Genomic DNA, 54,489 nt, shown 5'->3' with positions numbered 1-54,489 from the left:
AGGAGCTGGGGGTGTCGTTCCACTATGTCGCTGAGGCCGCCGGTGTTGCAGGGAACCCATTGGCTGGGTTCCGTCGTCGATTTGTGGCTCACGCACATGGCCGGTCGTTCCAGGTCGCCCGCCGAGCCGCCGCCGGACCCAGTGGCCTTCCCCGTGCCTGTGCCGTCCGAGCTCGCAGACCCTTCGGCGAAGACATCGACGCCGTGGCCATTGTTGAGTCCGCCCGAGATGATGTCCTCTGGACAATTCTCTGTTAGCGATTCTGAGACAGTGCATGCTGAGGCAGACGAAATACCGGGAAGGCAAAATGCCAGGAGAGTGCCTATTACGAGCGCTGACAGAAGTTTCTGCCGGACCATACGTCCTCCTTGTCGATGAGCAGTGCGGAAGGGGCCGCCGCGCTCGAGATAAAGCCCACTTGGAGTGGAATTCGATTTGTACGCTTGTCCGGAGTTGCGTCTGCGCCTGATGCGTCGAAGAGTCGAACAGAGGAAATATCTGAGCAGAGGTAGAGCTCGATTGAGACACCCCCGTGAGGTTCCATGGAATTGCGAATGAGCGACGCAGTGTCGTAGGTAGTGGCACCGCGGCTCACTAATCCTGTTTCGGAAAATCCCTCAAATCCGGTCAGGAGCTTGGGCAGATAGGCGGCGCTGGCCACGACCGCAATCCGGTCACCGTCGTTTCCGCCTTGTGCTGTGATTGAGTCTGAAAGCGCTTCGTACGCGGTATAGGCCGCCTCGGCGGCAGCGAGAGCTTCCTCGTCCGAGGCGAAGACCGGGGGTGTCGCGGTGGGTTCGGCTGCCGCAGACGGCGTGGAGCTGTCGGTCGGGGCGGGAGTGGCCATGCATCCGCTCAGCAGACCGATGGAGACCAGCAGGACAGCGCTCGGCACGACGGTGTGCAGGGGACGGCGATGTAACGGGTTTCGCATGGGGTCACAGTAGACCGGATTACTACAATCCCGTTTAAGTTCTCCACAGGCTGGTTTCAGGCCTCAAATAACGGTAGAGCTTTGGTCAGTCGTGCGCGGTCAGCGCGTGCTCGAGCAAAGCGGCGAGGGCCGACTGGCCTCCGGCGCGCATGGCGGCGCGCTGACGCTCCGCCCCGGTTCCCAGTCGCCGCGTGCGGGCCAGCAGAGTCTGGATGCGGTCGCGATTGCCGACCTCATCGATGGCGTCGCCGCAGTAGTTCAGCAGGGCATCCGTCACGGCGGTCGAACTTTCCAGGGTGCCAGACACGGGATTCAACAGGTTCGACTCCACGCCTTCGCGGGCAGCGTGCCAGAGCCCGGCATCGAGCAGTTCCGGCGCGATGTCGATGGGGGCGACATCCGTTTCGCTGTCGCGCAGGGCGGTCGTGACGAGCGCACGGGTCAGGGCGGCGAGCAGCAGGGTCGACGGCGCATCGAGCTGGGCGTCGCAGACGCGAATCTCCATGGTCGGATGTTCCAGGGGCAGCCGCGCATTCCACCAGATCGTGCGCAGGTCGTAGGTACCGCCGACGCCGACGAGCTGGCGAATCCGGCGGTCGTAATCGGCGGCATCCGTGAAGAGCGGCGGGCAGCCGATGGTGGACCAGCGGCGCATGTGCACGCTGCGCCAGCTCGAAAACCCGGTGTCCGCGCCGCGCCAGAACGGCGAATTCACCGCAAGCGCGAGCAGCGTGGGCAGCCAGACGCGCACCCGATTGAGTGCCTGTACACCGGCCTCGCGGTTCGGAATGCCGACGTGCACGTGCAGCCCGTTGATGAGGTGATCGGGCACGAGCCCCCGAAATTCGCTCTCGACCGTGTGGTACCGCTCGACATCGGTCACTTCCGGCCAGCCCGCGGTCTGGAACGGCGCTCCGACGCCGGCGGCCAGGACCCCACGGCTGAGGGCGGCCCGCGCCAGCCGCGACCGAAATGCCAGCAGATCAGCGGATGCCTCTTCGAAGCGTTCAAAGACCGGCGTCGACCGCTCGATCTGCGAGGCCAAAAACTCGTGGCTGACGAACCGGGAAATCGGAGCGCGGCCGAGAAGTTCCGCGTGCACCGCGTCGCCCACGTTTGCTGGCTGAAGCGTCGCCGGTTTGAGAAAGATGAATTCCTCTTCAATGCCGAACGTTCGCATGCATCACCTCCAGCACCTGTACCGGATAGTACCGGCAAACCGGAATCAAGCCGATACATTTTCGTAACGGACTGTCGACCATCTAATCACCCGCATTTGACTAGCATGACCTTGACTCGCGAACCAATGCGCAGGCATTGGCTCTCGCACTGGATGGCATCAGCTGGGAGTAAACGTGGTGCAGGTCACTCAGATTCCAAGCAATTCAGCTCTGTCCCGTCGGCGCACACTGCACGGCGCGCTCGGTGGCCTGATCGGTTTCGTGGCCATGAGCGTCGCGGCCGGTGTGCTCGTCACCGCATCGGTGACCCCGGTAGTTGCGCTCTCAGGCCTGGCCGCGACGAACACGATCTCGGTGTTCGAGAACCTGCCCGACTACGTGAATATCGAGCCGCTGTCCCAGAAGAGCGACATCCTGGCGACGCGCAGCGACGGAACCGTCGAACTCCTCGCCTCCTTCTATGACCAAAATCGCATCGAGGTGAGTTGGGATGCGATCAGCCAATTCGCCAAGGACGCTGCGGTGTCGGGGGAGGATCCCCGGTTCTATGAGCATGGCGGGGTCGACCTGCAGGGCACGTTGCGGGCCACAGCGACGACGGTGGCCGGCGGAGACACGCAGGGCGGGTCATCCATTACGCAGCAATACGTGAAGAACGTGCTGGTGCAGAAGTGTGAGCTTCTCACCGACCAGCGCGCGCACGACGCCTGCTACACAGCAGCGACCGAGACCACCCCCGACCGCAAACTCAAGGAGATGCGGCTGGCCATCGGGGTGGAGAAGAAGTACAGCAAGCACGACATTCTGCGCCAGTATTTCAACATCACCGGATTCGGCGGCACCGTTTATGGAATCGAGGCCGCCGCCAACTACTATTTCAACACGACGGCTGCCTTACTCACCCTGCCGCAGGCGGCCAGCCTGGTGGCAATCGTGAACAACCCGGTCAAGTTTCAGCTCGACCAGCCCGCGAGCGAGACCAACGGTGCTGCCAATGGGTATGCCGCGAACAAACAACGTCGCGACTACATCTTGCGTGAAATGCTGCGCTACAAGAAGCTCAGTCGGGCCGATTTCGACGCCGCGATCGCCGCGCCGGTCGAACCGATCGTCACCGAACCAAGTACCGGCTGCCAGACCGCAGTAGGCAATGCCTTCTTCTGCGATTATGTGACCAAGATTCTTCAGACCGACCCCACCTTCGGCGCCGATGCGGCCGCGCGCATGCTCAACTTTCGCCGGGGCGGCTACGACGTCTACACGACCCTGGACCTCGACGTGCAGAACGCGGCCGTGACCACCATGAATCAACAGGTTCCCAAGGTCTATGCCGGTGGCGATGTCGGCGCGATCATCACGAGCGTGCAGGTCGGCACCGGCCGGGTGCTCGCCATGACGCAGAACAAGGACTACAGCCAGGACCCGGCCGTGCAGGCGACCGGGGCCAACTTCACCGGCATCAACTACGCCACCGACTATGCCGAGGGCGGCTCGAGTGGGTTTCAACCCGGATCGACCTACAAGGTGTTCACCCTGGCCGAGTGGCTCAAGGAAGGCCACTCCCTCAACGAACGGGTCGATTCCCGGCGCAAGGCAAACTGGGGCACCTTCCAGGACAGCTGCTTCGGCCCGCAGAATTACGATAAGGATGAACCACCCTGGAACCCGCGCAATGATGCCAACGAATCCGGCGCCAACTACAGTGCGCTGCAGGCCACCGTCGGCTCGATCAACACCGGCTTCATCGGAATGGCCAAGCGGCTCGACCTCTGCGGCATTCGCCAGACGGCTGAGGCATTCGGGGTGCACCGAGCCGACGGCAACCCGTTGTCGCAGTCCGCGGCATCCGTTATCGGAACCAACGAAATCGCACCCCTCACGATGGCCATCGCCTTCGCCGGCATCGCGAACAAGGGGGTGACCTGCTCGCCGATCGCCATCGACCGCATCGTCGGACCCGATGGAGTGGAGGTTCCGGTTCCGCCGTCGGTGTGCTCCCAATCGGTCGATTCCACGGTCGCCGCCGGCATGGCCTATGCCATGCGCCGGGTGATGCTCGGCGGCACCGGGCAGCAATCGAACTACAACACGAATCCGAATGTGCCCATGATCGGTAAGACCGGGACAACGGATGGCGCGAAAGACACCTGGATGAGCGGTGCGAGTACCAAGGTGGCGACCGTGGTCGCGGTGGTCAGCCTCACCGGGACGCTCAGTCAGCGGCGTCAATTCTTCGGCCGGGACCAGATCGCCACGGCACGCCACCGCATGTGGCCGGTCGTTATGTCGGCAGCGAACGCCAAGTACGGCGGTGACGCCTTCGAGGAACTGGCTCCCAAGTACATTCCACCGCCGAAGGTTGTGGCGCCACCGGTCGCCGCGCCGCCCGTTGATCCTGCACCGCCGGTCGCGCCGCCGCCCGGGGCTCCTGCCCCGCCTGGCCAATAACGTCGCCAGGAGACGTTACGCGCTCTGCGCGGCCTTGAGGTGGTGCAGGGTGCCGCCGCCGCGGCTACCGCCTGAATGTACGCCGTGCCCGACCTGCGCGGCCAGTTCGGCGGCATAGGCGGCCGCACTCGCCGCTTCTTCGGCGGCGACGCGCTCAACGGCGTGCCGCTCCTTCACCTGCCTGGCCACGTCGAACAGATTCCAGATGTTCTCCCCGGTCACCGACACTCCGCGGGCGCCGGAGCGCCGGGTTCGACCGCGTACGAGCATGTAATTGGTCTGGAACACCTGCCCGCCGACCCGTTCCTGCGCGTCGTGAAAAAACACGACGTTGGAGACCGGGCCGGTGCCGTCGTCGAGGCTGATGAACACCACTCGGCGGCCGCCGCGCATCGGCGGCGTGTTGGTGGCCCGCCGCACTCCGGCGAGCAGCACCTCGGTGCCGCCGGGCAGGTTGCCGAGTTCGCTCGCCGGGGTCACCCCCAACTCGCGAAACAGCTCGTGAAAGCGTTTCATCTGGTGCGACCCGACGGCCAGATTCAGATCGAGCAGTTCCAGATCGGTTTGGGTGCGGCCGCGCAGCTCCAGCGAGGTGATGGCGCCCGCACGGTCACCGGAATAGCGCGGCACCGGCAGCTCCACCTCGAACGCGAGCTGGTCGGCGCGAATGACCACGGCGGTGCCGCGCAGCGACTGAATGTGCGCGAGCAGCTCGTGTCGCCGGGTGCGGTCGTAGCCGATGAACGTGTCGAGGGCGCCCACCCGGGCGAGCGCCTCGAAGGTGCGCCGCCGGGGATGCACCCGGTCGCGAAAGTCCTGCAGCGATCCGAACGGCTGATGCTGCGCAATGCGTGCCCGCTCCGCCTCCGTGCTGCCGACAAGTTCGGGCAGCGCCAAACGGATGCCCTGGCTCCCGTCGGCGAGATCTTCTACCCGGTAGTCCAGCGCGCTCGACTGCACGTCGAGGGGGAGTACCGGCACCCCGAGCACCCTGGCTTCGGCGACGATGAGGTCCTTGGGCCACATGCCGGGGTCGTGGGTGAGCAGCCCGGCGAGAAAAGCCGCCGGGTGGTGGGTTTTCAGCCAGGCGGACTGGTAGGTGGGCAGGGCGAACGCGGCCCCGTGGGCCTTGGCGAAGCCGAAGCTGCCGAACCCCGCCAATACCGTCCAGATCTGGTCGATGACCTTCGTACTGAACCCGCGGGCGAGCGCTTTTTCGCGCAGGTACTCCTCAATTTGCGGTAGCTGCTCGGGCTTACCCAGGTGCCGGCGAAAGACATCCGCTTTGCCGAGGCCGCAGCCGGTGAGTTCGTCGAACAGTCGCATGACCTGTTCGTGAAAGATCACGACGCCGTTCGTTTCGCGCAGAATCGGTTCGAAGCGGGGGTGGATGTAGTCGGGTATGACTTCGCCGTGCCGGGCCTGCAGATATTTGAGCGGCATGTTGTTCTTCATCGGGCCGGGGCGAAACAGCGAAATCTCCACGGTGAGGTCGTTGAACACCTCGGGTTGCAGCTTGCCGACCAGTTCCATCTGGCCGGGGGACTCGATCTGAAAGATGCCCAGGGTGCGGGTGGAGCGAATGAGCTCGAAGGTTTTCGCATCGTCGAGCGGCACCCGGTCGAGGTCGATGCTTTCGCCGGTGAGTCGGTGGTGCTCTTCGACGGCGTGCGCCATTGCCGACTGCATGCGCACGCCGAGAATGTCGAGTTTGATCAAGCCCATCGGGTCCATGTCATGCTTGTCGTACTGCGACATGGGCAGGCCCATGCCGCTCGCCTGCACCGGGGTGCGGTCGAGCAGGCTCGCGTCGGAGAGGATCACGCCGCAGGGGTGCACCGAAATGTGCCGGGGGAGCCGGTCGAGTTTCGCGGTGAGGTCGACCAGCAGATCGAGTTGTTGCGATTCGCGCACCTCGGTGGCGAGGGCCTCGAGCTCGGGCTTCTCTTCGAGGGCGCGGCGAAAGTCGCGGGCGTTGAACCGCCACATCTGCTTGGCGATCACGTTGATCTGCGCGTCGGGCAGGCCGAGGGCGAGGCCGGCGTCACGCACGGCGCCGCGGCCGCGGTAGGCGTTGGTCATCGACATGAGCGAGACCCGGTCGCTGCCGAAAGCGCGAAAGACCTCGCGGTAGATGTCGTGTCGCCGGGCCGACTCGACGTCGATGTCGATGTCGGGCAGCGTTTGGCGTTCGGGGGAGAGAAACCGCTCCCAGAGCAGCCCGTTTTCGATCGGTTCGACCGAGGAGGTGCGCAGCGCATAGTTGAGCACCGAGCCGACCCCGGAGCCGCGCGCCTGAATGCGGATGCCCATGCCGCGAATAATGTCGGCCACCCGGGACACGGTAAGAAAGTAGCTGGCAAAGCCTAAGTGCTCGACCGTTTTCATCTCGTGGGCGAGTTGGGCGTGGGCGGCCTCGACCGCGCGCGAGCCGCTCGCCGAGTACAGGTCGGCGATGCCGCTGCGAGCCCGACGCCAGAGTTCGGTGACCGGGTCGCCGGTGACGCCGATGATGCGCGCCTCCGGCATGCGCGGGCGCCCGAGGCCGATGTCGAGGGCTGGATCGAGGCTGCAGCGGTCAGCGAGCTGTTCGGTATCGCGCAGCAGCCGTTCGAGGGCGCCCGTGTCATGCAGTCCGGCGTCAACGACCATACGGGCCACCTGGCGCATTGCTCCGGCCGGTTTGAGCCAGGCCTGGCCGTTGGTCTGCGGGGTTTCGAGTTCGGCGAGCGGCAGCAGATAGCGCGCGGCGTCGGCGAGGTCGGCGGTGACCGCTTCTTCGGGGGTGCCGTACCGCACGGCATTGCTGAGCACCGCCGGTAGCCCGGCGTTCTCGGCGAGGGCAAGCATGCGGGTGGCCGGGGTCACGCTGCCGACCGTGCCGCTTTCGGCGAGGTGACAGACGACCTCGAGCACGACGGCCTGGGCGGGCAGGGCACGCTGCCAGTGGGCGAGCCGCGCCGCGGCATCCGTATTGTCGCGCCGTGCGATCGCGAGACCGACGTCGGAGTCTGGGCCGAGCAGCACGGTGAGCGAAGCGAGGCCGGCCAGGTCGGCCAGCCGGGCGCGCGAGATGCTCGGCCCGGCGCTGCCGGTTGGGCTCAAAGAGCGGTGACCGGCATCGGCGGCGTGAGCGGCACTGACCGCGCGGCAGAGTGCGGCGTACCCGCGACCGTTGGTGTCGCCGTGGGCGAGCACGACCACCCGGCCGAGCGAGCGGTACTCGTCGTCGTGCACGGCGAGTTCGGCGCCGAGCCCGGGGCGGATGCCCGCGGCAACGCAGGCGCGCACGTGTTTGACGGCGCCGTAGAGCCCGTCACGGTCGGTGACGGCGAGAAACGTTGCCCCCTGTGCGGCCGCCTGCTCGGCCAGAACTTCGGGAAGTGTTACCCCATAGTGGGTCGAGTAGGCGCTCGCGACGTGCAGGTGTGGGAAGTTCAGTGCGCTGTTCATCCCCAGTCCAATGCTAAAGTCCAGGATCCGTCCGTGCCGCGGCGCAGGTCGTATCGGTGCTGCTCTTCGCCGCCCCGGCTGGCGTCGAGCCGCCACAGCTCGGTGTCGATGCGGGTGGGTGTTCCCTCGTTCTCCCACCAGCGGGTGCGCTTGAACACTGCCTGTGGTTGCCCGATGACGGTGTGCTCGAATCGATTCCAAATGAACGCGCGCGGGTCGCCATCGGCGGACAGCTCAACGTCAACCGGTGTATCAATGATCTGGGGCAAGGTGGCCTCCCTGTTCAGGTGCTGGTATTCGGGTGCATACGCACCGGCTGGTCACAAAAAAGCTGATGAGCCAGCCAGTGCTGTAAAAGTGCTGTAAAAGTGCTGTATCAAATTCGAACAAATACTGGAAAAAACCGATTCTTCTAGAATGCATCTTCTATATGAAAAGTGTAGGTCAACCCACCGACACGCGCCACAAGAGATTGCGCGAGACCCATCCGCCGACCTCGATCTACGATGGTTAGGTGACTGACATCGTTCCGAGCGACGCCGTGCTGCCCGATACTGTGCAGATCAACCGGGCGCTCGCGCAGCGCTTGGTCGAGCAGGTCGCGCCGAGCCTCGTGCACAACGTCAACATCATGGATGCCGCAGGGCTGATCATCGGGTCGATGGACGCGTCACGTATCGGCACCCTGCACGACGGGGCGCGAAACGCCGCCGGACGCGGCGAGACGGTGCAGATTGCTCCCGGTGACGAGCACCAGGGCACCCGGCCGGGAGTGAATATTCCACTGATCCTCGATGGACGCGTCGCCGGGGTGGTCGGGGTCACCGGAACCCCCGCCGAAGTGTTGCCGGTGGCGCAGGTGCTCGTGCTCACCGTTCAGATGCTGATCATGCAGGAACGGCTGCGGGACAACGCGTCGTGGCGGGAATCGGCGACCCGGGACATCCTCTCGAGCCTGTCGCTGCGCAAGCTCACTGAAGGGCGCCTGATCGCGGCACTGCAGGGTATTGATGCTCTCTTGCAGCCGCCGTGGAATCTGACCGGCATTCTGCATCTTGGAACCAGTCGTTCGGTGTTGTTGCTGCGTCAACTGCGCGATGTATCCGGAGTCGTGGCCGCCGATATCCACGGCGCTGTCTGGGTGTTGAGCGGATCGTCGACCGCTCTCGGTCTCGCGCTGCTCCAGCAACGATTGCAACAGCCCAGCTCCAAGTCCTTGCGGTTTCTGACCGGGCGGGTTGGCGCGACGATGATGCAACTCACCGATGATGCCGAGCGCCTGAGCGCGCTGCTCGCCCGGCCCGGTCTCATCGGCACCGCAGTCGGAGAGCCGCGCTCCGAAATTCCGCTCGACTCCCTCGGCCTCGAACTGGCCATCGCCGTCTTGCCAGATGAACTGCTGGGCGACGTGGCCGGGTCGGTGCTCGACCCGCTCGGCGAGGTTCTGCGCGAAACAGCGCGCGTGTTTCTGCGCGAAGAATTATCGATCGCGCACACCGCGGCGGCGCTCGGCGTGCACCGCAATACCGTGGTGCAGCGACTCGATCGCATCGAGTTGCTCACCGGTCTGAATATTCGTCGGTTCAGTTGTGCCGTTTCGATGCGAGTCGCGCTGGCGGCAGATTCGGCCCAATATGTTCACAATGCACAGGTTTAACGACGTAAGTTGCCGGTAAATGTGGGTTTGTTCCACCTGAATATGTGCGTAATTCTGTTCTAGCCTGAATTAATGAATGGTCGCACGGCGCTGAAGCCGCTCACACTGGTCATCGCACCCGATTCGTTCAAGGGGAGCCTGAGTGCGGCCGATGCGGCAGACGCCATGGCGGCCGGGGCACGGGGCGCTTGCCTCGCCCTCGGCCTGCCGGAGGCCCGGATCACGCTGTGCCCGATGGCCGATGGCGGCGAGGGAACGCTCGATGCCATCGCAGCGGTCTGGGGAGTCACGCCCCGCACCATGCTGACCGTCGATGCGCTCGGTCGCAGCCGCCGGGCTCGGTACGCGACCTCGGCCGACGGCCGCATCGGTCTGATCGAGGCGGCCGAGTCCAATGGCCTGCCGCTGGTAGCGGATGCCGTGCCCCAGCCCCAGCGCGCCGACACCTTCGGGGTCGGTTTGCTCGCCCGCGAACTGCTCGATCAAAACGTCGAAGAGATTCTGGTTTGCGTCGGCGGCTCGGCCAGCACCGACGGTGGAACAGGTCTGTTGGCTGGCCTAGGCGCGCGGTTTCTTGACGCTGCCGGCACCCCCGTCGCTCCCGGCGGCGCCGGGCTGGCCCGGATTGCCTTGATCGACCTGAGCGCGCTGCACCCGCGCGCCCGCACCGTGCGGTGGCGCCTCGCCGTCGACGTGAACAATCCACTCTGTGGCCCCACCGGTGCCGCTGCCGTTTTCGGTCCGCAAAAAGGTGCACAGCCCCGCGATGTCGCTGAGCTCGACGCCGGCCTGGCCCACCTCGCCGCGATCGTGCTCGATATGACCGGCGAGGACCTGACCGACCGGCCCGGAGCGGGGGCGGCCGGCGGCATGCCGGCCACTCTCGTTCCACTGCTTCGGGCCGAGTTGGTTCCCGGCTCCACCCTGGTAGCGGATGCCGTCGGCCTGCCCCACAAAATGGCCAACGCCGACCTCGTACTCACCGGTGAAGGCAGCTTCGACTCCCAGTCCCTCGGCGGCAAGGTGGCCGTGGCTGTCGCTCGTCTCGCACCGGCAGGATGCCCGGTCGTCGTCATCGCCGGGCGGGTGGCGCTGTCTGCGGCCGACACCGCGGCATCCGGTGTTGCTGCCGCGTTCTCGATCGCCGGTGGGCCGGCAACGCTCGACGACCTGCAGCAGAATGCGGCCGCACGGGTACGCGAAACCACGGCGCACGCCGTCGCACTCTTCCTTCACTCTCGCTAATCATGCAGTTCCACCCTGAAATAGAAAGGCCGTCTCAATGCTGAGCATTGCCATCCTGGTGACTCTCGTCGCCGCTATCGTCTTCGCCACAGCGAAGCTGAAAATCAATCCCTTCCTCGCGCTGCTGGCTGCGGCGCTGGTCGGGGGCTTTGCGTTCGGCATTCCGGTCGCTGAAATCGCCCCGACCATCACGACGGCCTTTGGCGCCACCCTGGGCAATATCGGTCTGATCATTCTGTTCGGCACCATCATCGGGGTGATCCTCGAGCGCACCGGCGCGGCGATATCGATGGCCGAAGCCCTCATTCGCGTGCTCGGCACCCGATTTCCGACCCTGACCATGAGTGTCATCGGTTTCATCGTTTCGATCCCGGTGTTCTGTGATTCCGGATTCGTTATTCTCAACTCCCTCAAGAAGTCGCTTGCCGCCCGGGCCAAGGTATCGCTCGTCGCCATGACGATCGCCCTGATGACGGGCCTCTACGCCACTCACGTCTTCGTGCCGCCGACTCCCGGCCCGCTCGCGGCCGCCGGTAACCTCAACATCATCGACCAGCTCGGCCTCATCATCGGGTTCGGCCTGATCGTCGCCGTCGTTTCGGCGCTGGCCGGGCTGCTCTGGGCCAACCGGTTCCTGAAAAAGAACATCGAGCTGATGCCTGAGCTCGCCGGCGAAGACAGCGACCTCGATGCGGACTACGAAACCATCCGTGCCGCCTATGGCAAGCTGCCCAACGCGTTCCTGGCCTTCCTGCCGATCCTCGCCCCGATTTTGCTGATCTGCATCGCCTCGATCGCCAAGCTTCCGACCCTGCCGTTCGGTGAGTCCGGCCTGTACGCCGCCATCGTATTTCTCGGAACCCCGGTCATCGCCCTGGCGGTTGGCCTCATTGCCGCGCTGTTTCTGCTGCGCGGTAAGGGAAAACTGGAGATGTTCGGCGAACGCGTGAGTGAGGGCATCCGTATCTCTGCCCCCATTCTGCTGATCACCGCCTCCGGTGCTGCCTTTGGAGCCATTCTCGCGGCATCCGACCTCACCGAATTTCTCGGCAGCACGCTCTCGACGCTCGGTCTTGGCCTGGCCGTACCGTTCCTGATCTCGGCCGCGCTCAAGACCGCCCAGGGCTCGTCCACGGTTGCCATGGTGACCACCTCCGTGCTGCTCCTGCCGCTGCTGCCGGCGCTCGGCCTCGACTCTGACCTGGGCAAGGTGCTCTCCGTGCTGGCCATCGGTGCCGGCGCCATGGTCGTCTCGCACGCCAATGACAGCTTCTTCTGGGTCGTCTCGCAGCTCAGCCGCATTCCGGTCGCGACCGCGTACCGCACGCTCACCCCGGCCACCGCCATCCAGGGCGTAGCCGGCTTCGCCGCCGTGTGGGTGATCGGGCTCATCGTTCTGTAGAAGCTAGCGGCCCCGAGCGTTCATGGTCCGTTCACCAACGGGCCACAAGGCTGTCGTGAATCGGAGAGGGGACAGCGAGAGAGTGGTTCTATCCCCAGTTCGGGGACCAAAACGACCACGAGGAGCGCCCGCATGCTGAGCAACGAATCCACCGGCCCCCGCCAGCACGCCCCCGCTCGCGACCGGCCATTGCTTCCGCTCCTTCCCATGCAGGGGCACACCCTCGGCAAACGCAGCGCCGTCACCTGCCACCTCAAGTGCGCGGATGCCTGCTTTCACCCGGTACCCAATGAGAGCTCGAACGACTACTTTCGCGACATCGTGGGGGCCGCCATGAGCCGTCGTTCCCTGCTCGTGGGGGTTGGCGTCGGCGCCGCCGCCATCCTGCTCGGTTCCGGCGAACCCGCTCCCGCCCTGGCCGTGCCGGGCGGCCCGGCCGGTCCTGCTGGCCGAGGCCTCGCGTTCGCCCCCATTGCTCCGGTTCCGGCTGCCGTTGACTCTTTCGTGGTTCCGACGGGCTATTCCTGGAACCCGATCATCCGCTGGGGCGACCCGCTCTTCGCCGCCACCGATCGTTTCGACCCCGAACACCAGAGCGCCGCATTGCAGGCCCGCCAGTTCGGCTACAACAATGACTACCTCGACATCATCGAGAGCAAGGGACCAAAGGGACGCTCCGGCATCCTCGTGACCAACCACGAGTACACCAACGAGGGCATCATGTTTTCGCCAGCGCTCACTACGGTCGAAGCGGATGAGCAGCGTCGCGTGGCCATGATGGCCCACGGCATGTCCGTGGTCGCCCTCGAACGGAAGCGCGCCGGCCAACCCTGGACCTACCGCGTGGGTGACCCCCTCAACCGCCGCATCACCGCGAGCACACCGTTCACCGTCACCGGCCCGGCCGCCGGAAGCGCCCTGCTGAAGACCGCGGCGGACCCGACGGGCCGAACCGTGCTCGGCACCCTCGGCAACTGCGCCGGCGGCACCACACCCTGGGGCACGGTGCTGTCCGGTGAAGAAAACTTCAACGGATACTTCCGCACGAACGGCACCAGTACAACTGATGCCCGCTACGGCCTGGCAAATCGCCCCACCGGTCGGCTCTGGGAGCAGATCGACGACCGCTTCGACGCCACCGTCGCCGGCAACGAGAACGAGCCCAACCGATTCGGCTGGATCGTGGAGATCGATCCGGAGGCACCGAACGAGCCCCCGGTCAAGCACACTGCGCTCGGCCGGTTCAAGCACGAGGGGGCCAATGTCATCGTCGGAAAGACCGGCCACGTCGCCGCCTACATGGGCGACGACGAGCGCTTCGACTATCTCTACAAGTTTGTCTCCTTCGATCGCTTCGACAAGAAGAAGAGCCCGAAGGCACGCACCCACAACAAGTCCCTGCTCACCCGGGGATCCCTCTACGTGGCTCGCTTCACTGGAAACTCGCCAGAGCGCGAGATCACCGGCACCGGCCAGCTACCCGCCGACGGCCTCTTCGACGGCACCGGTCAGTGGGTGGCGCTCGTCATCGACGGCGTCTGCCAGGTTCCTGGCTTCAGCACCGACGATGCCCTCGTGAACACCCGTCTGGTAGCGGATGCCGTCGGCGCCACCAAAATGGACCGTTGCGAAGACGTCGAGCCGAGCCCGGTGACCGGCAAGATCTATGTCGCCTGCACCAACAACACCGATCGCGGCGCGCTCGGTCAGGAAGGTGCCACCGAGCCCAACCCCCGGGTGGCCAACCGTGACGGCCACATTGTAGAGATCACCGAAACGGGTTCTGACGCGACCTCGGTGACCTTTGACTGGAACCTGCTGCTGGTTTGCGGAGACCCCGCGACGAACACGAGCACCTACTTCGCCGGTTTTCCGAGAGAGAAGGTGTCGCCCATCTCCTGCCCCGACAACGTGGCTTTCGACGTCCAGGGCAACCTGTGGATCTCCACCGACGGCGCGCCGAACACAATCGGATACTGCGACGGACTGTTCAAAGTGCCGCTCACCGGCCCCGAGCGTGGCCGGGTGCAGCAGTTCCTCTCAGTGCCGCGCGAGGCCGAAACCTGCGGTCCGGTCATCCGCTCTGAGCAATCGATGGTCTACGTCGCCGTGCAGCACCCGGGGGAAAGAGGCAGCTGGGCGGCCCAGTCGAGCCGATTCCCCGACTACGTTCCGCTCGGCGCACCCGTGCCGGCCGGTGCCTGGACCGGTCCACGGCCATCCGTTGTGCAGGTCTGGAAGGTCTGAGACGCTCACCGGTCTGGTCGTGCCGTAGTCCTGAAAGGGGGGCGCGAACTGGCAATTTGCTGATTGTAATTTCAGTTGAGCGGTGATGGAGTGGAGGAGCTGCCGTCACACGCAGCGTTCAGGAACATCCAGTGCCGATCGGGTCGTGCCCAACACATCATCCTGATCAGCGTAAAACCAGGAAGGTAGTTCATGACGGGGAACAGAGCAGTTGCCTACAAGAGCCCGGGTGTCGTCGAGGTAATCGACATTGATTACCCGAGTTTCGAGCTGAAAGACGGGCCGGGCGTCAACCCGGAAAACGTGGGACGCAAGGTGCCCCACGGAGTCATTCTCAAGACCGTGACCACCAATATCTGCGGCTCCGACCAGCACATGGTGCGCGGCCGCACGACCGCACCGCCGAACCTGGTGCTGGGTCACGAAATCACCGGCGAAGTGGTCGAAGCTGGCCCCGACGTCGAATTCATCAAGGTGGGCGACATCGTGTCGGTGCCGTTCAACATCAGCTGCGGTCGCTGTCGCAACTGCAAGGAACGCAAGACCGGCATCTGCCTCAACGTCAACCCGGACCGTCCGGGTAGTGCATATGGTTACGTCGACATGGGCGGTTGGGTGGGAGGCCAGGCCGAGTACGTGCTGGTTCCCTATGCCGACTGGAACCTGCTGAAGTTTCCCGACCGGGACCAGGCGCTCGAAAAGATCATGGACCTCACCATGCTGTCCGACATTTTCCCGACCGGATTCCACGGGGCCTACACGGCCGGTGCCGGCGTCGGAACGACCGTGTACGTGGCCGGAGCCGGCCCGGTGGGCCTCGCGGCCGCCGTCTCGGCGCAGCTGCTCGGTGCGGCCGTCGTCATTGTCGGTGATATGAACGCGGATCGTCTCGCGCAGGCCCGCAGCTTCGGCTGCGAGACCATCGACCTCAGCAAAGGCGAGCCGGGGGAGCAGATTGAACAGATCCTCGGCGTGCCAGAGGTCGACGCCGGTGTTGACGCCGTGGGCTTCGAGGCGCGTGGCCACGGTAAGGACGCCGACCACGAGGCTCCGGCCACCGTGCTCAACTCGCTCATGACGGTCACCGCCGCCGGCGGTGCCCTCGGCATTCCCGGACTCTACGTCACGGGCGACCCGGGCGCCAAGGAAAAGGCCGCTCAGGTGGGCTCATTGTCGATTCGGCTGGGCCTCGGCTGGGCCAAGTCGCTGTCGTTCACCACCGGCCAGTGCCCGGTGATGAAGTACAACCGCCAGCTGATGACGGCGATCCTGCACGACAAGGTACAGATTGCCAAGGCTGTCAACGCCCAGGCCATCAGCCTCGAAGATGCCCCGCGTGGCTACGCCGAATTCGACGCCGGCGCGGCGACGAAGTACGTGCTGAACCCCAACGGCTACGTCAAGGGCTAACAGCAGATAGGTGAATGGCCCGCCCGGGAATTCTCCCGGGCGGGCCATTCCTGTATCGGGGGCATCAGCATCAGCGCGCCGCGTGGCTTATTCAGGAAATCCGACCCGAATCTGAGCGAATAGCGTCGGATCCGTTCAGAAATTGAAATAAATTCCTGAATTAGCCACGGATTCAGGCCCCGAGCCGCGGCATCCGCTTAGAACCGGTGTTCTCGGTATCCCCGTGCGGAGCGCGGGGTTAGGGTGGAAACATGACCGGCGCCGACTTTGCACAACCAGCTCCGCGCTTCTATCGAGAGCGCTCGGACATTCCGGTGGACCTGGAAACGCCCACCGGAACCGTGACCGACCGGCTGAACCGGCCGTTGCACGACCTGCGCCTCAGCGTCACCGACCGCTGCAACTTTCGCTGCGTCTACTGCATGCCGAAGGAGATCTTCGGCCGGGACTTCGCGTTCATGGAACACGACGAACTGCTCAGCTTCGAGGAACTCACCCGGCTCGCGCGCGTGGCCGTCGCCCATGGCGTTGAGAAGATTCGGCTGACCGGCGGTGAACCACTGCTGCGTAGGGGACTTGAAGACCTCATCGCCCTGCTGGCCGAGCTGCGCACCCCCGACGGCCGTGAGATCGACATTGCCCTGACCACGAACGGGTCGGCGCTGGCCGTGAAGGCGCAGGCGCTCAAGGATGCCGGCCTGAAGCGCGTCACGGTGTCGCTCGACTCGCTCGACGACACCACGTTTCGCACCATGAACGACGTGAAGTTTCCGGTCGCGAAGGTGCTGCACGGCATCGACGTGGCCGAAGCCGTCGGCCTCGGCCCGATCAAGGTCAACATGGTCGTGCAGCGCGGCAAGAACGACCAGGACATCGTCGCCATGGCCCGGCATTTCAAGGACACCCCCTACATTCTGCGGTTCATCGAGTTTATGGACGTCGGTTCGAGCAACGGCTGGGAGATGGGCGCCGTCGTTCCGTCGAAGGACGTGATCGCGCGCATCCACGCCGAGCTGCCGCTTGAAGAGATCGCCCCGAACTACAGCGGCGAGACCTCCCGCCGCTGGCGCTACCAGGACGGCGGCGGCGAGATCGGCGTCATCTCGAGCGTCACCCAGAACTTCTGCCAGACCTGCTCGCGCGCCCGCGTGTCGACCGATGGCAAGCTGTTCACCTGCCTGTTCGCCACCGAGGGCCACGACCTGCGGGCGCTCATGCGCGGCGGATGCTCCGACGCGGAACTCTCCACCGTCATGGCGCACCTCTGGCGGGAGCGCACCGACCGCTATTCGCAGCTGCGGAGCGCGAAGACCAGCGAGCTGCGGGCGTCTGGTGCCAAGAAAATCGAAATGTCCTACATCGGCGGCTAATCGGCAAGGCTGGAGTGCGGTACCGGCACCAGCGTGGGAGACTTTAAGAATGAACAGAATTACCGCGCGACGCAAAATTACCCGAATCACCGTCGGTGCCCAGCCTCTGGCTGGCGAGGACCTGCTTGCGGTCGAAGAACCGCTGGAAATTCGAGTGAACGGCCGCCGCCTTGCCGTCACGATGCGTACCCCGGGTAACGACATCGACCTTGCGGCGGGGTTTCTCGTCTCGGAGGGCGTCATCACGCAGGGCGACGATTTTAATTCGGCCCGCTACTGCGCTGGGGCGATCGACGGGGTCAACACCTATAACGTGCTGGACGTCACCCTCGGTGCCGGCGTCGCGCCACCGGAACGGAGCTTGGAGCGCTCCCTCATCACCAACAGCTCCTGTGGCCTGTGCGGCAAGGAGAGCATCGATGCCGTGCGCACCAAATCAGTCTTTGAGATAGCGGATGACGCGGTGCGAGTGACTGCCGAATTGCTCACGACTTTTCCCGACAAGCTGCGCGCGGGGCAGAACGTGTTCGAGAAGACCGGCGGCATTCACGCGGCCGGCCTGTTCGATGCCGCTTCCGGCGAAATGCTCGTGCTGCGCGAAGACGTCGGCCGGCACAACGCCGTCGACAAGGTCATCGGCTGGGCGGTCAAGGAGAACAGGCTGCCGCTGACCGGCACGGTGCTCATGGTATCGAGCAGGGCGAGTTTCGAACTCACCCAGAAGGCCCTGATGGCGGGCATTCCCGTGCTCGCGGCGGTCTCGGCGCCCTCGTCACTCGCCGCGGAGTTCGCCGTCGAGGTCGGCATGACCCTGGTCGGCTTTCTCCGCGGCAACTCCATGGTCGTCTATGCCGGCGGCGACCGGATCATCGACGCACATAGTGACGAGCAGGCCGCCTGACTCAGGCTAGGCAGCGGCGCCGGCCGGAACGAAGCGCACGGTCATGGCCTTGTAACCAGGGGTGTTCGATTCGCGGGCCACGAGCTCGCGGTGCATGAGTGCGTTCGCCTCCGGAAAGTACGCAGCCGCGCAACCGCGCGGTGTCGGATAGACCACGAGGCGGAACGTGTTGGCTCGACGCTCGACGCCCCGGTACGTGCTGATCACGTCGACCATATCGCGGTCGGCGAAGCCCAGCTCGGTGACATCGTCTTCGTGGATGAGGATGACGCGACGACCGTTCTTGATGCCGCGGTAGCGGTCGTCAAGACCGTAGAACGTGGTGTTGTACTGGTCATGGCTGCGGATGGTCTGCAGAATCAAGTGACCCTCTGGCGCCGACAGGTACTCGATCGGGCTCACCGTGAACCGGGCTAGACCAATATCGGTGGCAAAGCTGCGCGTATCGCGCGGCGGGTTGGGCAGCACGAACCCATTCTTGGTCTTGAGACGAACGTTGAAGTCGACGAAGCCGGGTACGACGCGGGAGATGTGGTCACGAACGACGTCGTAGTCTTCCGCCATCGCCTTCCAATCGACCGGGTGGTCTTCTCCGAGCGTGGCGTTGGCCATGCGGGCAATGATCACCGGTTCGGCGAGGAGGTGCTCAGACACCGGCTCGAGGCGTCCCTGAGTGGTGCGAACGACCGACATCGAGTCTTCCACTGAGAGCACCTGGCGGCCCGACGGATGCTTGTCATCGGTATCCGTTCGGCCGAGCGTCGGCAGGATGAGCGAGGTCAAACCGTGCATAACGTGCGAGCGATTGGGTTTGGTCGACACATGCACGGTGAGACCGACGCGCTGCATGGCTTTCTCCAGCAGGTCGGTATCGGAGCAAGCCAGGGCGAAGTTGCCGCCCATGGAGACGAACACGTCGACGCGGTCGTGCACGAAGGCATCCACCGTGTCGACGGAGTCGAGGCCATGCTCCCGCGGGGATACGATGCCGAACTCGGCGTCGAGGGCGGCGAGCATGGGCTCCTTCGGCTTTTCCCACACACCCATGGTGCGGTCGCCCTGCACGTTGGAGTGGCCGCGCACCGGGCAGGCGCCTGCGCCGGGCTTGCCGAAGTTGCCCTGCAGGAGCAACAGGTTGATGATCTCCTTGAGGGTGTTCACCGAGTGCGGCTGCTGGGTCAGTCCGAGCGCCCAGCAGATGATGGTGGCCTTGCTCGCGATGAGCAGTTGCGCCACCGTCTCGATCGCGGCACGGTCCAGGCCGGTGGCCTTTTTCGTTTCGGCCCAGTCGATCACCGATCGGGCGGCCCGATAGGCCTCGATTCCGTCGGTGTTCGCGGCGACGAACTCTTGGTCGATGACCGACCCCGGTACGCGGGCCTCCTCCTCGAGCAACAGATGACCGAGCGCCTGGAACAGGGCCAGGTCACCGCCGACCTTGATCTGCAGAAACTCATCAGCCAGGTTGGTGCCCTTGCCGACGACGCCCTTCGGAGTCTGCGGGTCCATAAAGTTGAACAGTCCCGCTTCGGGCAGAGGGTTGACGGCCACAATCTTGCCGCCGTTGTCCTTGCATTCGGCCAAGGCCGACAGCATGCGCGGGTGGTTGGTGCCCGGGTTCTGGCCGACCACCATAATGAGTTCGGCCTGGTGGATGTCTTCGAGCGAGACCGTACCCTTGCCGATGCCGATCGTGGGGTTCAGCGCTGAGCCGGAGGACTCGTGGCACATATTGGAGCAGTCGGGCAGGTTATTGGTGCCGATCGACCTGGCGAACAGCTGGTACATGAACGCCGACTCGTTGGCGGTGCGGCCAGACGTGTAGAAGACGGTGCGGTCGGGCACCGTGGCGCGAATCTGCTCACCGATGAGCTCAAAAGCATCATCCCAGGAGATCTGCGAGTAGTGCGTGTCGCCCGGGCGGATGACGACGGGGTGCGTAATGCGGCCCTGGTTTCCGAGCCAGTACTCGGTCTTGGTGGCGAGCTCGGCGATGGAATGCTCTGCCCAGAACTCGGGCGTCACCGTGCGTAGCGTGCTCTCTTCAGCGACGGCCTTCGCGCCGTTTTCGCAGAATTCTGCGGTCTTGCGATGTCCCTGGGATTCCGGCCACGCGCATCCGGGACAGTCGGTGCCATCGCGCTGGTTGAGGCGCAGCAGCGACCGTGCGGTGCGAACGAGACCAGCCTGGGCAATACCCCGATCGAGCGCCACCGCTACGGCTTGGATGCCAGCAGCGTGGGTCTTGGGCGCGGTGACGACAAGATTATTTTCGTTGATGTCGTCGATAGGTGCTGAACGTGTCATATATCTATCCTGCCTTGCCGCCAGGGGGAATTCCCCCGAATTACCAAATGGGCGAGATTTTGGAACGAAATGTGCTCGATGAATCCTCTAGGATTGCCTCCGCAGACTGTTAAGTCAATCCGTTTGCGGAGTACGTCCACGGCCATCGTGGACAGCCGAAACGCACAGCAGAGTCGCTATCGCCATACCGGCAGCAAGGATATCTCCATGAGCTGGCTCGACCGAGACCGCACCATCGCCCCACCCGGATTCAACCGCTGGCTGATTCCGCCGGCCGCACTCGCCGTGCACCTCTGCATTGGCCAGGCCTACGCCACGAGTGTTTACAAGACCGCGCTTGTGGCGCACTTTGACGCCAGCCTGGTGCAGATCGGGGTGATCTTCTCAATCGCCATCGTGATGCTCGGCCTGTCGGCCGCCATCATGGGTACCTGGGTCGACACCAACGGGCCGCGCAAGGCCATGTTCGTCGCGGCTCTGTTCTGGTCGGGCGGATTCCTCATCGGTTCGCTCGGAATCTTTACGAACCAGCTGTGGCTGGTCTATGTCGGCTACGGCTTCATCGGCGGTATCGGCCTCGGTATCGGCTACATATCGCCCGTTTCGACGCTCATTAAGTGGTTTCCGGACCGCCCGGGCCTCGCCACCGGCATGGCCATCATGGGCTTCGGCGGCGGCGCCCTCATCGCCAGCCCAGTGTCGACGGCGCTCCTCGGCTTCTATGACCCCAACTCCGGGGCAGCGAACTGGGTGGCGAGCGGCGACTCCGTGGGCAAGCTTTTTCTCACCCTCGCCGTGATCTATCTCGCGTACATGATGTTCGGAGCTTTCACGATCAAGGTTCCAGCTGCTGATTGGGTGCCGGCCGGTTTCGATCCGTCGAAGGTGCGGGTCAAGGCCCTCGTCACGAGCAACCACGTTTCAGCCAGGAACGCCATTCGCACGCGTCAGTTCTGGCTGCTCTGGGTCGTCCTGTTCTGCAACGTCACGGCCGGTATCGGCATTCTCGAGCAGGCCGCACCGATGATCCAGGACTTCTTCCGGCAGAGCGACGGCAACTCGCTGGTCTCGGCGGCCGTTGCCGGAGGCTTTGTGGGCCTGTTGTCGCTCGCTAATATGGGCGGACGATTCGCCTGGTCGGCCACGTCGGACAAGACCGGACGCAAGAACATCTACATGGTGTACCTCGGCGTTGGCATGGTGTTGTACGTGCTGCTGGCGCTCGTCGGATCGAGTACGACGGCGCTCTACGTTGTACTGGCCTTCATCATCATTTCTTTTTACGGTGGCGGTTTCGCTACCGCTCCGGCCTACCTGCGGGATTTGTTCGGAACCTTTCAGGTGGGGGCCATCCATGGTCGCCTGCTGACGGCCTGGTCAGCGGCCGGCATCGCCGGTCCGCTCATTGTCAACTCGTTCCTCGATGCTCAGGGCGCTCCGGGTGAGTTGACTGCCGCGGCCTATCAGCCGGCCCTGCTCACCATGGTTGGGCTGCTCGTTGTTGGCTTTGTGGCGAACCTTTTCGTGCGACCGGTTCACACCGACTTTCACGAACCCGAAAAGCCGCTCGTCGGTGCAACAGCTTGGAAGGCGCACGCATGAAGGTTCTAAAAGTCATTGTGGCTTGGGCGCTGGTAGGGATCCCGCTGGCCTTTGGCATTTCTCAGACACTCGCGAAGGTGACGGCCCTGTTCGGCTAAACCCGACATTTGCAGATATAAACAGATAGAGCCATGCCCCATTCACTGGGGCATGGTTCTTTTTTGTCTTGAGTGCTCGGCACCGATCAGGGCACTCTGTCAGCCCTGGCGCCCTCATTCATGCAATGATGGCGAATGGGGAATTAGCTAGCTAGGCTAGCTATACCTGTTTCGTTCGCTTTCGTGTTCGGGATCCTCGACCTCTCGCACCCAAAGTTCCGAAATTCACCCATGTTCGCTCGTGGCAACCCCGAATCGCCACGATTGATTCGACGAGTTTAACGAAAAGGAGCAGTCAATGGCTACCCACACCGCACTCGACGAACAACGATCCGCCGCAACGCTGCTCGAGGGAATTCGACGCGCCGACGACCTCACCGTGGCAGCCAGCCGCGATGGGGGCGCCCGGGCTGTGCGCCTGCTGGCACAAGCCGCGACCGATCCGAGCGACCAGCTCACCGCCATCGCCGCAGTGCACGCCCTGGCCCAGGTCTTCGACGACTCCGCTGACGAGGTGCTTGTTGCCTTGCTGCACCACGACTCGGCTTTTCTGCGTGAGCACTCCGCCTGGGCCTTCGGCACCCGCCTGCCGCGCTATGACGCCATCGCCGACCTCGTCACGCTCGTTCGGCAGGGCGGCTTTACCGGCATGCTCGCCCAGCGCACTCTGGAACAGTGGGGATCTTCGGCCGCCGATCAGGTGGCCCTGTTCCTCGAAGGTTCCCTGCTCGGCATGACCGAAACGGATGCCCGCACCCGCCTCATCGAGACCATCGGCCTCATGCCTGGCCGCATTCCCGAGCGGTTGCTGCGTCGGGTGGCCACGGACCGTGCCGAGAGCCTGCCCGCTCGCGCCGCCGCCATCGCCGGCCTGGGTGACCGATCCCCGAGCGAAGCTGTGCTCGAATTACTGAGCGTCCTCTCTCAGGACGACAATGCGAGCGAACTCGCCGCCGTTGCCCGGCTGGCCCTGTTCGACCTGACGGCGACGACCGCACCACCCCCGCCCTGGCGCCAGGGCGCCACGATCGCTCAGCTCTTTCTGCATGCCGACATCGATGGTGAACTTTCCCAGGTCGGTGCTGGCGACAACGGCGGCATCGCGACCCTGCTGGTGCGGCTCGGTGACGCCCTCGTCGCCGAGCCGGCCGGCCGAGGCAGAGGAACGGAGAGCGCCGCGGCATCCGCTTTGCGTGCGCCGTTTGTCGGAAGCCGTCTCGGGACGGGCCGCGAAGATCGGGTCGATCGGGTCATCACCATGTCCCGCGGCAGCCACGAGTCAGCGCTTGATGGACTGGCCGACGTCGGAGCGACCCGGCGCGGGCACTCCTTCGCGGCGGTTCCGTTCGTCGGTGGTCCGGTGCCGTCGATCGACTCCTGGCCTCGGCGGGTCGCAGCGCAACGCGGCATTCGGCGCATCCTGCGCTCGGCCGGAGTCGTCGACGCGATTCACCTCCGCATGGCCGATGTCGGCAGCCTCGCCGCCGCGACCGTAGCCCGCGACCTGGACATTCCGGTCGTCTTCACCGTGGCCCCCGACCCGCACGGCGTGATCGACTCGCTCGAATCGAGTGGCGCGCTCACCCGAACGAACTTCGGCGAGGTTGATGCGGTCGAACATTTCTGGTTTCGTGCCCGCCTGGTGCAGCGACTCGCCGCGGATGCCGCGCACACCGTGCTTTTTCCGCGCCCGCACCTGCAGCAGGACATTGAGCGCCTGATTGGAATCGACATTGACGCACACCCGGAACGACACTCGGTCATTCCGGAGGGTATCGACCTCGCGGTGATCGACCGTGCCCGAACGGATGCCCTGGCATCGCTTAGCCAGTCCGGCGTGAGCGGTTTGGTCGCCAGCGACGACGACCTCAGCCACGATCAGGACCCGAATGATCACTTCGACCACGACCACGACCACGACCTTGACCGCATCGACCGCACGAATATGGACGATGCTCGCGCTGCGTCCGCCGCGCTTGCCTTCGACCAGCTCGACGCGCTGCTGGGCACCCTTCCGCCGTCCCGGCGCGGACTGCCGCTGCTGATCAGCGTCGGCCGGCTGCACCGCGTCAAGGGAATGGCGGCCCTGGTCGAAGCCTGGACCGGGGACCCGACCCTGCAGGAGCGCTGCAACCTGCTGATTGTGGGCGGTGATTTGGAGCATCCGTCCTTTGATGAGGGCATTGAGCTGGCGCGCATGGCCCGTTCCCTGTCTGGCGCGAATCGTGACGACGCTGCGGCCCACGGCCTGCTCCTGGCCGGGCATCGCGCCAACGACACGGTCGCCCGCTGGCTGGCCGCGATCCGCTACGGCCGCCCCGGGCTCGCTGCGCCGTTCGGTGTGTATGTCTGCGCGAGCATGAAGGAGGAGTTCGGCATCGCGCTGCTCGAGGCGATGGCGACCGGCCTCGCGGTCGTCGCGCCGAACGGCGGCGGACCGGCCACCTACGTCGAGAATGGCGTGACCGGTTTTCTGGTCGACACCGGCGACGCGCAGGCTCTCGGTTTTGGCATCCGCGATGCCCTCGCCGTGGCGGCCGGAGTGCACGGCGGCGAGTACGCCGACCTGGCCCGGCGCATGGTGGCCGACAACTTCACGATCGAAGCCATGGCGAGCACACTCGGTTCGGTCTACCGGGACGTCGCCGTGGCGACCGAGCCGGTCGCCTGGGAGCTGAGCGTCTCATGACCCTGCTCATCATTAGCCCCGACTACGCCTCGCACCTGTACCCGCTCGCGACGCTCGGCACCGCTTGGGCGCAGGCCGGCGAACGCGTCGTGGTGGCGAGCGGACCGGCAACGGCCGACATTGTGGCCGCGTTCGGGTTCGAACGGGAGAACCTGCAGCTGGGCCGCGGTTCCAACCCCGGCACCATCCGGGTCAAGCAGCAGCCCGCCGGCGAAGATGACGCCCTGCGCGGGTTTTTCGACGCCACCCGCCGCGGAATGGTCGATACGCTGCTCTTTCAGGCTGAGGCCCGCAGCAGCGACCTGCTCTATAACCCGGTCGCGATCGCCCGCGAGGTGCAGCGCATCGTCGAACGAGTGCAGCCCGACCAGGTGATCGTTGACCACCTCGCCTTCAGCGCCCGGCTCGGGCTACTCAGTGCGGGCGTGCCGCACGCCGATGTGGTGCTCGGGCATCCGTCTGCCCTGCCCGTCGGCTCGGAGATCTACGGTTACCCGCCGGCCTGGCCCGCCGAGTTCTCGCCCGACGTTGGCGAGTTGGCGCTGCTCGAGCTGCAGTGTGCGGCCGTTCGCGACTCGTTCACCGCTCAGTGGAACGACGCGCTTTTTGAACTCGATCCGTCCGCGGCACCGACCCTCGATGCCTTTCAGGAGTGCGGGGACCTGCTGCTGCTCAACTATCCGGGCGAACTGCACTCGTCGGCGCGCACGGACCAGCTTCCACCCCACCGGTTTCTCGGTTCGGCGGTGCGCTCCGAGGCCGTCGACCCCGAGGTTGAAGCCTGGCTGGCGGCGGATTCTCGGCCCGTCGTCTACGTGAGCTTCGGAAGTTTTCTCTCGGTGCGCGGTGATGTGCTCGCGCGCGTCGCCGAGGCCCTGAGCGGGCTGCCGGTGCGGGTGGCCATGGCTGTCGGAGCGACCGACCCCGCCACGCTCGGCCCCATTCCTGATTCCTGGCTGGTGCGCGGGTTTCTGCCGCAGGTGCGCCTGCTGCAGGAGGCCGTGCTCGCGGTGACGCACGGGGGCAACAATTCGGTGACTGAGGCGATGACGGCAGGCGTGCCGCTCGTTGTGCTGCCGTTCTCCACGGACCAGTTCGCCGGCGCGGCCGCCCTCGACGCGGCGGGCTTCGGCACCTCGCTGCCCCCCAATACCGCAACCGTTCTCGCGTTGCGCGACGCCTGTGAGCGGATGCTGCACCTCGCCGGCGAAACGCGCGCCCGTCTCGACGCCCTCGCGGTGTCGCTGACCGTGCAGCCGGGCGCGGCGCGTGCCTACGCGGCGCTGACGCGGGTGGTGGCGCGGGGGTAGTTCAGGCTCAGTTTCGTTGAGCCACGAGGGTTCGGGACCTCACCATTTGTTCCGGGCCCGGAACGTGGGCCCAGGTTAGATCATGGGCCCATGTTCCGAAGGTGGGCCCGGTGGTTCGCGGGGCCGGTCGACGTCGGCCCCGGTGCCGAGGTCGCCACACTCGACCGCTTCGACGTCGTGCGCGCGCAGATAGGGTCGCGCGCCGGAATCGCCGGCGAGAGTCTCGAGGAGGGACGCCCAGTGCGACCGGCCGATCACCACGGGATGCCCCGGCTGGCCGGTAAACCGGGCCTGACGCAGTGTGCCGGCCGACGCGACGGCGGAGCCGGGCGCATCCGTCGTCTCGTTGGTCCTGCCGATCAGGCGAGCCACCGTCGCCGCGTTCAGATCGGGTACGTCAACGGGAACGACCGCGATAGCCGTGAGCTCGGGGTGGTCGAGGGCGCAGCGCAGGCCGGCGCGCAGGGAGGCCGAGAGTCCTTCGGCCCAATCGTCGGCCTGCACGACCAAAACGGATGCTGTTGGCCGGTTCGTGCTGCGGGCTCGCGCATCGTCCCTTGAGGCCAAGGGATCCGTTTTGAGCAGCGCCGCGGCCTCGGCACCGCGAGCGCCGAGCACGACGATGACCGGGGAACACCCGGCGGCCGCGAGCACGTCGACGGCGTTCTGCAGCCAAGATCGGCCAGAGGCATCGTGCACGAGCGCCTTGGGCATGCCATAGCGGGAGCCAGCACCAGCGGCGAGCACGAGTCCGGCCACGTGGTTGGGTGCTGGCGGCTTGTGCATGTCTGCCATCGTAGGGTTCACGAGCCGAGGCGTGGCGCCATGTTCAACTACGGGGCTCCGCCGAGCCGTGAGTTTCGGGCTCCGAGACGTGAGGTTTGGGCCTGTTTTGTGCCGTTTTGGCCCCAAGACTCACGGCTCGGCGAGCGGATGTGTCCCTGGCTCTGCCCCGCCCACTCCAGCCCTGCGCGCGACGTGGGTGTGCTCACCAGGGACTCCGGCGACGAGATCCTTGACGTTGGGTGGCACAGGCTGATCGCAGCCGTAGCGATGTGCTCGAAACCTGGCTACTCCGCCGTAAAATCGCATACGCTGTGAATGTTACCGACCGAAGGATTCGCCGTGTCCCTCCACTTCGAACATTCCCCTCAGCGCCACGTTCCCGGCCCGGGTGAGCCTTCCATCCCACAGCTCGAGGTCGACCAGACCATCGCGCCGCGTCCGGAGGAAGAGATCGCCGACGCCCTGCGAGCGGAACCAGACGTGGTAGATCACAGCGAGCATCGAGTGACAACACCCCCGGGTTCGGGAACGAAATAACGCGAAAAGGGTCGTCACATTCCGCTGGACTCTGGATGCCTAGTGCGCGACATCGAGTCCGGAAGCTCGTACTCGTTCGATTTTCAGGCCCAGGATGGCAGCTGCGACAGGTACGTAACGCGCCGGAAACCTCTGCTGCCTAAACTGGCCACCTGAAACTTTGGTTTCACCATGCCGAGGGAGTGAAACACATTTCCAGCCTTCCGATCAACCCGCCAGCGCGGCTTCTCCTGGGTCCGGGCCCGATCGACGCCGCTCCCCGGGTGCTGCGCGCCGTGGCTGTGGCCGAACGCACCGCGGTGCTGGGCAGCCGTGCCCTCGCCGGAACCTGGCAGGCCGAGTCGTGGGAGTTGCGCGACCGGAACGGTGTGCGCCTCGAGGCGGCCTACCGGTCGTTCGGGCTGGATCCGGCGTTGATCGGTGCAGCCGCGCGAACTCCGGCCAACCTCATCGGCGACCTCGAGGCGCACATCGAACAGGGTCCGGTGCTCGACGACAGCGGCCTCGCCCTCGGCGTCGCCTCCTCGATCGCCGGGGCCCGGCGGTTCAACCTCGTGATCGAGGGGGCCGCCGCGCATTCCGACGCTCGCGATGGCGGCCTGCCGCCGACCCCGTTTTCGATGGCCGGGCATGACGCCATGGCGCTGGCGGCGCTGACCGACATCGGCATGCTGCTCGTACGGTGTCGCGGCGGCGTCAGCCACCACCCCGACGAGTCGGTCACCGAGGCCGATGTGGCGCTGGCGCTCGATTCCTTCGAGGCCGCAGTGCTCGCCCTGGCCGAGCAGTATGACGCCGAGGAGATGGATTCCGAGTTCGATGCGCGGGCCTGCGGTCTGCTCGATTTTCGCGGTGATTCCGACCGGAGTGGCCGAGCCACCGGACGGCATACCGGTGGGTACGACCCAGACCAGAATCGCTCCGACCGGCACGATTCGGACTGGCACGATTCCGACCGGCACGATTCGGACCGGCACACGTCAGACCTGCGCGAAGCCGACCGGTGCGCGTCCGACCGGCTCGACACCGACCCGGCAGCGCAGTGACCGCCACCATGAACATCGGACAGCGCATCGACGGGCAGTACGGCGACTTGTCGCCGCAGGAGCAGCGGGTGGCGGACTTCATCCTCGATCATCTGAGCGACCTGGCCGTCTACAACGCCACCGAACTGGCCCGGCTCAGCGGGGTCTCCAAGGCGACCGTGTCGCGGCTGTTCCGCCGGCTCGGCTTTCAGGATTCGGCCGAGGTGCGCGAACACGCGCGTACCCTGCGCCGCAACGGGGCCCCGGTGGGCGGGCCGGGGGCATCCGCTGGAACGCCGTCGCGCCTCGCGGCGCACCTTGCGGGGGAGCAGGAGAACCTGCGCCAGCTGCTGCAGAATCTCGAAGACGGCCGGCTGGATGCCGCGGCGCGGCTGATCGCGCACGCCGGCAACGTCGTCGTGATCGGGCTGCGCAACAGCTACCCGCTCGCCCTGCACCTGCGTCAGCAGCTCGCCCAGGCCTGCGACAATGTGCGGCTCGCGCCGTTGCCCGGGCAGTCGATCGGTGAGGATCTGGCCGGGCTCGGCGCGCACGATGTCGTCGTATTGTTCGGATTCCGGCGCCGCACGGCCGGGTTCGGGCAGCTGGTCGCGGCGATCGAGCGGCGCGGGATTCCCCTCGTGCTGATCGCCGACTCCTCCGCCCGGCGGCACGCCGACGGCGCCGCCGTCTGGCTCGAATGCCCGATCGACAGCGCCAGCGCATTCGACAGTTATGCCACCGCGATGAGCCTGATCAACCTGCTCGCGACCGGCGCCATGGGCGCGCACGTGCGCGTGACCCGCACCCGCATCGCGGCCATCACCAGCATCTACGACGATCTCGACGAACTCGAGGCGCCGTGGTGAGGTAAGTGGGCCCCATGCTGACTCTCGCCGCCCCAGCGCTCTGCGACCGCCGACCTGTCGGAGCACTATCACGTGGCCCTGCTGCTCGCCCCGTTCGCGTACTCCACCATCGCGGTAGCTGACCCGTGCCGAGCCGTGAGACTTGGCCTCAAAATCACGAAAAATGGGCTGAAACTCACGGCTTGACGAGCGGATGCGCTACCCGGCTCGACTACTCCACGCTCACCCGGCGGCCACGAACGTAAACCCCGGTGATCGCGGGCTCGCGCAGGGCGAGCAGCAGCGCGAACAGGGTCTGCTCGGCGGCCAGCACCGCGTCGTCGGCGCGCACGGCGTTCGCCAGCACGAGTGCGAGCGGTTCCCAGCGGTCCGGGTCGATCAGCAGAAAATCCGCATCCTTGCCGAGGTCGAAGTTGCCGAATCGGGCCTCCATATCGAGCGCGCGGGCCCCGGCGAGTGTGCCGGTGAACAGCAGCGCGGCCGGGTCGAGTGCCACTCCGGCGTCGCCGGGCTCGGACAGGTGCGATTTGTAGCAGTCGTTGAGCACCCGCGCGACGAGCCATTCGTCGCCGCCACCGACATCCGTTCCAATCGCGACGTTCACCCCGAACCCGGTCGTGCGCCGCCACGGCATGGTGCCGGAGCCGAGGAACGCCTGCGAGGTCGGGCAGTGCGCGATCGACGTGCCGGTGTCGGCGAGGCGGGCGAGCTCCGAATTCTGGCAGTGCACGGCGTGGGCGAGGATGCTGCGGCGGCCAAGCAGCGACGAGCCGCCGCGGGCGGAGCCCGGCAGGAAGCATCCGTCGTAGGTGTCGAGGTAGGTTTTCGTGCCGAACACCGAGCGCACCGCGTCGATCTCTCCCGTGCCCGGCCGGTCGTTTTCGTTGAGGTGACTGTGAAAGTACACGCCTCGCCCGCGCACCGAGTCGTAGAGCTCGCCGAGGCCTGCGAGGGTTGTCGGCGTCACTGACAGACTGAACCGGGGCACGATCGCGACCTGCAGCAGCGCGGTCTGGGCGTCACCGGTGTCGACGGCGTGCCAACGGTCGATTTCGGCCGCCGTGAGCTCGATCGCGGCCTGCTCGCTCGTGATCAGCGCCTTGGCGGAGTCGGTGCCGACGGTCTGGATGCCGCGCCCGCTCACCAAGCGAAGGCCGGCCTTCTGCGTTTCTTCGAACAGGGCGTCCTGAGCCGGCGCAAACGCCGAGCCGAACACGAGGGCGCTGGTCGTACCGACGGATGCCCGCCGCCGCGTGAAATCGCGCGCCACCTGCCGGGCAAAACCCGGGTCTTCCAGCCGCGACTCGGCCGGGAAGACGCACTCGTCGAGCCATTCGAGCAGCTGGCCGCCACCGTAAGCATCCGTTGTGTAGGTCTGCGGAAAATGAATGTGGGTGTCGACGAAACCCGGCAGGATGAACCCGGTTCGGGTCACCGGCAGTGCAGTGAACGCGGCCGGCAGCTCGTTGAAGGGGCCGACCCAGGCGATCGTGCCGTCGTCGGCCGTGACGAGGGCCCCGTCGGGCACCGAAACGAGCTGCGAATGGGCCTGCGCCACTGTGGGAGCGCCGGCTATGTGAAAAATGTGGCCGCGAAAGACCGCGCTACCCGTTGATTCGTACATATCTACGGATATTATCGTGTTCTGGCGTCGAAATCGGCAATTTTGACCGTTTGCGGCGAGATTTCTCGTTGTCCTGCCGGTATGTTCTCGACCAGCCCGTTATGCGAGTTCCCGGCCGGCATGGTGTCTGCAACGTGCCGCGTAAAGCCTGTTTTTATCCTACTGAAATCGGATTCGTCCCATTCGAGGGTTCGGAAACCTGCCTGATACGCCGCGTGATCCCGCCGAAATATGCGGCCCGGCAGGTCGCGGGAGAGCTGCCCCGCGTTCGTTGAGATTGCGGCGGTCGGTCGTATGGTGATCGCGGCGAGCTCGATCAGCGAGATGGTCGGCTCGCTCGGGTCGGCCGCCTGTCCGGTGGCCGAGACCGCCATCGACTGGCGCGAGCCGGTTTCGGGGCCGCGACCCGCTGCGTTGGTCGAGCTGGCCGAGACCGCCATCGATCGGCGCGAGCTACCCTGCTCGAGCCGGGCCGCGCATCCGCTCAGCCGTGCAGCAGACGCCAGATCCGGTCACGGGACATGGGCAACTCGGTCGGACGGATGCCGATCGCGTCGCGTATCGCATTGGCCAGCGCCGGCGCGACCGGGTTGTAGGTTGACTCGCTCATCGACTTGGCACCGAAGGGCCCGAGCACGTCGTGGCTTTCGGCAAAGTACACCTCGGTGACCGGCAGATCCACGAGCTGGGGCACGTGGTAGTTGCGCAGCACCCGCGTCGTCACCGCTCCGGCGCCGTCGAGCACGATCTCTTCGAACAGGGCGGTGCCGAGCGCCTGCGCGACTCCGCCTTCGATCTGTCCGCGACACTGCTCGGGGTTCATCACGAAGCCGGCATCGGCGGCCTGGATCGACTGCAGAATGCGCACCTCGCCGGTGTCGGTGTTCACGGCCACTCGAAACGCGTGCACGTTGAAGGCGAGCGAGCGCAGCGCTCCGTCTTCGCGGCGCATCGCTGTGAGGTCGACGTCGTTGGCCGCGGCCCAGGCTGCGAGGTCGTCCAGGGTGACGACCGCACCCGTCGCACGCAGCCCCTCCCGTTCAAGCTGCCAATCCACCTCACTGAGACCGCTGCACGATGCCGCTGCCCCGACCAGGGATTCGGCCAGCGCGGTCGCCGCGGCGAGCACGGCTTTGCCGGCGACGACGACCCCGGCCGAGCCGAACGCGCCGGAATCGTAACCGGCAGCATCCGTGTCGGAGTGCACCAAATCGATGCGGTCGACAGACGTGTGCAGCGCCGTCGCCGCGATCTGCGCGTGCACGGTCGTAGTGCCGTTGCCGAACTCGGTCGTGCCGACCCGCACCAGATAGCGTCCGCCAGCAAGTAGCTGAACGGATGCCTGCGAGCGGTGGCCGCGTGGCGGCGTGGTCGCGATCATCGACGACGCCATGCCGGAGCCGACTTTCCACTTTGCACCGACCGGAACGACGGCCCGGTTGCCGCGCCCCAGCGCCGACTCGGCGAGGTCGAGGCACTGGTCGAGGCCGTAGCTTCCGAAGACGAGGTCGGGCCCTTCCTCGTGCGTGACCACGAGCGGGTCGCCGGGCTGCACCGAATTGAGTCGGCGCAGTTCGAACGGGTCCATCTCGAGTTCCCGGGCCAGGTCGTCGAGCGCGCTTTCGATCGCGAAGATAATCTGGCCGAGGCCGTAGCCGCGGAAGGCGCCCGACGGCGGGTTGTTCGTGTAGACGCTCTGGGCATCCACTCTTTTGTTGGGCACGTTGTAGAGCGCGACGGACTCATTCGTGCCGTGGAACATCACGCCCGGGCCGTGGTTGCCATAGGCGCCGGTGTCGGCGAGCACGCTCAGTTTCAGGGCGGTGAGGCGGCCATCGGCCGTGGCGCCGAGGGTCACGTCGATCGCAAACGGATGCCGCACCGGGGCGATCGTGAGCTCGTCGGTGCGGGTGAATTCGTACTGTACCGGCTGGCCGGTACTGAGTACTGCGAGGGTGACGAGGTCTTCGGTGAGCAGCTCCTGCTTGCCGCCGAAACCGCCGCCGACCCGGGCCGTGAACACCCGCACTCCGGCCGGGTCGAGGTCGAACAGCCGGCAGATCTCCTTCTGCACCAAAAACGGAACCTGCGAGCTCGTGCGCAGCACCAGCCGGTCGCCGTCGATCCAGCCGATCGTGCCGTGGGTTTCGAGGTGGGTGTGCGAAATGCGTTGGGTCTGCCAGCTGCCCGAGATAACGGTGGTCGCCTCGGCGAGTCCGGCCGCAACGTCACCGAATTCGCCGTGCAGTTCGGCGACGAGGTTGCGCCCCGGGTCGGCCAGTCGTGACACGACCGGGTCCTTGTCGCCGTGCACCAGCGGGGCACCCGGCAGGGCAGCCAGCCGAGGGTCGAATACGGCATCGAGCACCTCGTACTCGACGTCGATCAGTCGGCAGGCGGCCTCGGCGATCGCGACCGAGTCGGCGACGACCGCTGCCACGCGCTGCCCGCGAAAACGCAGGGTCTGGTCGAAGATCAGGGTGTCGTCGGGGTCGTCGAACCGGCTCTCGTGCCGCGCGGTCGAAAACAGGGTCGTGGGGGAGTCGGCATGGGTGAGCACGCGGTGCACCCCGGGCAGCCTGGCTGCTTTCGACGCATCAAGGGAGCGGATGCGCGCGTGCGCGTGCGGACTCCCGAGCACCGCGAGGTGCAGCAGTCCGGCAACGGAAACGTCGAGGGTGTACGGCTCGAGCCCGCTCACGACGCGCTCCCCGGCGATCGCGCCGGCGGAGGTGCCAACCGGGCCGATCGTGCGGCTCGTGGTGGAGTGTCCCGTCGTGGACTCGCTCGCCCTGACCCGTCCGGTCGAGGCCGATCCGGTCGAACCCGCACCAGCCGAAGCCGGCTCGGGAGTGGCCCGGCCGGTCGTGCGCACCGGTCCGAGGCTGGACGTTTCGGCGTGCTCGCGCTCCGGGGCGACGTGGCAGGAGCCCGCCGGCGGGGTGTGCTGGCCGCGAATGGCGTCATTGATCGAACGGTAACCGGTGCAGCGGCAGAGGTTTCCCTTGAGCAGGCGGGGAAGTTCGTCGGGGTCGGTGCTCAAGCTGGCGTCGACGCCGTTTGCACGGGTGGTGTCGGCATCCGCTTCGATGGCGGCGGCGGTGACGACCATGCCGGGTGTGCAGAAGCCGCACTGAAACCCGGCGGCGTCGACGAAGCGCTGCTGCACCGGCGCGAGGTTGCCGGGCTGGCCGAGGCCGGCCGCGGTCGTGATCTGCTTGCCGGCTGCCCGGTAGGCCGGGTAGATGCAGGAGTGCACGGGCGTGCCGTCGACCTGAACCGTGCAGGCGCCGCAGTCGCCGGTGTCGCAGCCCTTCTTCACCTCGAAGTGTTCGTGGTCGCGCAGCAGGGTGCGCAGGCACTGGCCGGGTTGGGGCGTCGCCTCGACCGGGCTGCCGTTGACCTCGAAAAGGACCGTGCCGACCGTTGCGACCCGTTCCAGCGTCATGCGAGACCTCCAACAAGTTCAGCGCGAATTTCTTCGCCGAGCAACAGTCCCATCGCACGTCGCCAGTCGGCGGCGCCGTGGGCATCCGTGAACCAGCAGTCGATCGCGGCAATATCGCCGGCCAGCACCTCGGCGGCGGGTAGCTCCGGGTACCGCAATTGCACCGGATGCAGCGTCGCCGCCGTGACCGTGAGCACGAACAGACCGTCGGCATCGAGCCGCCCGGCGAGCACCGCGCCCGAGCGTCCGAGCGGCGACAGGGCGATCTTGCGATATGCCGTCTGCGACTGCAACGCGGCGAGCGGAACGTGAATAGAGCGCAACACATCACCGGGTGCGAGCACGTTGGTCATGTTTCCCGTGACAAACGAACGGGCCGGAACGACCTCATCGCGCCCACCAGCACGCCAGACCAGAACCTCCGCGTCGAGCGCGACGGCGAGAGTGATCATGGGGCCAGCCGGCAGAGAGGTGGCCAGGTTGCCGCCGATCGTGGCAACATTCCAGACCTTGAACGAGCCGAACAGGGCCGTGCAGCACTGATAGAACAGCGGATGCGCCGCCCAGCCCTCCCGCATCGGCAACTGGGAGAGTTCGGTGAAGGTGCAGGTCGCGGCAATCTCGAGGCCGTCGTCCGTGATGGTCAGCGCGCGCCACCCGAAGGTGTGCAGGTCGACCAAACCCCTGAGGTGGGCGCGCGGGTCGGCGAACAGCTCGGATCCGCCGGCCAGCGGCACGACGGTCGGACCGAGCGCGGCGAGGTCGCTCCGCTGTCGAGCGGAGGTGACGTGCGTCACAGTGCTGAGGTCCATGGGTCTCCGTCGCGGGCCAAGTCGAGCCGTGCGTGCGGCCTTGAGCACACGGTAATAGCGGGTTCACAAAGTAGGCTACCGCACACTCTGCCCACCAAACTGAACCCACCATGATGATGAGATTTCGTGTAGAAACAGGGTGTCGGCACCGGTTGATTCCCAGCCGACACTGTCAGGATTTAGGCACCTTTCGACGGGGGGAGACCGAGATGACTACGACCCCAATCTTCGCGCACACGAAGTCAGCCGCCAACCCGGCTCCCGATTCACGCGTGCTCGGACGCGATCATTTCGACGTCGTCGTGATCGGTGCCGGCCCGGCCGGAGCCGCTGCAGCACTGCGCGCCGCCGAGCTTGGAGCATCCGTCGCCATCTGTGAGGCTGATCGCCTGGGGGGCACGTGTGTGAACACCGGATGCGTGCCGACTCGCGTTCTCGCCAAAACCGCAAGACTCATGCGAGAGATCCGAACGGCCGACGCTTATGGCATCTCCGTGACTGAACGCCCCATCGACTGGCCCGCCACGGTCGCCCGAGTACGGGAAACCGTGGACCGGGTTCGTTCCATGAAGGGTGAGGCCACCCGATTTGCCGATGCCGGCGTTCATCTCATCCTGGAGGGGCGCGCTCGCTTTGTAGATGCCTTCACGCTCAAGCTCGACACCGGGCGCACAATTTCGGCCGACACTGTCGTGGTGTGCGTGGGAGGTCATTCTCGCCGTCTTCCGGTGCCGGGAGCTGAACTGGCGGTAGTGCCCGAACACGTGCTCGACCTGCCTCGAGTTCCCGATCGGCTGGCGGTTATCGGCGGCGGCAACACCGGCGCTCAACTGGTCACCGTGTTCAATTCTTTCGGTTCAACCGTGACGCTGCTCGACGTGGCCGACCGGGTACTCGCCACCTCCGATGAGTCCGTCTCGCAGGCCGTCGCGGAGGCCTTCGTCGAACAGGGGGTCGCCGTCCACCTCGGCATTGACGGTGTCGCCGGGCTCGATCGTGCCGCGGACGGCTCGATCACGCTGACCTGGCGCGAGCACGGGCACGACGTGTCAGGCAGCTTCGACGCCGTGATTATGGCAACCGGCTGGCCAGCGGATGTCGACGACCTGGGTCTGGAAGCAGCCGGCGTCGTTACGAGCCGATCTTCTATCCCTGTCGATGCGTATTTTCGCAGCTCGGTGCCGCACATCTTCGCCGTCGGCGATGCCAACGGCCGGGACATGCTGGTGCAAGCTGCACAGTCCGAGGGAGAGGCAGCAGCCGAGAACGCCGTTTTGGATGCCAACCGGCGAACCGCGCACCATTTGCTTCCGGCGGGCGGGTTCACGGATCCCGATTACGCTGGCGTTGGCCTGTCCGAGGTGGAGGCCCGGCGTCGCGACGAGCTGTGTGTGGTGGCGGTGGTACCGTTCTCGCGGCTGGATCGTGCTGTGATCGACGATCGCCAACGTGGATTTCTCAAACTCATCACCGATCGTCGGCGTGAGCTCATTCTGGGTGCTCACGCGGTCGGTGAGAACGCCGTGGAGGTTATTCAGTCGGTCACCACGGCGATGGCCGCTGGAATCGACGTGGCCACGCTGGCCAAAGTGCGCTTCGCTTACCCTACCTACAGCGCCGTGATCGGTATCGCTGCCCGAGATCTGTTGGCCGAGAACGCCGATGGGTCAGCTCGTCGCCGAGGTCACACGTCGATCGCGTAGACGAGTTCTTCCTGCAGCATGCCGAGCCAGTCATAAAGTTCGCGCAAAAACGGTGCGTCTTCACCCTCGAGGTGGACGACTCCGTCGGCGGAGACCTGCAACCGGTCGGCGAGCGTCAGCCGTAGGTCGGTGAGGCTGCGCAGCCAGGCCTGCACGGCATTGGGGTCGAGGCTGATGGTGACCGGTTGGTGTTCCTCGTCGTCCGTTTCGGTTTCGTCCCGTTCCGTTCCGAGGGTGTCCAACACAATCTGGGCGTTGTGCTCTTTGCGTTCGAGCAGGCCGGGCGCTGTGAATCGACGAAATTCTGCCGCAGCCTCATCGTCGTCACGGTAAGCGTCGGGCAGCAGACGGCCGAAGACACCGTCGCTGCGGGCGAGCACGGGGTCGGCGGCTCCGGCATCGAGCATATCGACCAGTTGGCTGGTGGCCAGGCGCAGCAGATCAACCTCGATCGCCTCGAATCGTGCGTGCAGGATACCGGAGACGTGCGGGGTGAACCGCTTCAGGCCGCTCATTCGTCAGCCTTAGCCAGGGTCGCCCAGAGTCCGTAGCCGTGCATGGCTTCGACGTGGCGTTCCATCGATTCGCGATTGCCGGTGGCCACGACGGCCCGACCGGTGTTGTGGACCTGCAGCATGAGACGTTCGGCCTGCTTCGGGGTGACCCCGAAGTAGCTACGAAAAACGTAGGCGACGTACGACATGAGATTGACCGGGTCGTCCCAGACCAGCGTCACCCACGGTCGGTCGAGTAACACGTGCTCGCGTAGCTCCGTGTGTTCGGCAGTCTTGGTCACCCCTTAAGCCTCACACGCCGCCGCGGAGTTTTCCACCGCACACGCAGACTTCCCGTGCAGATGTGCCCGCGCGGTGCCCGGGTTCGGGGAGAGGTAATATCCTTGATGCATGACGTCTTTTGCACCATCGTCCGCCGTTACACCACCCGGAACTCCCGTAGCTGGTTCCCAGCACCCCGAGTTGGCCCCACTGACCAACATTGACGTTGAACGCATTCGCAACGACTTTCCGGTGCTGCATCAGACGGTGAACGGGCATCCGCTCACCTATCTCGACTCCGGGGCAACCTCGCAGAACCCGATCAGCGTGATGGAAGCCGAGCAGGAGTACTACGAGCAGCGTAACGCCGCCGTGCACCGCGGCGCCCACACGCTCGCCGTCGAAGCGACCGAGGGGTTCGAAGCCGCCCGCGAGAAAGTCGCTGCGTTCGTCGGCGCCCAAACCGACGAAATCGTCTGGACCTCCAACGCCACCGAAGCCATCAACCTTCTGGCCTACAGCTTCTCCAACGCCTCGCTCGGCCTCGGCGGCCCGGCCGCCCGCCGCTTCAGCCTCGGCGCCGGCGACGAGATCGTGGTCACTGAGATGGAACACCACGCCAACCTCATTCCCTGGCAGCAACTCGCGCTGCGCACCGGCGCCACCCTGCGCTTCATCCCCGTACTCGACGACGGCACCCTCGACCTGCTGGCCGCAGCGAACATTGTCGGCCCCCACACGAGGCTCCTCGCCTTCACGCACGGCTCGAACGTCACCGGAACCCTGAACCCGGTCGCCGAACTCGTCGCCCTCGCCCGCAAAGTCGGCGCCCTCGTCGTGCTCGACGCCTGCCAGACCGTGCCGCACCTGCCGGTCGACGTTGCGGCGCTCGACGTGGACTTCGCAATGTTCTCGGGTCACAAGATGCTCGGCCCCACGGGCATTGGGGTGCTCTATGGCAAGACCGACCTGCTCGCCGATATGCCGCCGTTCCTCACCGGTGGGTCGATGATCACCACCGTGAACATGCAAACCGCCGAGTTCTTGGCGCCGCCGCAGCGTTTTGAGGCCGGCACTCAGCGCATCTCGCAGGCGATCGCGTTGGCCGCGGCCGTTGACTACCTGCGGGAGACCGGCATGGATCGGGTCGCAGCGTGGGAGGCGCAGCTCGGTCAGCGCCTCGTGGCGGGGCTGGCCGAAATTCCCGGAGTGCGCCTGCTCGGCCCCGGGCTCGGCGTGGAACGGCTCGGACTGGCCGCCGTGGATGTCGCCGGCGTGCACGCGCACGACGTCGGCCAGTTTCTCGACGACGCCGGCATCGCCGTGCGGGTCGGCCACCACTGTGCCCAGCCGCTGCACCGTCGACTCGGCGTGACCGCCTCGACCCGGGCGAGCACCTACCTCTACAACACCACTGATGAGGTCGACCTGTTTCTGGCTACCCTCGCTGAGGTCGCGCCCTTCTTCGGGGTCAGCACGGGAGTGCGCCGATGAGCGACCTGCAGCAGCTCTACCAGACGATCATTCTGGAGCACTCCAAGGCCAGGAACGGAGCCGTCGACCTCACGCCGCTGTCCGACGCCGTAGCGCTCGGCGCGGCGAGCGGCCTGCGCGTGGCCGAATCACACCAGATCAACACAACCTGCGGCGACGAGGTGACGCTGCGCGTGTCGCTCGGCGCGGGTGCTTCTGCTGAAACGGATGGCGCTGACTCGGCCGGTGGCGCGGAAACAGCTGCGAGTGCCACCGTGGCCGACCTGGTCTGGGCCGGGGAGGGCTGCTCGATCTCGCAGGCATCCGCTTCGATTCTGACGGACACACTGCGCGGCCTCAGTGTGACCGAGTCCCGCGCTCTGCTCGACAACTTTCGCGAGATGCTGCGCTCGCGCGGCAAGATCGAACCCGACGAAGAGATTCTCGGCGATGCGGCCGCGTTCGGGGGAGTCTCGCGTTATCCAGCCCGGGTCAAGTGCGCGATGCTGCCGTGGGTAGCGTTCGAGGCCGCCCTGATCGAGGCCGAGTCGCGCTGACTCGCTGAGTACCTCGCGACAGCAAAGTAGCTCTCCGCCAGAGCGGAGAGCTACGAGCCATCGGGAATTGGCAGCTACCCCGCGAGAGCGGAGAGCGGAACCTGCAGCGGCCAGTCCTGGTCTTCCAGAATGAATTGGGCCGAGAGCCCGGTGGTGGCGTTGATGACGATCGGCGCCATCAGGTTCACGGTGGTCTCGGTCTCGCCGGGGTTGGCAATCACGAGCACCATGGCGTCATCGGAGCTGACCAGTTCGAGCGACTCCACCTGGGCGTCGGTGATCACGGGCGAGTAGTGCGGCAGGTAGAGCGCCGCACTGAGGGCGTAGAGCCGCGCGGTCGTGCCGTCGACCGACTGCATCGAGTACAGCCCGTCGACGCCCTCCACCTCGAAGAGTGTGAATTCGGTGAGCGGGTCGAAACCGGGCGGGGGAGTGACAAAGGTCAGGGTAATACTCATCGAAGAAAGTCCATCAGGGTTGGTTGGAGTACGCGGGCGGTGACGGCCAGAGCCGCCTGGTAGGTGACTTCCTGCAACTGCAGGTCGAGAATTGCCTGGCCCAGATCGAGGTCTTCCACGTCGGAGCGCTGGCCCTCGAGCGTGGCGGCACTCTCGGAAAGCGAGAGCCGGGCACGGTCGACCAGGGTCTGTCTGGCACCGGCGGCCGTGTGCTGGGTGAGAATGCTCCCCATGCGCTCGTCGATGTCGGTCAGAGAGGAGCTGACCGATTCGTCGGTACGCAGCTTCGTCACGATCGAGTCGATGAGGCTGAACACAGAGTCGTCGCCGGTTCCGAAGACCGCACTTCCGTCGGCATCCACGCGAATGGTGCTGTTGGCGCTCGTTCGGCGTTCCACCGTCGTCGTGGCGTCCCCGGTGAAGGTGTACACTTGCGGACTGGAAAAATCGGCAGGATCGGAGAGTGCGACGCTGTAGGCGACGCCGGCGTCGGAGTTGCCGGCGAACACCGTGCGCCCGAGGTAGCTGGTGTTGGCTACGTTGAGCAGTTCGTCGCGCAGGCCCACGAGTTCGACCGCGATGGCTTCCTTGGCGGTCGCCGACATCGATCCGTCGTTGGCGCCCTGCACGGTCAGATCACGCACGCGGTTCATGAGCGAGGTCGTGGCCGAGAAGCTGGATTCCAGCGTGGTGAGCCAGGCATCCGCGTTGGCGGTGTTGCGCTGGTACTGACCGTTGGCGCGCAGGTCCGACCGTACCTGCATGGCCGTCGCTGTGCCGGTCGGGTCATCCGACGGTCGCCGAATGGCGTTGAGAGTGGATGCCGCCTCCTGCGTTCGCGCCAGCTGGGTCATGTTCTCCTGCAGGTTGCGCTGCGCTGCGCGCATCTGGGTCTGGGTCGTGACGCGTTCAATCATGGGTTACCTTCCCACCAGTCCGGTGCGGTTGATCAGGGTGTCAAGCATTTCGTCGATGGCGGTGAGCATACGAGCCGCACCCTGGTAGGCGTGCTGGTACATGAGCAAGCTCACGTTCTCTTCGTCGAGATCGACCGTGGAGTTTGCCAGCTGCCGACCCACGGCTGAATCCTGGGCGAGGCTGGCCAGTGAGGCCGCCTGAAGCTCAGACCGCGTGTTGACCACGAAGCCGTTGACGAAAGTGAGCCAATTGGAGTCGGGAGAATCACTTTGGGTGCCGATCTGGGCAACCGCATCGGCCACGGATCCGTCAAAGGCTCCGCCGGCACCGGTACCGGCTCGCACGTCAGAGGTGCTCGTGGGTATCACGCGGAGCGAGAGCGCGGCCGACTCGGCGGTGAACTCAAAGAACGGGTCCGCATCGTCGGGGGAATAGGCAGCGTTGACCTGCGTGGCCAGGTCAGCCGCAAAATTGTTGTACGACGCTGCAGCTTCGGCGAGCATTCCGCCGGTCCCGTCGGTGTTGGCGGCCGTCAACAGCGACAGTGCGCCCGCCATCTCGCCGCCATCGAGGCCGACCGGTGTTGAAGATCCAGACCCCCAGGCGAGACCTACAGCACCGCCAGCCACGCCGAGGCCAGCCAGCTTCATGGTGCCGGTCACGGTGACGGTCTTCGCGCCGAATTCTGAGACGATTGCGTTGCCGCCGATAAAGACGCTGACGGTGCCATTACCTTGGTCGCGCACGGTGGCTCCGGTAAGCGCTGACATAGTCGTGGTGAGCTGGGTGCGTTCGTCAAGCAATTCGTTGGCATTACCGCCACCCGTGAGCACAGCCAGAATCTTCGCGTTCAGCACGTCGATCTGCTCGGCTGAGCTGTTCAGCTCGGCGGCCATGGTGTCGAGTTCGCCGCGCACGCTGTTCCACTCTGCCTCGACAGCGCGGTACCCGGCAGCGATCTGATTGGTGAGTGCTCCCGCCCCAACCAACAGCAGCGCGGCAGGGGAAGCCTGGTCTGCGCTGTTGCTGAGGTCTGCCCAGGCATCCCAGAAATCCTGCAGCTGCGCTGAGATGCCATCGTCGCCGGGTTCGCGAAACGAGCCCTCGACCACGCTGAGCGCATTCGCCCGAACGGCGGTGTACCCGGCCGAGTTGGCTGCGGCTCGTACGTGGGCATCGAGTTGAGCACTCGCGAGGCGAACGATTCCGGTAACCGTGACTCCCGCGCCCGGCGAGAAGGCGTTATTGGCCAGAACGCCGGTCTGGGCAAGGGCGCTTGTCGAGTTCGTGGATAAGCGCTGTCGGGTATAGCCATCGGTGTTCGCATTGGCGATATTCTGCCCAACCACGTCGAGCCCGGCGCGAGCGGCTACCAGACCGGAATAAGCGGTGTTCAGACCACTGAATGTACTCACGCGCTGTGCCTCACAGGTTCTGGTCCATCATGGTCGCCCTGTTGCCGGTGGTGCCGGTGGCACCCTGGGCGTTGTAGGTCTTCGTCTCAGCTGTCGACGACACGACCGATTCCTGGGCCGACCGGGCGGCCACCCGAAGAAAATTTTCGTTCACGTCGCGCAACTCTTTGATCTGCGCAGTCAGGGTGGACATCGCCTTCAGGTGCGCGTTGAGAATCTCGCCCCACGGGCCAGCCGGAGCGTGCAGCACGAGTTCGCGAAGGGTGGCCTCAGCGTCGGTGCGCCATTCGTTGGCGACCGCGGCAACCTGTACTGAACGGCTCAGGGTAGCCTCGCGCACCAGGTTGAGCACTTGCTCTACCTCCCGGGTGGCGTGTTGCAGCCACCTGGACTTTCCGCTCTCCAGCAGCAGGTGTTCCTCTTCGAGCTTGAAGATCAAAAGCTCGAGCAATTCCCGCTCGCGCCACAACATCGCGGACAGCTCGTTCGCGCCCATTCATTCCTCCACACATCTCTACTACTCGTTCAGGAACGCAATCTGATTCCCTGAGTTGAAGATCACTATCGGCTGCACCCGGCAGATTGTTAGAAAGAACTCAGACATATGCCGCGTACAAACGCCCGGTCTGTCCGCAAAAGAGAGGACACCCATATACCACTTTGGGGGGTAGTCACTATGTCTATTGGGGGTAATGTCCTGATAGATTACAGAGTGACAGGTCGATTCGCTCGAACTCACCCCTAACTACAGGGGGACCTGTGCGCTACCAGACGACGCTGTCACCTCGTGTATCACCGGCGAGAGCGCAGGCGAATTCTGAACACCCGGGGGATCGGCATATGAGTACCGCAGGCGACGCGCGCGTCCAACCGCCCGCCCCGCGTCTCAATCGCAACGAGCGGAACCGCCTGGTGGTCGAGAACCTGCCCCTGGTCGGCTACTTGGTCTCTGAGATCTGGGCTAAAGCCCGGCACCTATCCCGGGACGACCTCGCCTCGGCCGGGTCCGTCGCCTTGATCACATCGGCGGATTCCTTCAACCCGGCCCTTGGCATCCCCTTCGGCGCTTTCGCCCGCCGACGCATCATCGGTGCCTTCGCCGATGAGATGCGCTCGAGCGACTGGGCCAGCCGCTCCGCCCGTCGCCGCATTAAAGAAACACTGAGCGTGCAAGAGGCACTCTCGGCCGCTCTCGGCCGCAAGCCCAGCATCGACGAGATCGCCTCCGCCCTCGGAGTGGATCGGGACACCGCCGTGGCCGGCCTCACCGATGCCGCCCGCACCGTCTCCACCCTTGACGAGACAACTATCGATCTCATCGTGGCCGACATTATGCTGCCCGAGGAGGCGTTGCTGGCCGAAGAGCAGTCCGTCTACCTGCGGGCATCCGTTGCGGCCCTGCCCGACAGCATGCGCCGAGTGATCGAACAGGTCTACTTCGAAGACCGTTCGGTCAAAGACATCGCCGCCGACCTCGGCACCACCCACTCCGCCGTATCCCAGACGCGCGCCGAGGGCATTCGACTGCTGCGCGACGGGCTGGGCACCCACTATGCCGACGATGCCGAGGCCGTACACGTGCCGCAGTCCCGCATTGCGCCGGCGCGACGGGCTGCCTACCTCGCTCGGCTTGCCGCGACGGCGAATGGTGATATCGCCCGGGCAGCGGATGCCCGCGAACTCGAATACAAAAGCGTCGCCTCGTAGCCGGCCTCTATCAGAATTTCTCCGCGAGTTTCTGCAGGCTGCTAACGGATGCCCCGCGAGGGTCGATAGCTACCAATGCAGGCCCATGGATGGGCTCGCGTATCGACACCCAATCACGGAGGATTCATCATGGGCATGCAAGTCAACACCAACCTGGTCGCCAACAACGCGTACCGCAACCTCAGCAACACCCAGAACGACCTGTCCAAGTCGCTCGAAAAGCTCTCCAGCGGCCTGCGCATCAACCGCGCTGCCGATGACGCGGCCGGCCTGGCCATCTCGGAAGGCCTCAAGTCGCAGGTCGGTGGCCTCACCGTCGCCGCCCGCAACGCGCAAGACGGCATCAGCGTTCTGCAGACCGCAGAAGGCTCGCTGAACGAGGTCACTTCCATTCTGCAGCGCATGCGTGACCTTGCCGTTCAGGCCGGTAACGACTCGAACAGCGCGCAGTCGCGTGACGCGATCACCACCGAGGTCGTTGCCCTGAACGCAGAGCTCGTGCGCATCAAGGACTCGACGAACTTCAACGGCACCAAGCTGTTGGACGGTGCCACCACGGCAAACCCGACCAGCATTTTGAACTTCCAGGTCGGCGCCGACGGAAATTCGGCCAGCCAGATCGGGGTTAGCCTCGCCTCCAGCGACATCGGACTGGTGTCAGACGCGCTCAAGTTCGGTACGGCTCTCGGCAAAACCCTGTCCACAACCCGGCTAGACTTTAACACAACTGCGATTCTGGCTGACGCCACATTTGCTGTTGCCGCGAAAACAACACCAACGGAGGCAGTTCACGTCGGAGCGGCCGAACTGCTCTTCACGACCGGCAATACCACAATATCCGTCGGGATCGACACCGACATCACAAACAAGGAGGAGCTCGCTGCAGCGCTCAATGCGGACGCAGACTTCGCTGGTTCTTATACGGCAGACTACAGCGAAGTGCGCGATGCTGCCGGAACCGTTACCTCGACATCGCTGGTAGTCACAGCTCGAGACATAGCGACCACCGAAAATGATCCGACCAACACACGGAACATTGCCATCAGCTTACGAACCGCTGAAGACGTGGAAGCAAGAACCCAAACCCCAGCCACGATAAGCGGAACGGCTCAAACTGGGGGCGTTGAATCGAAGACTCCGATTCTGCTGGGCTTCGACACCGCAGCGAACGCTCAGGCATCCATCTCGGCGATCGACGCTCAGATCACGGCCGTGTCCACGGCTCGTGCCGAGCTCGGTGCGTACCAGAACCGGTTCGAGAGCGTCATCAAGAACCTGGCTGTCTCGAAGGAGAACCTCACCGCTGCCGGTTCGCGAATTCGCGACACCGACATGGCCTCCGAAATGGTCAACTTCACCCGCAACAACATTCTGGCGCAGGCCGGTACCGCCATGCTCGCGCAGGCGAACCAGTCCAACCAGGGCGTGCTGCAGCTCCTGCAGTAACCAGCCAGGCTCACTCTGAGCTGAACCGCACACGCTTTTCTGTGCGAACAACACGGTGGTGCCGCGACGATTCTCGCGGCACCACCGGGTCTCACCACCTCGAACGGGCTCGACCAGGGCCGCACGCTTTGCCTTTCGTAGCTCAAAAGGAGCCAGCATGTCGCTCGCCATCGACGGCCTTGTCAGCGGTCTGGACACCACGTCCCTCATTAACTCGCTCATGCAGCTCGAGGCCGTTCCTCAGTCGTTGCTCAAGAGCAAGGTCTCCGAGTCGCAGACCTTCATCACTGCCCTGCAGGGGCTGAACTCCGCCGTTGCGAGCCTCGCCACAACCGCAGCCACAGCCGCCAAGAGCGATTCGCTCGATCTCTTCTCCGCCAGCAGCAGCTCCAGCAAACTCACCGCTACCGTAGCCACGGGCGCGAGCGCCAGCCAGATCGACATCGTCGTCGACCGCACGGCGCAGAGTCAGGTCTCGGTCTCTGACGCCATGCCCGCCTGGCCGGGGGCCAACTTCACCATCACGAGCGCCTCGGGCGGGTCGACCTTCATCGGTGCGAACTCGGGCAACCTCGACGACGTCGTCGCGGCGGTCAACTCGGCTGACGCCGGAGTCAAGGCCGTCAAGGTGTCGGCCGGTACCGTCGACGGCGTGCCGCAGTATCGTCTTCAGTTCACGGCGACGAGCACGGGCGCCGCCAGCGCATTCACCATTACACAGCCGACCAATGGCACGGCTGCCACGACAGACCCTGCAATGACCGGTCTCACCACCACTCGCACCGCAGAAGACGCAGCGGTGACGCTCTGGGCCGGTACATCGGCCGCGCAGACCATCACATCATCGACAAATAATTTCGAGAACCTGCTTCCCGGTGTCTCCGTCACCGTGAGCGGGGCGTCGACCGGCCCGATCTCCCTCACCGTAGCCCGCAATACCTCGGGGGCCAGCAAGATCGCCGAGACCTTGGTGAGCTCGCTCAACACGGTGTTTGCCAACATTTCCACCAAGAGTGCTGTGGTCAACAGCACCGACAGCGGTGGCAATCCCATTGTCTCGGGCGGCGTCTTCACCGGCGACAGCAGCGTGCGCGACGTCGGCCAGCGCCTACTCCTGGCCGCTTCGATGCCCGTGAACGGCAGGTCTCCGTCGGAGATCGGCATCAGCATCACCCGCAATGGCACCATGGAGTTCGACTCGGCGAAGTTCTCGGCCGCCTTGGTCGCCGACCCCGAGGCCGTACAGGCAACGCTCACCGAGATCGCCAGCAGGGTTGAAGCGGCTGCCAAGTCCGCTTCGGACAAGTACGACGGCCAGATCACCTCGCGCATCACCGGCCAGGAATCCATGGTCAAAGACCTCGGCAGCCAGATCGAGAACTGGGACCTGCGACTCGCCTCGCGTCGCTCGGGCCTGGAGCGCACGTACTCCGCTCTTGAAGTGCAGCTGAGCGCCCTCAACTCGCAGCAAGACTGGCTCACAGCGCAGATCGCCTCACTACCCACCTACAACTCGGGCAAGTGACCTAAACCGTGTCGCATCCCCTCTTTCAGCGCAACCCGTTTCGCATGGTGACGCCCGTTCCACGCCCGGCCCAGCCAACGCCGTTGCCCGTCGTGCCGCGATCGGTGGCTCAACTGTCATTCGGTGCGCGCCCCGTGCCTACTCCAGGGCTGTCAGATGCTGCGCGCAGTCAACGCGCCCGGTATACCCGCGACGCCGTGCTCTCGGCCAGCCCGGCGCGCCTGCTCACCATGCTCTATGACCGACTGCTGCTCGACCTCAATCGGGCGGAGTCAGCGCAGCTCGCCGAGGATTGGGCGACGGCGTCGAACAACCTCATTCACGCCCAGGCCATTGTCTCTGAGCTGGCCTCTACCCTCAAGGTTGAGGCATGGAATGGGGGAGCTGGCCTGTTCGCCTTATACACCTACGTCTCCAATGCACTGATGGGTGCCAACACTCTGCGCGACGTGCGCCGCACCCGAGAGAGCATCGCCCTGCTCGAACCGCTGCGCCAGACCTGGCATGAGGCCGCCGATCTGCTCGCCGACGCGCCATCGCGCACCGTCGTTCCCGGCGGGGACCTCGGAATTGGCTAACCACGCGGCAGCGCACCAGCAGCCAAAAGCGCCAACCGTGGTCAACGACGTGGAAGCCATCGTAGAGATCAGCCTGGTCGATTCGCCGGAACACCGCAACTGGTTGCTGGTGCTCGAGCAGATGGAGTCTGGCCTTGATCGGGCCTCCCGCACGGCAACGCTCGGTCGGCTTGCTACGGTGACCGCCGCGGCCGCTGAAGAATTGGCCGCTCCGGCACCGTCAGCCGAATGGAAGCTGCCGTCGGCCGAATTAGGTCAGATTCCTGCCGAGTTGGTCGAACGTGCCCGCGACGTGCTCATCAACCAACAGAAGCTGATCGGCGAGATTCGCCAGGCCCGATCGGCGATCGCCCTGCACCTCGCTGCGGTCCGCACGGTGCAACAGGGAACCGGGCAGTCCATCTACGTGGATGTGACTAGCTGACTCGGCCGGCACTGATTCGCTTAGTGTGTGGCGGTCTCGACTGAACCAGGCGAAGATTTGTTTCGTCTTTTCTCGGAGAACTCCTAACGCAGTGTCGTAGTCGGCCGATAGGTTTTTTCGAGCATGGAACGCTCGAACATGCAGGCCACGGACAGGCCGCCGATTTTTTGACGACGAAGTGAGTCTCCGTGCTTGAATCCGTGACATCCTCAGCCATGGCTAGTGCGCTTGACGGCTTGGCCATGCGGCAGCGTGCTATCGCCAGCAATATCGCCAATGTGAACACGCCGGACTACCATGCCCAGCGTGTGACCTTTGAGAGTGCCTTGGCCCGCTCAGTGGAAGATGGCAGTGGTCGAGTCGCGCCAACGACCGAGCGCTCGCTCGAGCCCACCCGCCTCAACGGCAACAACGTGAACCTCGATACCGAGACGCTCAGTAACGTCGATACCGTTCTGCGCTATCAATTTGCCGCCCGGGCCGTGGAAGGCCCATTCACCTCCCTGCGAACAGCGATCAAGACCAACTGATGACGTTCGACGCGATCGGAATCGCGGGCTCGGGCCTCACCCTGCACCGCAAATGGCTCGACGCGGTTTCCGACAACATGGCCAACGCGAACAACGTATCTGCCATGGACGGCGACGCCTTTCAAGCGCGGTACATTCTCGCCCAGCAGGGCCAGAACAGCGAGGGGGCCTATGTGGCGGGCACGGTGTACGGCGATGCAGAGGGGCGCGTGGTCTTCCAGCCCGACCATCCGCTCGCCAATGAGGCCGGTTACGTGCGCTACCCCGACGTAGATCTCGGGGAACAGATGGGCATGCTCATCATGGCCCAGCGGGGCTACCAAGCGAATGCGGCCGTGGTCGACCGCGCCAAGACAATGTATGAATCAGCTCTTCAGATTGGTCGTTCCTAATGCCGCTCAGCGCCGTCAACATGGTCACCGCGACTACCGGCACCGGGTATCTGCCCTCCGTCACCAGCGCGCAGAACACGCAGTCGACCGATGGCTCAGATTTTGCCAGCACTCTCGGTGGGGCCATGGAGGGGCTGCAGCAGCTGCAATCGACCTCCAACACGCTCGCCATCTCGGCCGTCACGGGCGACCTCAACGACATTCACAACGCCACCATTGCCAGTTCGCGGGCCCAGGTGACTCTCGAACTGGTCTCGGCCCTCCGCAACAAGGGCGTCGACGCCTTCACTGAGATTATGCGGATGCAGGCCTGATGCCCGCTCCGATCTCCGCCGCCTTCGGCCGTTTCGGGCGCGCTGTCCGCGAATTCACCGTCGCCCAGCGCACGGTTGCCATCATCGGCATTGCTGTTCTCGTGCTGGGAATTGCAGCATTAGCGATGTGGGCGGTCAAGCCCAACTACACGCCTCTGTTCTCCGGACTGAGCGGTGCAGACGCGAGCACCATCGTCGAACAACTGAGTACTGACGGCGTGCCCTATGAACTCAGCGACGGCGGAGCGACCATTCTGGTGCCCGAGGCTGACGTCTACGACCAGCGGCTCAAGAGCGCTGCTGCTGGCCTCCCGTCGGACAGCACCGGGGGATACTCCCTCCTCGACACGATGGGTGTGACCTCGTCGGAATTCCAACAGTCGGTCACCTATAAGCGCGCCATCGAGGGCGAGCTGGCCCGCACCATCAGCTCCCTCGACGGCGTACAGACCGCCTCGGTGCGTCTGGCGATTCCTGAGGCCAGCGTGTTCGTCTCGGAGACCAACGACCCGACGGCATCCGTCTTTGTGCAGACCAAGAGCGGTGTGACCCTCAGCAGCAGCCAGGTGCAGGCCATTGTTCACCTCACCAGTGCGTCGATCGACGGCATGAAGTCGTCGGACGTAGCCGTCGTCGACGCTGCCGGAACCGTGTTGTCGGCCGTGGGCGTCGGAGCCACCGGTACGGCCGGGCAGCAGGCCTCTGACTACGAAACCCGTGTGAGCGGGGCCGTGCAGACCATGCTGAACCGGGTTGTCGGGGCCGGTAACGCGACCGTCGTCGTGACGGCCGACATGAGTACGGAGTCGGCCTCGCGCGTTGAGGAAGTCTTCACGACCCCCGAGGATGCACCGGCGCTCACCGAGACGGTCGACACCGAAACGTATGCCGGTACCGGGGGAGGCGCCGCCGGCGTTCTCGGGCCGGACAATATCGCCGTGCCTGACGGTGCAACCGGTGACGGCACCTTTGCGTCGGAGTCAACCGTGCGCGACAACGCCATCAACAAGGTCACCGAATCGCGGACCATTCCCGCCGGTGCCGTCACCCGCCAGACGGTGTCGGTGGCGATCAATGCCGACGCGGCCGCCAACGTCAACCTCGCCGACCTCACTGCCCTTGTTTCGACGGCGGCCGGTATCGACGTGATCCGCGGCGACGCCGTCACGGTCGAGGCGATCGCCTTCGACACGACCGCGGCCGACGCTGCCGCCGCGGCCATTGCCGCGGGGACCGCAGCCGAGGCGTCAGCCCGACTGGTCCAGATGGTGACCGTGGGCATCATTGCTGTGTCGATTCTGCTGGCCATTGTCGCCGGTCTCGTGATCTACGCACGACGTTCCAAGCGGATGAGCCGCGAAAGCCTCGACATCGGCGACCTCGCCGGCGAACGGGGCGCCCTCGGGGCGCCGACCGTGGCACTCAGCCTGGAAGGCATCGATGCCCCGCTGGAACTGGCCCCGGTGGTGGTTCCCATCGTGCGCGAACCGTCGATCACCGACCAGCAGCGCGCCGACATTGACGCGCTCGCCCTGCGTGACCCGCAGAAGACCGCCGAATACCTGCGAACCCTCATGGACGATCGGGAGATGGCATGACCGGCACAGTAATCGACGCCGCGACCGATGAGACTGTTGTGATGCCCGCCGTCGCCGTGGCTGCTACCGCGCAACTCACCGGCAGTCAAAAAGTCGCCGTCGTGCTGCTGAACATGGAGCGCACCCGAGCGACGTCGGTCATGAAGCAGTTCTCCGACGAGGAAGCCGAGGCGGTTGCGGCGGAGATCGTGCAGCTGAGCCGCGTCGATAGCATGGTCGCTGCTTCTACCATCAACGAATTCCACGGCATCACCGTCACCGGCGGGCAACTCGCCCGCGGCGGACACGACTTCGCGGTCGGCTTGCTGGAGGCGTCGTTCGGTGCCGAGCGTGCCGCCGGCGTGATGACCCGGGTAGCCACCTCGATGGCCGGTAAGGCCTTCGAATTTCTCGATGCTGCCGATCCAAGCCAAGTGCTGTCGCTGCTTGACGGTGAGATGCCGCAGACCATCGCGCTCGTGCTCGCACACCTGCGGCGCGAACAGGCCTCCGCAGTCTTTAGCGGCATGGAACCGGCGCTGCGCACCGAGGTCGCCCTGAGCATCGCAAGCATGGGCAGCGCGGCACCGGAGGCCGTGCGGATCGTCACCGATATCCTCAAGCTCCGAGCCGGTTCCTTCGTCGGCTCCCGTGAAGCCCTCGAGGTTGCCGGTGGCGTACAGCCGCTGGTCGAGATTATCAACCGTACCGATGTCGCCACGGAACGTGCTCTGCTCGAAGCCCTCGACCTGCGCGACCCCGAACTTGCCGTCGAAGTGCGCTCCCACATGCTCACCTTCGTCGACATCATCAAGCTCGACAGCAGAGATGTGCAGAAGGTACTGCGTGGTATCGATACCAAGATGCTCTCGATCGCCATGAAGGGTGCACCCGAAGCCGTCGTCGAGGTCATCCGCGCCAACCTCTCGGAGCGCAACCGCAGCATCCTCGATGACGAAGCCAGCCGTCCCGGCACGATTCGCATGCGTCAGATCGACGATGCCCGTGCCGAGATCGTGCGCTCCATCCGCAGTCTTGAGGCGCAGGGCCTCATCACCGTGCAACGCGGGGAGGAAGAGATCTTTGAGAACTAACGGTTCCTTCTCGAGCCTGTCCTTCCCCGAGCTGTCGGCCAAGACCGACGTCGACCAGGCAGCGCTCGATCATGCCCGCGGGCATGCAGCGGGGTACACGGAAGGACTGCGCGCCGCAGCCGTGGAAGTCGCCGCGCAGGCGGAATTCGCGCGGGCCGAACAACGAGCCGCGTTGGCGGACATCGACGAGCAGTTGGCCACCCGGGTCGCGGCACTGGCCGTAGCGAGCCGAGCTGTCTCGGCCACCGTGTTTCCGATCCTGTCCGAGGCCGAGAGCATGCTCATCGTTGCCGCCGTCGATCTCGCGGAGGCCGTGCTGGCGACCGAGCTCGCTTCGACCGGTTTCGACGGCGCTCGTCAGGCACTCGATCGAGTGCTCAACGACCTCGAGAACATCGAATACGCCGACCTGCACACCGTGCGAATGCACCCCGCCGACCTCGCCGACATCGAACCGAAGGACCGTCTGGCAACGGGCGTCACCTTCATCGCCGACTCGGCCCTGGCGCGCGGCGATGCGATCGCCGAGTTTCCCGACGGCATTCTCGACGCCCGAATCGGCACCGCTTTCGCTCGGGTGAAGTCCGTGCTCCTCGCCGGGTTGCCGTGATGACCGCCACTACGCTTGCGAAACGCTCCGCCGTCACTTTGGATCGCGGAGAGGGTTGGGAACCACGGATGCGCGTCGGGACGTCGTCGATTGTTGCTCGCCCGGAACGCCTGGGAGTGGTATCGACCTTGGTCGGGCTCGGTGTCGAGGTTCGCGGCATCCGTGCCGCCATCGGCGACTTTGTCGTGCTTGGCGACGACACCCGGGTTGATGCTGAAGTGGTTGCGATCACGCGGGAGGGTATCCGCTGCATGCCGCTGGGAATCACCACCGGTCTCACCGTCGGCTCCGCCGCACGGTCGGCCGGCAACCCGCAGCGCATTCCGACCGGTACGGGACTCTTTGGTCGGGTACTGGATGGTCTCGGCCGGCCGATCGACGGCAGGGGACCGCTCGTGAGTGGGCCGCGGGTGGGTTTCGACAATCGCAGTCCCTCGGTTATGCACCGCGCTCGCATCGACACCCCGTTGCACCTTGGAGTGCGCGCGCTCGATACCCTCACAACGGTGGGTCGTGGACAACGTCTGGGTCTCTTCGCGGGTTCCGGAGTGGGAAAGTCCTCACTACTGTCGATGATTGCGCGCGGCACCGAGGCCGAAGTGTCGGTGATCGCCCTGGTCGGCGAGCGTGGCCGTGAAGTACGCGAGTTTCTCGAAGACGACCTCGGCGCTGAGGGCCTCGCCCGGTCGATTGTGGTTGTCTCCACCTCCGACGAACCGGCCATGATGCGGTTGCGTGCAGCGTTCACAGCAACACGTATAGCTGAGTCCTTCCGTGACCAGGGTGCCCACGTCATGCTCATGATGGATTCCATCACCCGGGTTGCCATGGCCCAACGTGAAATCGGTCTTTCCGTCGGCGAGCCACCCGCCACGCGCGGCTATCCACCATCGACGTTCTCCGTGCTGGCGCGACTCCTCGAGCGGGCGGGAACGGCCGAGACCGGTTCGATCACGGGAATCTATTCGGTGCTCGTCGACGGCGACGACCACAACGAGCCCATCGCCGACGCTGCTCGGTCAATTCTCGACGGACACGTCGTGCTCGACCGCAAACTCGCCGTGGCCGGTCATTTTCCGGCGATCGACGTGTTGGCGTCGATCTCTCGAGTGGCGTCCAAGGTGAACCCGAGCGAGCGAACGCAGCTGGCCGCGCAGCTGCGTCAGGTTCTGGCGGCACGGAGCAACGCCCAGGACCTGCTCGACGTCGGTGCCTATCAGCCCGGCACCAACCCGCTCGTCGACGCTGCTGTCTTGCACGAGAGCGCCATCAACGCGTTTCTGCAACAGCGAATGGATGACCAAACGCCGGCGGCTATCGCCTGGGACCGACTCGGGCAGCTCACCGGAAGCCTGGGGATGCGTTGATGCAACGACTTTTTCCCCTGGCCGGACTGCTACGCCTGCGCCATCTGGAGCAAGACCGCGCTGCGGGCGAGCTCGCCGAAGCCCACCACCGATCTCGCCTGCTGGAGGACCGGCGCGCCCGCACGCGCGAGCAGTTGCACGGCTCCCTCGGCAACCCCACCAACGTCATGGGTCTCAACGCTCTTGCGGCCGCGCGAGCATCGTCGCGCAGCATGCTCGCCGACCTTGATGCCCTGGGCCGCACCCATGCGACCGCATTGGCGAGTGCAC

Annotated in this window: 45 protein-coding genes and 2 pseudogenes (1 of these 47 cut by a window edge); 31 read left to right on the top strand and 16 right to left on the bottom strand. The window is 65.3% G+C overall.

The annotated features are described in order from the left end of the window. Positions 1 to 325: 325 nt before the first annotated feature. On the bottom strand, positions 326 to 934 hold the full coding sequence (locus tag E3O45_RS09615; protein WP_134443189.1) for a hypothetical protein: 609 nt from the start codon (positions 932 to 934) through the stop codon (positions 326 to 328). 85 nt (positions 935 to 1,019) lie between these two features. Then, positions 1,020 to 2,114, bottom strand: coding sequence for a YbdK family carboxylate-amine ligase (locus tag E3O45_RS09610; RefSeq protein WP_134443188.1), 1,095 nt, complete (start codon positions 2,112 to 2,114; stop codon positions 1,020 to 1,022). A gap of 175 nt (positions 2,115 to 2,289) precedes the next feature. Here E3O45_RS09610 and E3O45_RS09605 point away from each other — a divergent pair, with 175 nt between their 5' ends. After that, the gene (locus tag E3O45_RS09605) at positions 2,290 to 4,563 is read left to right on the top strand and encodes a transglycosylase domain-containing protein (RefSeq protein WP_134443187.1); all 2,274 of its coding nucleotides are present in this window, start codon (positions 2,290 to 2,292) and stop codon (positions 4,561 to 4,563) included. A gap of 15 nt (positions 4,564 to 4,578) precedes the next feature. Here the strand turns inward: E3O45_RS09605 and E3O45_RS09600 are convergent, their stop codons facing one another. Then, complete coding sequence (locus E3O45_RS09600; protein WP_134443186.1) at positions 4,579 to 8,016, bottom strand: DNA polymerase III subunit alpha; 3,438 nt, start codon at positions 8,014 to 8,016, stop codon at positions 4,579 to 4,581. Continuing rightward, positions 8,013 to 8,285 (bottom strand): hypothetical protein, encoded by a 273-nt coding sequence (locus E3O45_RS09595; RefSeq protein ID WP_092450722.1) that lies wholly within the window; start codon positions 8,283 to 8,285, stop codon positions 8,013 to 8,015. The genes E3O45_RS09600 and E3O45_RS09595 overlap by 4 nt, the downstream gene beginning before the upstream one ends. A 245-nt stretch (positions 8,286 to 8,530) precedes the next feature. On the opposite strand from E3O45_RS09595, the gene E3O45_RS09590 reads away from it, so the two are divergent. The 7 genes from E3O45_RS09590 (at position 8,531) to fdhD (ending at position 18,248) form a co-directional block, all read left to right on the top strand. Beyond that, the gene (locus E3O45_RS09590) at positions 8,531 to 9,673 is read left to right on the top strand and encodes a sugar diacid recognition domain-containing protein (RefSeq protein ID WP_134443185.1); all 1,143 of its coding nucleotides are present in this window, start codon (positions 8,531 to 8,533) and stop codon (positions 9,671 to 9,673) included. A gap of 72 nt (positions 9,674 to 9,745) precedes the next feature. Continuing rightward, the gene (locus E3O45_RS09585) at positions 9,746 to 10,918 is read left to right on the top strand and encodes a glycerate kinase (RefSeq protein WP_166789450.1); all 1,173 of its coding nucleotides are present in this window, start codon (positions 9,746 to 9,748) and stop codon (positions 10,916 to 10,918) included. Between the two features lie 37 nt (positions 10,919 to 10,955). Continuing rightward, positions 10,956 to 12,320 (top strand): GntP family permease, encoded by a 1,365-nt coding sequence (locus E3O45_RS09580; RefSeq protein WP_134443184.1) that lies wholly within the window; start codon positions 10,956 to 10,958, stop codon positions 12,318 to 12,320. 207 nt (positions 12,321 to 12,527) lie between these two features. Beyond that, complete coding sequence (locus tag E3O45_RS09575) at positions 12,528 to 14,567, top strand: PhoX family phosphatase (protein ID WP_241985306.1); 2,040 nt, start codon at positions 12,528 to 12,530, stop codon at positions 14,565 to 14,567. 192 nt (positions 14,568 to 14,759) lie between these two features. Continuing rightward, complete coding sequence (fdhA, locus tag E3O45_RS09570; RefSeq protein WP_134443182.1) at positions 14,760 to 15,977, top strand: formaldehyde dehydrogenase, glutathione-independent; 1,218 nt, start codon at positions 14,760 to 14,762, stop codon at positions 15,975 to 15,977. Positions 15,978 to 16,228: 251 nt separating this feature from the next. Continuing rightward, on the top strand, positions 16,229 to 17,347 hold the full coding sequence (gene moaA / locus E3O45_RS09565; RefSeq protein WP_134443181.1) for a GTP 3',8-cyclase MoaA: 1,119 nt from the start codon (positions 16,229 to 16,231) through the stop codon (positions 17,345 to 17,347). Positions 17,348 to 17,396: 49 nt separating this feature from the next. Beyond that, the gene (gene fdhD, locus E3O45_RS09560; RefSeq protein ID WP_092450710.1) at positions 17,397 to 18,248 is read left to right on the top strand and encodes a formate dehydrogenase accessory sulfurtransferase FdhD; all 852 of its coding nucleotides are present in this window, start codon (positions 17,397 to 17,399) and stop codon (positions 18,246 to 18,248) included. A gap of 6 nt (positions 18,249 to 18,254) precedes the next feature. On the opposite strand, the gene E3O45_RS09555 is transcribed toward fdhD, so the two are convergent. Further along, a complete protein-coding gene (locus E3O45_RS09555; protein ID WP_134443180.1) occupies positions 18,255 to 20,555 on the bottom strand; it encodes an FdhF/YdeP family oxidoreductase in 2,301 nt (766 codons plus the stop codon). Positions 20,556 to 20,762: 207 nt separating this feature from the next. Here E3O45_RS09555 and E3O45_RS09550 point away from each other — a divergent pair, with 207 nt between their 5' ends. The 3 genes from E3O45_RS09550 (at position 20,763) to E3O45_RS09540 (ending at position 26,254) form a co-directional block, all read left to right on the top strand. Then, on the top strand, positions 20,763 to 22,157 hold the full coding sequence (locus E3O45_RS09550) for an OFA family MFS transporter (RefSeq protein ID WP_134443179.1): 1,395 nt from the start codon (positions 20,763 to 20,765) through the stop codon (positions 22,155 to 22,157). Between the two features lie 396 nt (positions 22,158 to 22,553). Further along, positions 22,554 to 24,944: a glycosyltransferase gene (locus E3O45_RS09545; RefSeq protein WP_134443178.1), complete on the top strand. Its 2,391-nt coding sequence runs from the start codon at positions 22,554 to 22,556 to the stop codon at positions 24,942 to 24,944. Then, entirely contained in the window at positions 24,941 to 26,254 is a 1,314-nt protein-coding gene (locus E3O45_RS09540) for a glycosyltransferase (protein WP_134443177.1), read from the top strand. The genes E3O45_RS09545 and E3O45_RS09540 overlap by 4 nt, the downstream gene beginning before the upstream one ends. A 75-nt stretch (positions 26,255 to 26,329) precedes the next feature. On the opposite strand, the gene E3O45_RS09535 is transcribed toward E3O45_RS09540, so the two are convergent. After that, a complete protein-coding gene (locus E3O45_RS09535; RefSeq protein WP_134443176.1) occupies positions 26,330 to 27,040 on the bottom strand; it encodes an NTP transferase domain-containing protein in 711 nt (236 codons plus the stop codon). 315 nt (positions 27,041 to 27,355) lie between these two features. On the opposite strand from E3O45_RS09535, the gene E3O45_RS09530 reads away from it, so the two are divergent. From E3O45_RS09530 to E3O45_RS09520, 3 genes are all read left to right on the top strand, one after another. Then, positions 27,356 to 27,577, top strand: a complete 222-nt coding sequence (locus tag E3O45_RS09530; protein WP_174843077.1) for a hypothetical protein — start codon at positions 27,356 to 27,358, stop codon at positions 27,575 to 27,577. A gap of 182 nt (positions 27,578 to 27,759) precedes the next feature. Further along, positions 27,760 to 28,623, top strand: a complete 864-nt coding sequence (locus E3O45_RS09525; protein ID WP_166789449.1) for a M20/M25/M40 family metallo-hydrolase — start codon at positions 27,760 to 27,762, stop codon at positions 28,621 to 28,623. Then, entirely contained in the window at positions 28,620 to 29,471 is an 852-nt protein-coding gene (locus tag E3O45_RS09520) for a MurR/RpiR family transcriptional regulator (protein ID WP_241978847.1), read from the top strand. Before E3O45_RS09525 ends, E3O45_RS09520 begins: the two co-directional genes overlap by 4 nt. A gap of 211 nt (positions 29,472 to 29,682) precedes the next feature. On the opposite strand, the gene E3O45_RS09515 is transcribed toward E3O45_RS09520, so the two are convergent. From E3O45_RS09515 to E3O45_RS09500, 4 genes are read right to left on the bottom strand one after another with little or no spacing between them, the layout of a single operon-like run. Further along, positions 29,683 to 31,095 (bottom strand): amidohydrolase family protein, encoded by a 1,413-nt coding sequence (locus tag E3O45_RS09515; protein ID WP_134443174.1) that lies wholly within the window; start codon positions 31,093 to 31,095, stop codon positions 29,683 to 29,685. Positions 31,096 to 31,106: 11 nt separating this feature from the next. Then, positions 31,107 to 31,535: a hypothetical protein gene (locus E3O45_RS09510; protein ID WP_134443173.1), complete on the bottom strand. Its 429-nt coding sequence runs from the start codon at positions 31,533 to 31,535 to the stop codon at positions 31,107 to 31,109. A gap of 44 nt (positions 31,536 to 31,579) precedes the next feature. Continuing rightward, the gene (locus E3O45_RS09505; RefSeq protein ID WP_134443172.1) at positions 31,580 to 34,543 is read right to left on the bottom strand and encodes a molybdopterin cofactor-binding domain-containing protein; all 2,964 of its coding nucleotides are present in this window, start codon (positions 34,541 to 34,543) and stop codon (positions 31,580 to 31,582) included. Continuing rightward, entirely contained in the window at positions 34,540 to 35,355 is an 816-nt protein-coding gene (locus E3O45_RS09500; RefSeq protein WP_134443171.1) for a xanthine dehydrogenase family protein subunit M, read from the bottom strand. The genes E3O45_RS09505 and E3O45_RS09500 overlap by 4 nt, the downstream gene beginning before the upstream one ends. Before the next feature lie 209 nt (positions 35,356 to 35,564). Here E3O45_RS09500 and E3O45_RS09495 point away from each other — a divergent pair, with 209 nt between their 5' ends. Continuing rightward, positions 35,565 to 37,058, top strand: coding sequence for an NAD(P)/FAD-dependent oxidoreductase (locus E3O45_RS09495; protein WP_134443170.1), 1,494 nt, complete (start codon positions 35,565 to 35,567; stop codon positions 37,056 to 37,058). Here the strand turns inward: E3O45_RS09495 and E3O45_RS09490 are convergent. Beyond that, entirely contained in the window at positions 37,040 to 37,573 is a 534-nt protein-coding gene (locus tag E3O45_RS09490; RefSeq protein WP_134443169.1) for a DUF2017 family protein, read from the bottom strand. The genes E3O45_RS09495 and E3O45_RS09490 overlap by 19 nt on opposite strands. Then, complete coding sequence (gene clpS, locus E3O45_RS09485; protein ID WP_134443168.1) at positions 37,570 to 37,854, bottom strand: ATP-dependent Clp protease adapter ClpS; 285 nt, start codon at positions 37,852 to 37,854, stop codon at positions 37,570 to 37,572. The genes E3O45_RS09490 and clpS overlap by 4 nt, the downstream gene beginning before the upstream one ends. Before the next feature lie 109 nt (positions 37,855 to 37,963). Here clpS and E3O45_RS09480 point away from each other — a divergent pair, with 109 nt between their 5' ends. Then, positions 37,964 to 39,328, top strand: a complete 1,365-nt coding sequence (locus E3O45_RS09480; RefSeq protein WP_134443167.1) for an aminotransferase class V-fold PLP-dependent enzyme — start codon at positions 37,964 to 37,966, stop codon at positions 39,326 to 39,328. Beyond that, positions 39,325 to 39,864 (top strand): Fe-S cluster assembly sulfur transfer protein SufU, encoded by a 540-nt coding sequence (sufU, locus tag E3O45_RS09475; protein ID WP_134443166.1) that lies wholly within the window; start codon positions 39,325 to 39,327, stop codon positions 39,862 to 39,864. The genes E3O45_RS09480 and sufU overlap by 4 nt, the downstream gene beginning before the upstream one ends. A 74-nt stretch (positions 39,865 to 39,938) precedes the next feature. Here sufU and E3O45_RS09470 read toward each other — a convergent pair whose 3' ends face one another. The 4 genes from E3O45_RS09470 to flgN are packed head-to-tail and all read right to left on the bottom strand — an operon-like array spanning position 39,939 to position 43,151. Continuing rightward, positions 39,939 to 40,322, bottom strand: a complete 384-nt coding sequence (locus E3O45_RS09470; RefSeq protein ID WP_134443165.1) for a flagellar assembly protein FliW — start codon at positions 40,320 to 40,322, stop codon at positions 39,939 to 39,941. After that, positions 40,319 to 41,239, bottom strand: a complete 921-nt coding sequence (locus tag E3O45_RS09465; RefSeq protein WP_134443164.1) for a flagellar hook-associated protein 3 — start codon at positions 41,237 to 41,239, stop codon at positions 40,319 to 40,321. Before E3O45_RS09465 ends, E3O45_RS09470 begins: the two co-directional genes overlap by 4 nt. 3 nt (positions 41,240 to 41,242) lie before the next feature. Beyond that, positions 41,243 to 42,655 carry a flagellar hook-associated protein FlgK gene (flgK, locus tag E3O45_RS09460; protein ID WP_134443163.1) on the bottom strand — a complete coding sequence of 471 codons (1,413 nt, stop codon included), beginning with the start codon at positions 42,653 to 42,655 and terminating at the stop codon, positions 41,243 to 41,245. A gap of 10 nt (positions 42,656 to 42,665) precedes the next feature. Continuing rightward, complete coding sequence (gene flgN, locus E3O45_RS09455; protein ID WP_134443162.1) at positions 42,666 to 43,151, bottom strand: flagellar export chaperone FlgN; 486 nt, start codon at positions 43,149 to 43,151, stop codon at positions 42,666 to 42,668. A 344-nt stretch (positions 43,152 to 43,495) separates the two neighbouring features. On the opposite strand from flgN, the gene E3O45_RS09450 reads away from it, so the two are divergent. From E3O45_RS09450 to E3O45_RS09390, 14 genes and pseudogenes are all read left to right on the top strand, one after another. After that, entirely contained in the window at positions 43,496 to 44,362 is an 867-nt protein-coding gene (locus tag E3O45_RS09450; RefSeq protein WP_134443161.1) for a sigma-70 family RNA polymerase sigma factor, read from the top strand. A 75-nt stretch (positions 44,363 to 44,437) separates the two neighbouring features. Beyond that, positions 44,438 to 44,905, top strand: a pseudogene (locus tag E3O45_RS18020) (hypothetical protein); the annotation flags it as partial. 639 nt (positions 44,906 to 45,544) lie between these two features. Next, positions 45,545 to 45,808: pseudogene (locus E3O45_RS18015) on the top strand (flagellin); the annotation flags it as partial. A gap of 157 nt (positions 45,809 to 45,965) precedes the next feature. Continuing rightward, positions 45,966 to 47,333, top strand: a complete 1,368-nt coding sequence (gene fliD / locus E3O45_RS09440; RefSeq protein WP_134443159.1) for a flagellar filament capping protein FliD — start codon at positions 45,966 to 45,968, stop codon at positions 47,331 to 47,333. Between the two features lie 8 nt (positions 47,334 to 47,341). Continuing rightward, positions 47,342 to 47,911, top strand: coding sequence for a flagellar export chaperone FliS (fliS, locus tag E3O45_RS09435; protein ID WP_370450353.1), 570 nt, complete (start codon positions 47,342 to 47,344; stop codon positions 47,909 to 47,911). A gap of 37 nt (positions 47,912 to 47,948) precedes the next feature. Continuing rightward, on the top strand, positions 47,949 to 48,335 hold the full coding sequence (locus tag E3O45_RS09430) for a hypothetical protein (RefSeq protein WP_134443158.1): 387 nt from the start codon (positions 47,949 to 47,951) through the stop codon (positions 48,333 to 48,335). Positions 48,336 to 48,523: 188 nt separating this feature from the next. Beyond that, positions 48,524 to 48,865: a flagellar basal body protein gene (locus E3O45_RS09425; protein ID WP_134443157.1), complete on the top strand. Its 342-nt coding sequence runs from the start codon at positions 48,524 to 48,526 to the stop codon at positions 48,863 to 48,865. Beyond that, complete coding sequence (locus E3O45_RS09420) at positions 48,865 to 49,257, top strand: flagellar basal body rod protein FlgC (RefSeq protein WP_134443156.1); 393 nt, start codon at positions 48,865 to 48,867, stop codon at positions 49,255 to 49,257. Before E3O45_RS09425 ends, E3O45_RS09420 begins: the two co-directional genes overlap by 1 nt. Beyond that, entirely contained in the window at positions 49,257 to 49,571 is a 315-nt protein-coding gene (fliE, locus tag E3O45_RS09415) for a flagellar hook-basal body complex protein FliE (RefSeq protein WP_134443155.1), read from the top strand. Before E3O45_RS09420 ends, fliE begins: the two co-directional genes overlap by 1 nt. Further along, positions 49,571 to 51,169: a flagellar basal-body MS-ring/collar protein FliF gene (gene fliF / locus E3O45_RS09410; RefSeq protein ID WP_134443154.1), complete on the top strand. Its 1,599-nt coding sequence runs from the start codon at positions 49,571 to 49,573 to the stop codon at positions 51,167 to 51,169. The genes fliE and fliF overlap by 1 nt, the downstream gene beginning before the upstream one ends. 41 nt (positions 51,170 to 51,210) lie before the next feature. Further along, positions 51,211 to 52,242 (top strand): flagellar motor switch protein FliG, encoded by a 1,032-nt coding sequence (gene fliG, locus E3O45_RS09405; protein ID WP_134443203.1) that lies wholly within the window; start codon positions 51,211 to 51,213, stop codon positions 52,240 to 52,242. Then, the gene (locus E3O45_RS09400; RefSeq protein WP_166789448.1) at positions 52,232 to 52,852 is read left to right on the top strand and encodes a FliH/SctL family protein; all 621 of its coding nucleotides are present in this window, start codon (positions 52,232 to 52,234) and stop codon (positions 52,850 to 52,852) included. The genes fliG and E3O45_RS09400 overlap by 11 nt, the downstream gene beginning before the upstream one ends. 68 nt (positions 52,853 to 52,920) lie before the next feature. After that, a complete protein-coding gene (locus tag E3O45_RS09395; RefSeq protein ID WP_134443152.1) occupies positions 52,921 to 54,219 on the top strand; it encodes a FliI/YscN family ATPase in 1,299 nt (432 codons plus the stop codon). After that, a protein-coding gene (locus E3O45_RS09390) for a flagellar FliJ family protein (protein ID WP_134443151.1) crosses the window boundary here: on the top strand, positions 54,219 to 54,489 show its 5' portion. It continues 179 nt past the right edge of the window; only the first 271 of its 450 coding nucleotides appear in the window; its start codon is at positions 54,219 to 54,221; its stop codon lies beyond the right edge, outside the window. The genes E3O45_RS09395 and E3O45_RS09390 overlap by 1 nt, the downstream gene beginning before the upstream one ends.

Source organism: Cryobacterium sp. TMS1-20-1 (genome assembly GCF_004402355.1).
In the GTDB taxonomy this organism is placed as follows: Bacteria; Actinomycetota; Actinomycetes; order Actinomycetales; family Microbacteriaceae; genus Cryobacterium; species Cryobacterium levicorallinum.
This window is presented reverse-complemented; position numbering and strand designations above follow the sequence as displayed.

What these genes read in the sequence shown, in the direction of transcription:
- E3O45_RS09615 (WP_134443189.1), bottom strand. Translation starts at nt 934, where the DNA reads ATGCGAAACCCGTTACATCGCCGTCCCCTGCACACCGTCGTGCCGAGC.
- E3O45_RS09610 (WP_134443188.1), bottom strand. Translation starts at nt 2,114, where the DNA reads ATGCGAACGTTCGGCATTGAAGAGGAATTCATCTTTCTCAAACCGGCG.
- E3O45_RS09600 (WP_134443186.1), bottom strand. Translation starts at nt 8,016, where the DNA reads ATGAACAGCGCACTGAACTTCCCACACCTGCACGTCGCGAGCGCCTAC.
- E3O45_RS09585 (WP_166789450.1), top strand. Translation starts at nt 9,746, where the DNA reads ATGAATGGTCGCACGGCGCTGAAGCCGCTCACACTGGTCATCGCACCC.
- E3O45_RS09580 (WP_134443184.1), top strand. Translation starts at nt 10,956, where the DNA reads ATGCTGAGCATTGCCATCCTGGTGACTCTCGTCGCCGCTATCGTCTTC.
- E3O45_RS09575 (WP_241985306.1), top strand. Translation starts at nt 12,528, where the DNA reads ATGCAGGGGCACACCCTCGGCAAACGCAGCGCCGTCACCTGCCACCTC.
- fdhA (WP_134443182.1), top strand. Translation starts at nt 14,760, where the DNA reads ATGACGGGGAACAGAGCAGTTGCCTACAAGAGCCCGGGTGTCGTCGAG.
- moaA (WP_134443181.1), top strand. Translation starts at nt 16,229, where the DNA reads ATGACCGGCGCCGACTTTGCACAACCAGCTCCGCGCTTCTATCGAGAG.
- fdhD (WP_092450710.1), top strand. Translation starts at nt 17,397, where the DNA reads ATGAACAGAATTACCGCGCGACGCAAAATTACCCGAATCACCGTCGGT.
- E3O45_RS09555 (WP_134443180.1), bottom strand. Translation starts at nt 20,555, where the DNA reads ATGACACGTTCAGCACCTATCGACGACATCAACGAAAATAATCTTGTC.
- E3O45_RS09550 (WP_134443179.1), top strand. Translation starts at nt 20,763, where the DNA reads ATGAGCTGGCTCGACCGAGACCGCACCATCGCCCCACCCGGATTCAAC.
- E3O45_RS09545 (WP_134443178.1), top strand. Translation starts at nt 22,554, where the DNA reads ATGGCTACCCACACCGCACTCGACGAACAACGATCCGCCGCAACGCTG.
- E3O45_RS09540 (WP_134443177.1), top strand. Translation starts at nt 24,941, where the DNA reads ATGACCCTGCTCATCATTAGCCCCGACTACGCCTCGCACCTGTACCCG.
- E3O45_RS09535 (WP_134443176.1), bottom strand. Translation starts at nt 27,040, where the DNA reads ATGCACAAGCCGCCAGCACCCAACCACGTGGCCGGACTCGTGCTCGCC.
- E3O45_RS09530 (WP_174843077.1), top strand. Translation starts at nt 27,356, where the DNA reads ATGTTACCGACCGAAGGATTCGCCGTGTCCCTCCACTTCGAACATTCC.
- E3O45_RS09515 (WP_134443174.1), bottom strand. Translation starts at nt 31,095, where the DNA reads ATGTACGAATCAACGGGTAGCGCGGTCTTTCGCGGCCACATTTTTCAC.
- E3O45_RS09510 (WP_134443173.1), bottom strand. Translation starts at nt 31,535, where the DNA reads ATGGCGGTCTCGGCCAGCTCGACCAACGCAGCGGGTCGCGGCCCCGAA.
- E3O45_RS09505 (WP_134443172.1), bottom strand. Translation starts at nt 34,543, where the DNA reads ATGACGCTGGAACGGGTCGCAACGGTCGGCACGGTCCTTTTCGAGGTC.
- E3O45_RS09500 (WP_134443171.1), bottom strand. Translation starts at nt 35,355, where the DNA reads ATGGACCTCAGCACTGTGACGCACGTCACCTCCGCTCGACAGCGGAGC.
- E3O45_RS09495 (WP_134443170.1), top strand. Translation starts at nt 35,565, where the DNA reads ATGACTACGACCCCAATCTTCGCGCACACGAAGTCAGCCGCCAACCCG.
- E3O45_RS09490 (WP_134443169.1), bottom strand. Translation starts at nt 37,573, where the DNA reads ATGAGCGGCCTGAAGCGGTTCACCCCGCACGTCTCCGGTATCCTGCAC.
- E3O45_RS09480 (WP_134443167.1), top strand. Translation starts at nt 37,964, where the DNA reads ATGACGTCTTTTGCACCATCGTCCGCCGTTACACCACCCGGAACTCCC.
- sufU (WP_134443166.1), top strand. Translation starts at nt 39,325, where the DNA reads ATGAGCGACCTGCAGCAGCTCTACCAGACGATCATTCTGGAGCACTCC.
- E3O45_RS09470 (WP_134443165.1), bottom strand. Translation starts at nt 40,322, where the DNA reads ATGAGTATTACCCTGACCTTTGTCACTCCCCCGCCCGGTTTCGACCCG.
- E3O45_RS09465 (WP_134443164.1), bottom strand. Translation starts at nt 41,239, where the DNA reads ATGATTGAACGCGTCACGACCCAGACCCAGATGCGCGCAGCGCAGCGC.
- flgN (WP_134443162.1), bottom strand. Translation starts at nt 43,151, where the DNA reads ATGGGCGCGAACGAGCTGTCCGCGATGTTGTGGCGCGAGCGGGAATTG.
- E3O45_RS09450 (WP_134443161.1), top strand. Translation starts at nt 43,496, where the DNA reads ATGAGTACCGCAGGCGACGCGCGCGTCCAACCGCCCGCCCCGCGTCTC.
- fliD (WP_134443159.1), top strand. Translation starts at nt 45,966, where the DNA reads ATGTCGCTCGCCATCGACGGCCTTGTCAGCGGTCTGGACACCACGTCC.
- E3O45_RS09420 (WP_134443156.1), top strand. Translation starts at nt 48,865, where the DNA reads ATGACGTTCGACGCGATCGGAATCGCGGGCTCGGGCCTCACCCTGCAC.
- fliE (WP_134443155.1), top strand. Translation starts at nt 49,257, where the DNA reads ATGCCGCTCAGCGCCGTCAACATGGTCACCGCGACTACCGGCACCGGG.
- fliF (WP_134443154.1), top strand. Translation starts at nt 49,571, where the DNA reads ATGCCCGCTCCGATCTCCGCCGCCTTCGGCCGTTTCGGGCGCGCTGTC.
- fliG (WP_134443203.1), top strand. Translation starts at nt 51,211, where the DNA reads ATGCCCGCCGTCGCCGTGGCTGCTACCGCGCAACTCACCGGCAGTCAA.
- E3O45_RS09395 (WP_134443152.1), top strand. Translation starts at nt 52,921, where the DNA reads ATGCGCGTCGGGACGTCGTCGATTGTTGCTCGCCCGGAACGCCTGGGA.